The 57671-nt window shown below is 42.8% G+C and carries 49 protein-coding genes, 6 tRNA genes and 1 rRNA gene; 6 read left to right on the top strand and 50 right to left on the bottom strand.

The genetic code is table 11. The features are described from left to right. Positions 1–81, top strand: a 5S ribosomal RNA gene (rrf, locus tag EAE93_RS25745); the annotation flags it as partial. A gap of 1082 nt (positions 82–1163) precedes the next feature. On the opposite strand, the gene pssA is transcribed toward rrf, so the two are convergent. Both pssA and EAE93_RS15180 read right to left on the bottom strand, forming a co-directional pair. Further along, positions 1164–2519 carry a CDP-diacylglycerol--serine O-phosphatidyltransferase gene (pssA, locus tag EAE93_RS15175; protein ID WP_040151568.1) on the bottom strand — a complete coding sequence of 452 codons (1356 nt, stop codon included), beginning with the start codon at positions 2517–2519 and terminating at the stop codon, positions 1164–1166. Positions 2520–2682: 163 nt separating this feature from the next. Continuing rightward, positions 2683–5325, bottom strand: a complete 2643-nt coding sequence (locus tag EAE93_RS15180) for a bifunctional acetate--CoA ligase family protein/GNAT family N-acetyltransferase (RefSeq protein WP_214040017.1) — start codon at positions 5323–5325, stop codon at positions 2683–2685. Positions 5326–5646: 321 nt separating this feature from the next. Between EAE93_RS15180 and EAE93_RS15185 the strand changes: the two genes are divergently transcribed. Then, positions 5647–6663 (top strand): tRNA/rRNA methyltransferase, encoded by a 1017-nt coding sequence (locus EAE93_RS15185; protein WP_214040018.1) that lies wholly within the window; start codon positions 5647–5649, stop codon positions 6661–6663. A gap of 45 nt (positions 6664–6708) precedes the next feature. Here the strand turns inward: EAE93_RS15185 and emrB are convergent, their stop codons facing one another. The 13 genes from emrB to nrdH form a co-directional block, all read right to left on the bottom strand. After that, positions 6709–8250, bottom strand: coding sequence for a multidrug efflux MFS transporter permease subunit EmrB (emrB, locus tag EAE93_RS15190; RefSeq protein WP_036813296.1), 1542 nt, complete (start codon positions 8248–8250; stop codon positions 6709–6711). Between the two features lie 14 nt (positions 8251–8264). Beyond that, the gene (gene emrA, locus EAE93_RS15195; RefSeq protein WP_214040019.1) at positions 8265–9449 is read right to left on the bottom strand and encodes a multidrug efflux MFS transporter periplasmic adaptor subunit EmrA; all 1185 of its coding nucleotides are present in this window, start codon (positions 9447–9449) and stop codon (positions 8265–8267) included. A 234-nt stretch (positions 9450–9683) separates the two neighbouring features. Continuing rightward, on the bottom strand, positions 9684–10211 hold the full coding sequence (gene mprA, locus EAE93_RS15200) for a transcriptional repressor MprA (RefSeq protein ID WP_036776777.1): 528 nt from the start codon (positions 10209–10211) through the stop codon (positions 9684–9686). A gap of 129 nt (positions 10212–10340) precedes the next feature. Further along, a complete protein-coding gene (ygaH, locus tag EAE93_RS15205; protein WP_036813300.1) occupies positions 10341–10679 on the bottom strand; it encodes an L-valine transporter subunit YgaH in 339 nt (112 codons plus the stop codon). Further along, entirely contained in the window at positions 10676–11434 is a 759-nt protein-coding gene (locus tag EAE93_RS15210; RefSeq protein WP_036813302.1) for an AzlC family ABC transporter permease, read from the bottom strand. The genes ygaH and EAE93_RS15210 overlap by 4 nt, the downstream gene beginning before the upstream one ends. Before the next feature lie 126 nt (positions 11435–11560). Beyond that, complete coding sequence (locus tag EAE93_RS15215; RefSeq protein WP_214040020.1) at positions 11561–12751, bottom strand: MFS transporter; 1191 nt, start codon at positions 12749–12751, stop codon at positions 11561–11563. A 255-nt stretch (positions 12752–13006) separates the two neighbouring features. Then, positions 13007–14005, bottom strand: coding sequence for a glycine betaine/L-proline ABC transporter substrate-binding protein ProX (gene proX, locus EAE93_RS15220; RefSeq protein ID WP_214040021.1), 999 nt, complete (start codon positions 14003–14005; stop codon positions 13007–13009). A gap of 69 nt (positions 14006–14074) precedes the next feature. Further along, positions 14075–15160 carry a glycine betaine/L-proline ABC transporter permease ProW gene (gene proW / locus EAE93_RS15225; RefSeq protein ID WP_214040022.1) on the bottom strand — a complete coding sequence of 362 codons (1086 nt, stop codon included), beginning with the start codon at positions 15158–15160 and terminating at the stop codon, positions 14075–14077. Continuing rightward, positions 15153–16352 carry a glycine betaine/L-proline ABC transporter ATP-binding protein ProV gene (gene proV, locus EAE93_RS15230; RefSeq protein WP_214040023.1) on the bottom strand — a complete coding sequence of 400 codons (1200 nt, stop codon included), beginning with the start codon at positions 16350–16352 and terminating at the stop codon, positions 15153–15155. The genes proW and proV overlap by 8 nt, the downstream gene beginning before the upstream one ends. 617 nt (positions 16353–16969) lie before the next feature. After that, positions 16970–17929, bottom strand: coding sequence for a class 1b ribonucleoside-diphosphate reductase subunit beta (gene nrdF / locus EAE93_RS15235; RefSeq protein WP_214040024.1), 960 nt, complete (start codon positions 17927–17929; stop codon positions 16970–16972). A 20-nt stretch (positions 17930–17949) separates the two neighbouring features. Beyond that, positions 17950–20079, bottom strand: coding sequence for a class 1b ribonucleoside-diphosphate reductase subunit alpha (nrdE, locus tag EAE93_RS15240; protein ID WP_214040025.1), 2130 nt, complete (start codon positions 20077–20079; stop codon positions 17950–17952). Positions 20080–20092: 13 nt separating this feature from the next. Next, positions 20093–20497, bottom strand: a complete 405-nt coding sequence (nrdI, locus tag EAE93_RS15245; protein WP_214040047.1) for a class Ib ribonucleoside-diphosphate reductase assembly flavoprotein NrdI — start codon at positions 20495–20497, stop codon at positions 20093–20095. Between the two features lie 13 nt (positions 20498–20510). Further along, a complete protein-coding gene (nrdH, locus tag EAE93_RS15250; RefSeq protein WP_036776755.1) occupies positions 20511–20741 on the bottom strand; it encodes a glutaredoxin-like protein NrdH in 231 nt (76 codons plus the stop codon). Between the two features lie 331 nt (positions 20742–21072). Here nrdH and EAE93_RS15255 point away from each other — a divergent pair, with 331 nt between their 5' ends. Both EAE93_RS15255 and cspE read left to right on the top strand, forming a co-directional pair. Continuing rightward, the gene (locus EAE93_RS15255) at positions 21073–21534 is read left to right on the top strand and encodes a methylated-DNA--[protein]-cysteine S-methyltransferase (protein WP_011145612.1); all 462 of its coding nucleotides are present in this window, start codon (positions 21073–21075) and stop codon (positions 21532–21534) included. Positions 21535–21753: 219 nt separating this feature from the next. After that, positions 21754–21963: a transcription antiterminator/RNA stability regulator CspE gene (cspE, locus tag EAE93_RS15260; protein WP_021323071.1), complete on the top strand. Its 210-nt coding sequence runs from the start codon at positions 21754–21756 to the stop codon at positions 21961–21963. 76 nt (positions 21964–22039) lie between these two features. On the opposite strand, the gene crcB is transcribed toward cspE, so the two are convergent. From crcB to miaB, 24 genes are all read right to left on the bottom strand, one after another. Next, the gene (crcB, locus tag EAE93_RS15265; RefSeq protein ID WP_036813389.1) at positions 22040–22414 is read right to left on the bottom strand and encodes a fluoride efflux transporter CrcB; all 375 of its coding nucleotides are present in this window, start codon (positions 22412–22414) and stop codon (positions 22040–22042) included. 139 nt (positions 22415–22553) lie between these two features. Continuing rightward, the gene (lipA, locus tag EAE93_RS15270) at positions 22554–23519 is read right to left on the bottom strand and encodes a lipoyl synthase (protein ID WP_036776751.1); all 966 of its coding nucleotides are present in this window, start codon (positions 23517–23519) and stop codon (positions 22554–22556) included. Positions 23520–23629: 110 nt separating this feature from the next. Further along, entirely contained in the window at positions 23630–24271 is a 642-nt protein-coding gene (gene lipB / locus EAE93_RS15275) for a lipoyl(octanoyl) transferase LipB (RefSeq protein WP_036776748.1), read from the bottom strand. 130 nt (positions 24272–24401) lie between these two features. Further along, positions 24402–24665 (bottom strand): DUF493 family protein YbeD, encoded by a 264-nt coding sequence (gene ybeD, locus EAE93_RS15280; protein ID WP_011145617.1) that lies wholly within the window; start codon positions 24663–24665, stop codon positions 24402–24404. A 152-nt stretch (positions 24666–24817) separates the two neighbouring features. Beyond that, a complete protein-coding gene (dacA, locus tag EAE93_RS15285; RefSeq protein WP_036776813.1) occupies positions 24818–26029 on the bottom strand; it encodes a D-alanyl-D-alanine carboxypeptidase DacA in 1212 nt (403 codons plus the stop codon). 161 nt (positions 26030–26190) lie between these two features. After that, a complete protein-coding gene (rlpA, locus tag EAE93_RS15290) occupies positions 26191–27204 on the bottom strand; it encodes an endolytic peptidoglycan transglycosylase RlpA (RefSeq protein ID WP_214040026.1) in 1014 nt (337 codons plus the stop codon). Positions 27205–27217: 13 nt separating this feature from the next. Continuing rightward, on the bottom strand, positions 27218–28330 hold the full coding sequence (mrdB, locus tag EAE93_RS15295; protein WP_036776743.1) for a peptidoglycan glycosyltransferase MrdB: 1113 nt from the start codon (positions 28328–28330) through the stop codon (positions 27218–27220). Between the two features lie 8 nt (positions 28331–28338). Beyond that, a complete protein-coding gene (gene mrdA / locus EAE93_RS15300) occupies positions 28339–30234 on the bottom strand; it encodes a peptidoglycan DD-transpeptidase MrdA (protein ID WP_036813319.1) in 1896 nt (631 codons plus the stop codon). A gap of 39 nt (positions 30235–30273) precedes the next feature. Then, positions 30274–30744 carry a 23S rRNA (pseudouridine(1915)-N(3))-methyltransferase RlmH gene (gene rlmH / locus EAE93_RS15305; protein WP_214040027.1) on the bottom strand — a complete coding sequence of 157 codons (471 nt, stop codon included), beginning with the start codon at positions 30742–30744 and terminating at the stop codon, positions 30274–30276. A 2-nt stretch (positions 30745–30746) separates the two neighbouring features. After that, a complete protein-coding gene (rsfS, locus tag EAE93_RS15310) occupies positions 30747–31073 on the bottom strand; it encodes a ribosome silencing factor (RefSeq protein WP_074525019.1) in 327 nt (108 codons plus the stop codon). A 98-nt stretch (positions 31074–31171) separates the two neighbouring features. Next, a complete protein-coding gene (gene nadD, locus EAE93_RS15315; RefSeq protein WP_044467119.1) occupies positions 31172–31849 on the bottom strand; it encodes a nicotinate-nucleotide adenylyltransferase in 678 nt (225 codons plus the stop codon). After that, positions 31833–32873: a DNA polymerase III subunit delta gene (gene holA / locus EAE93_RS15320; protein WP_105399041.1), complete on the bottom strand. Its 1041-nt coding sequence runs from the start codon at positions 32871–32873 to the stop codon at positions 31833–31835. Before holA ends, nadD begins: the two co-directional genes overlap by 17 nt. Next, complete coding sequence (lptE, locus tag EAE93_RS15325; protein WP_036813329.1) at positions 32870–33418, bottom strand: LPS assembly lipoprotein LptE; 549 nt, start codon at positions 33416–33418, stop codon at positions 32870–32872. The genes holA and lptE overlap by 4 nt, the downstream gene beginning before the upstream one ends. A gap of 13 nt (positions 33419–33431) precedes the next feature. Further along, complete coding sequence (gene leuS, locus EAE93_RS15330) at positions 33432–36014, bottom strand: leucine--tRNA ligase (protein ID WP_214040028.1); 2583 nt, start codon at positions 36012–36014, stop codon at positions 33432–33434. A 162-nt stretch (positions 36015–36176) separates the two neighbouring features. Next, on the bottom strand, positions 36177–36902 hold the full coding sequence (locus EAE93_RS15335) for an amino acid ABC transporter ATP-binding protein (protein WP_036813335.1): 726 nt from the start codon (positions 36900–36902) through the stop codon (positions 36177–36179). Beyond that, positions 36902–37576 (bottom strand): glutamate/aspartate ABC transporter permease GltK, encoded by a 675-nt coding sequence (gltK, locus tag EAE93_RS15340; protein ID WP_036776721.1) that lies wholly within the window; start codon positions 37574–37576, stop codon positions 36902–36904. Before gltK ends, EAE93_RS15335 begins: the two co-directional genes overlap by 1 nt. Then, positions 37577–38317, bottom strand: coding sequence for an amino acid ABC transporter permease (locus EAE93_RS15345; RefSeq protein WP_214040029.1), 741 nt, complete (start codon positions 38315–38317; stop codon positions 37577–37579). A 133-nt stretch (positions 38318–38450) separates the two neighbouring features. After that, on the bottom strand, positions 38451–39344 hold the full coding sequence (locus EAE93_RS15350; RefSeq protein WP_036813341.1) for an amino acid ABC transporter substrate-binding protein: 894 nt from the start codon (positions 39342–39344) through the stop codon (positions 38451–38453). A 441-nt stretch (positions 39345–39785) separates the two neighbouring features. Then, on the bottom strand, positions 39786–40247 hold the full coding sequence (locus tag EAE93_RS15355) for a carboxymuconolactone decarboxylase family protein (RefSeq protein ID WP_110090917.1): 462 nt from the start codon (positions 40245–40247) through the stop codon (positions 39786–39788). A 122-nt stretch (positions 40248–40369) separates the two neighbouring features. Continuing rightward, positions 40370–41899: an apolipoprotein N-acyltransferase gene (gene lnt / locus EAE93_RS15360; RefSeq protein WP_214040030.1), complete on the bottom strand. Its 1530-nt coding sequence runs from the start codon at positions 41897–41899 to the stop codon at positions 40370–40372. A 7-nt stretch (positions 41900–41906) separates the two neighbouring features. Beyond that, positions 41907–42788, bottom strand: a complete 882-nt coding sequence (gene corC / locus EAE93_RS15365) for a CNNM family magnesium/cobalt transport protein CorC (RefSeq protein ID WP_036813348.1) — start codon at positions 42786–42788, stop codon at positions 41907–41909. Between the two features lie 72 nt (positions 42789–42860). Continuing rightward, the gene (ybeY, locus tag EAE93_RS15370) at positions 42861–43328 is read right to left on the bottom strand and encodes an rRNA maturation RNase YbeY (protein ID WP_036776707.1); all 468 of its coding nucleotides are present in this window, start codon (positions 43326–43328) and stop codon (positions 42861–42863) included. Next, positions 43325–44302: a PhoH family protein gene (locus EAE93_RS15375; RefSeq protein ID WP_181147861.1), complete on the bottom strand. Its 978-nt coding sequence runs from the start codon at positions 44300–44302 to the stop codon at positions 43325–43327. Before EAE93_RS15375 ends, ybeY begins: the two co-directional genes overlap by 4 nt. Before the next feature lie 87 nt (positions 44303–44389). Then, positions 44390–45820: a tRNA (N6-isopentenyl adenosine(37)-C2)-methylthiotransferase MiaB gene (gene miaB, locus EAE93_RS15380; RefSeq protein ID WP_036813394.1), complete on the bottom strand. Its 1431-nt coding sequence runs from the start codon at positions 45818–45820 to the stop codon at positions 44390–44392. Between the two features lie 198 nt (positions 45821–46018). Between miaB and ubiF the strand changes: the two genes are divergently transcribed. Next, positions 46019–47200: a 3-demethoxyubiquinol 3-hydroxylase gene (gene ubiF / locus EAE93_RS15385; RefSeq protein WP_181148379.1), complete on the top strand. Its 1182-nt coding sequence runs from the start codon at positions 46019–46021 to the stop codon at positions 47198–47200. A gap of 168 nt (positions 47201–47368) precedes the next feature. Here the strand turns inward: ubiF and EAE93_RS15390 are convergent. The 11 genes from EAE93_RS15390 to EAE93_RS15440 form a co-directional block, all read right to left on the bottom strand. After that, positions 47369–47443 (bottom strand) — tRNA-Gln (locus EAE93_RS15390). A gap of 6 nt (positions 47444–47449) precedes the next feature. Then, positions 47450–47526 (bottom strand) — tRNA-Met (locus EAE93_RS15395). 55 nt (positions 47527–47581) lie between these two features. Continuing rightward, positions 47582–47656: transfer RNA gene (locus tag EAE93_RS15400), tRNA-Gln, on the bottom strand. Between the two features lie 53 nt (positions 47657–47709). Next, positions 47710–47784, bottom strand: a tRNA-Gln gene (locus tag EAE93_RS15405). Between the two features lie 28 nt (positions 47785–47812). Next, a tRNA-Leu gene (locus EAE93_RS15410) sits at positions 47813–47897 on the bottom strand. A 5-nt stretch (positions 47898–47902) separates the two neighbouring features. Next, a tRNA-Met gene (locus EAE93_RS15415) sits at positions 47903–47979 on the bottom strand. 151 nt (positions 47980–48130) lie between these two features. Continuing rightward, positions 48131–49354 carry a DNA-binding transcriptional regulator NagC gene (nagC, locus tag EAE93_RS15420; protein WP_036813349.1) on the bottom strand — a complete coding sequence of 408 codons (1224 nt, stop codon included), beginning with the start codon at positions 49352–49354 and terminating at the stop codon, positions 48131–48133. A 15-nt stretch (positions 49355–49369) separates the two neighbouring features. Next, positions 49370–50530, bottom strand: a complete 1161-nt coding sequence (nagA, locus tag EAE93_RS15425; protein WP_214040031.1) for an N-acetylglucosamine-6-phosphate deacetylase — start codon at positions 50528–50530, stop codon at positions 49370–49372. A gap of 86 nt (positions 50531–50616) precedes the next feature. Then, entirely contained in the window at positions 50617–51429 is an 813-nt protein-coding gene (gene nagB, locus EAE93_RS15430) for a glucosamine-6-phosphate deaminase (RefSeq protein ID WP_214040032.1), read from the bottom strand. A gap of 275 nt (positions 51430–51704) precedes the next feature. Next, the gene (gene nagE / locus EAE93_RS15435; RefSeq protein WP_214040033.1) at positions 51705–53219 is read right to left on the bottom strand and encodes an N-acetylglucosamine-specific PTS transporter subunit IIBC; all 1515 of its coding nucleotides are present in this window, start codon (positions 53217–53219) and stop codon (positions 51705–51707) included. Positions 53220–53567: 348 nt separating this feature from the next. Further along, a complete protein-coding gene (locus EAE93_RS15440) occupies positions 53568–54860 on the bottom strand; it encodes a glycosyltransferase (protein ID WP_214040034.1) in 1293 nt (430 codons plus the stop codon). A gap of 1031 nt (positions 54861–55891) precedes the next feature. Here EAE93_RS15440 and glnS point away from each other — a divergent pair. Then, complete coding sequence (gene glnS, locus EAE93_RS15445; RefSeq protein ID WP_214040035.1) at positions 55892–57559, top strand: glutamine--tRNA ligase; 1668 nt, start codon at positions 55892–55894, stop codon at positions 57557–57559. Positions 57560–57671: the final 112 nt, after the last annotated feature.

Consider the following 57671-nt stretch of genomic DNA (forward strand, 5'->3'; position numbering starts at 1 on the left):
CATGCCGAACTCAGCAGTGAAACGCCGTAGCGCCGATGGTAGTGTGGGGTCTCCCCATGTGAGAGTAGGACACTGCCAGGCTTTAAATACAGTGGAAACCCTCAGCGTAAGCTGGGGGTTTTTGCGTATTGAGGCATATCTCACTTTGTTTGCTTATATTGCCTGGTTACTGTGTCTCTCCGCATTATATAGGACCAACTCTGTCGGGAACGGATTTGAACGTCGCGAGTCGAGACGGTCGGCAAAGCGAACGGTTAAAGAGTTGTTTGTAAGCCGATGAGATTTATAAAGTTGTCATACTGCCCGCTTAATAGTGGGCAGTTTTGTATTTAGCGGTACATCGTTGTTTCCCCCTGACCGGAATTTGCCTTGAGACAAAGTTTTTTTCATGCTTCTTAGATGATATAAGTTGTTGTTCTTCCCATAATCGTTGAGATTTTTTTGGGATTTTGTCTCATACGCCGTAAAAACTCTGCTTAAATAACCTGTAGTGAGTTAATGAGATTTTCCATGTTTCTGGTTAATGTCTTCAACATTCTGACGATGAGTATCCATAAGATCAAAGTCGAAGCATATAAGCAAGTAAAGTAATATTTCAGAAATATATTTATTAACTGAATGGTGATATTTAATTTTAGCTGTTCGTTATAGTTATTTAGGAATAAATAATATTTCAAAATGGGATTACATCGATGGTTTTTTTAAATATATCTGTTCCTATGAATTTCTTGCCCTAAAAGGCTATATTCTTTGGAGTATAATATTTAATTGAAATTAAAACATCATTATGAAAAGCTATTTTTTGAAGTCGTGCCGGGTATTTAAGTATCGAAAATAAATTTCATTATTTGAGTTTTATTTTTATCAGATATTGGGAATAAAGCTGAAAAGAGGGGGTGCTATGTTCTCTTAATTTGTTAAAAACCACTATCCTTATTGTATAATATATGAGGCTTTAAAATAGTATATGATTAATAAGGTATATGTGACCTGCTATATTAATATTTCTAAAGAGAACATTAGAGAATTATGATTCGATAAAATTTTGTTATAAATGAAAATTGAAATTTATCAAATTAAAATTCGATGGTAAAAAATCTCCCGAAATATATTCAATATCAGGAGATTTGATTTAGAAAAGATAATTCGCTTTATCGATTCAATTACAGAATACGACTAATCAGTCTGTCTACCCGGATACGGCGTAAACGGCGGATAAGTTTACGTACTTTGACTGGGTAAAGCTGGATGCTGTCCAATTCCTGATAATTACTGACAACCGTAGTATAAGTACGGATACAGTGCAGTTCTTCTGTACGTTGCTCCTGCATTTCTTTATGAGGATCGTGGATAAGAATAGCATTTTCTAAATCTAGTCCCCAGGCACGAGGATTGAGATTATTTCCTGTAATCAATTGCCATTGATTATCCACCCACACACCTTTTAGGTGGTAGCTATTATCACCATCTTTCCATAACCTGATCGTCAGTTGATTGTTGTCAACATAACGCTGTAGTCTGCTGATGAAACGGCGCAGATTGATTTCATATAAATAGGGTAATGCGCCGATAATTTTAAATGGCTCTTCCGGTGGAATATAAAAATCGTTAGCAGTTTTATCGCCAACAATAATTTCCACGTGTTTACCTTTACGGAGTAGATTAACAATCCGCCGAACAATGATAGCTGGAAGATTAAAATACGGAGTACAAATAATCAGTTTTTGTTCTGTGCTGGCGATCAGATGGCTAATGGTTTTATTTAGTAGATTTTTCTTTCCCAGACCGGCAAGTGGAGTGACAGATAGTTCATCATTCGTTGCCTGGTTATTTATTTTATAGGTCGTGTGCCTCAAAGAAAAACGTAATTGACGGATCAGGTTTTTAATTTCAGGAATACGAGGACGATCCTTACAATCCAGTTTCTGTACCGCTCCTGTAGCGATAATGTAACTATCAACAAAGTGTTTCATTGCTTCTGCAAGTTCTGCATTGTGAAGCAAATGGTAGCGATCATAACGATATTTATCATGTTGGTGGAGATAAACGTCATTAATGCTTGCTCCGCTATAAATCACAGTATCGTCAAAGATAAACCCTTTTAAATGTAAAACACCCAGTGCTTCGCGGGTATTTACAGGCACGCCTAGTACTGGAATTTTCACATCGGGATAAGCTTCTGCCATAGAACAATACCAATCGGCATTCGTTACCATTGCAGCGGCGCCAATTCGTCCACGTTGTGCCCGATGCCAGTCAACGAGCACTTTAATGTCCAAGTCCGGACGTTGTTGTTTAGCTGTATAAAGTGCATTCAGGATATCTCTCCCTGCATCATCATTTTCCAGATAGAGGGAGATGATATAAATATGTTTTTCAGCGTTAGCAATTTTTTCCAGCAGGGTGCTGCGGAACACTTCAGGTTGATAAAGTGTTTTAACATCAGCAACTGACTGAGGTAGCTTAGGCAGTTGTGCAAGGTGTTGTTGATGTTTAGCTTGTTTGAATTTAGACAACATCACAGTGCGCTTTTTCTCTTATGTTGGATGGCTAAAAGACTACTATGTAAAGCAATGAATCAAATGATCTGGCGATAATACCATTAGTCTGGCTAATTGTGAGCATGATTTAACGCTCTAATGCCTAATGATTCAAGTCTGTGCGATTCATCACGAAGTTGATTTAAAGTTCGAGGGATAAGTTTACAATGCTATCCTCAAATTGAACATCTATGGTAAATCCCAGTTTTTTAGCCAGTTTTATCATAGTACGGTTTTCTGGCATGGTGATAGCATTTAGGCGGTTTATGCCATGTTCTCGCGTATAGTTAATCAGTTTTATCATAAGCTGATATCCAAGGGTAATCCCTTTTAAGTCAGAACGCACTAGCACAGCGAATTCTGCTTCGACATTATCAGGATCAGCTATGGCACGAGTAACCCCGATAATTTCCGGAGTCGTTTTAGGATGTCGTACGGCAACAAATGCCATTTCGCGGTCGTAATCAATCTGAGTCATATTTGCCAGATCATCATGTGTGAATTCACTGATTTCACTAAAGTAACGGTAATAGAGATCTTCTTTAGTAACCTGGCCGATAAAATCTTTCAGCAACGGTTCATCTTCTGGCAAAATCGGGCGTAGCAGGCATTCAGCACCTCCTTTGAGTCTTATCATTTCTTCTAATTCGCCTGGATATGGACGGATAGCTAATCTGGTTCGTGGATCACCTTCTATTGAAGATAATTCCATTGAAACATCTAATAATGTGAATTCGTCTCCAGAAGCCAGTAACGGATGAATATCTAGTCGTACAATTTGCGGGCAATCAAGTAACAGATTAGATACCTGAACTAACAGTCGGCTGAGTGCTAGTATGTCTAATGATTGGGGAGCGCCCTTGAGCTTAATTTTTCTACTTTTAATCGCTTGAATAACCAGATATCGCGCTAATGCCATATTGAGTGGCGGCAACGCGACGGCTACTTGTGTTTCCTGCGACCACTCAATACCGCCTTCACCTAACATAATCAGTGGGCCAAATACTTCATCTTGTTCTACGGCAATACGTAGCTCTTGTGCGCCGGCACGGTTTGCCATGCTTTGAACTAACAGTCCTTGAATTCTTGCGTGTGGGAAATTTTGATTGACACGTTCGATAATCGCTTGAGCAGAAGCCTTGACCTCATTTGCATTTCGCAAATAGAGCATAACCCCCTGAACTTCTGATTTATGCGGGATATCTGGCGAGCGTAATTTCAGAGCGACAGGATAACCGATCTGTTGGGCAATATTGACTGCTTCATCACTGTTATAAGCAATCCATGTTGGCAATGTATTGAGGCCATAGGCTGCCAGAATAGGTTGAACTTCATGGGTATCTAGACGAGAGTTTCCTTGTTCCAGCGCTTGTTGTATGCATTGATGGGCACGTGCAGTATTAGCGGTGATGTTTGCTGGTAGAGCGGGTGTTTCTGTTAATTGTTTTTGATTGCGACGATATTCCACCATGTGCATGAAAGCAGTAATTGCCCCTTCAGGGGTGCGATAAGTTGGAATACCTGCTTCACTGAATAGGCGGCGGGCTTCTTGAGAAGAGTATTCACCGCACCAATTGGTAAAAATAGTTAGCCATTTTCCCCTTGGGTGTTTACGGATTGTTTCAATGACTTTGGTGGCGGTTTGAATACCGGGGGCAATTGCGCTAGGAGAATGGATGAGCAACAGGGCATCATGGTCGTGGCTGTCTAGTAACGGTTTTAACGCAGCAATATAACGGTCCACCGTGGAGTCATCTCTTAAATCCAGCGGATTATGTAGGGAGATAGTTTCTGGTAATTGTGTTTTTAATGCTTTCGTTGTCTCTTCACCTAATATTGCGAGCTTACCGTTACGGCGGAATAACTCATCCAGCGCCATTGCGGTTGGAGCAGCACCATTGCTGACGATAAATAGTCGTTCTCCCCGTAAAGGCGACATATGGCTTAGGGTTTCTACAGCAGAAAACATTTCATGCGTATCTTGCACGCGTAATAATCCGGCTCGCTGAATTGCTGCATCATAAGCTGCATCCAGATTTTGTTGTTCACCAAGTAATTTCTGTGCTCGCTTGGTACGGCCGCTTTTGACCACCAAAATAGGTTTATTGCGGGAAGCGCTTCTGGATGCAGAAAGAAAGCGACGAGCGTCATGGATATGTTCTACATAGAGCAAGATAGCGCTGGTTTTACTGTCACGAGCCAGAAAATCGAGCAGATGATCAATATCGATATCTACACTGTCACCTAACGCGATAAAGTAGGAAAATCCGACTCCCCGATGTTGCGCCCAGTCAAGAATTGTATTTGAGACTGCCGCAGATTGAGAAATAAAGGCTAATTTCCCTTTGAGAATTGGAATCGGAGAAAAGCTGGCATTCAGCCCTTGCCAGGGGGCCAGTAGTCCCAAACTGTTTGGTCCTAGTAGTCGGATGCTATAGCGCAGGCAACACTGTTTTAGTTCAGGAAATTGAGGCTTTGGCGAAGAAAGAATAATCACTGTCTTGCAACCTAATTGCCCCAGTTGTTCCAGGCATGGCAAATTGCGGTGGTGATGAGTACAGATAATGGCTAAATCTGGTGTGATTGGTAATTTATCTATTGAAGGGTAAGCGAAAACCCCTTGAACAGAACGACTATTGGGGGTTACCGGTAGTATTGGCCCGGCAAAGCCTCCTGCGAGTAGGTTGCGCATCATAACTGAACCCGCTCGTTCTGGTTTTTCTGAGGCGCCAATTACAGCAATGGATTTAGGGCGTAATAAAGCTTCAAGTCCGCGCTGGCTCATCAGGAGGCTCCTTATTTGTGGTTAATTGATAACTGTAGCTGATTTCGCAAATCATTGCTGTGACTTACGTTATCGGATGCAGTTGCTGAGAAGCAATTAAATTGCCAGCTTGTTCCAAAATGGTCCCAGGTTGTAGCTTGAATATCTTCGGTGGGTGTCTGTTTCAACAGGTAGCTTGACTGTGCTCTTCGTGGCAAGTACGGCATGCCTCGCCGAAAGCAGGAAAATTAAGGACGCATTTTATTGGATTATGGTTGTCAGAGGTAGCTTAAGATGCGCACATCAGGTAATCTTCGCGCCATAAAGCAGTTGGAGAAACGAATGAACGATTCATACAGTGGTAAAAATGGCAAAGTCAAAGTGATGTATGTCCGCAGTGAGGGCGATAATGACAGCCGCAGCAATAACAAACGTCCGTCTGGCAAAGGGCGCGATCAAGGTCAGCGTCGTCGGGACGGTGAGCGCACATCCCGTTCTCCGCGTGTCAATGAGCGTGAAAGATCGCCTTGGAAAACAGTGTCACGCCCTGAGAGTGATTCTTTACCATCAGAGCATGGTGGTATCAGTGGGAAAAGCCAGATTGATCCTGAACAGCTCCGTCGTCAGCGCATGGAAGAAACCCGGATTTATGGTGAAAATGCTTGTCAGGCGATGTTTAAAAACCGTTCTGAAGCGATAGTGCGTGCATGGTTTGTTGAGTCAGTGACACCACGTTTCCGCAATGCGCTGAAATGGATGGCTGCTAACCGTAAAGCCTATCATGTTGTGGATGAAGCTGAACTGACAAAAGTGTCAGGTACTGAACATCATGGTGGTGTTTGTTTTCTGATTAAGAAACGTAACGGCTTGGATGCAGAGACCTACCTGAAAGATGCTCCAGTAAAAGATTGTGTTTTGGCTCTTGAAGATGTGGGTAATCCTCACAACCTTGGCGCTATTATGCGAAGCTGTGCGCATTTCGGTGTGCAAGGGGTGATTTTGCATGATGTGGCCTTGCTGGAGTCGGGGGCGGCTATCCGTACAGCAGAAGGTGGCGCTGAGCATATTAAAGGTATTGATGCTGATAGCTTGCTCACCACATTGAATAAATTTCGTCAAGCGGGTTACACCATTGTGACGACATCCAGCCATAAAGGTAGTACCGATTTAGCTAAAGCTGAATTACCGGAAAAAATGGTTCTGGTTCTTGGTCAGGAACGTGATGGTTTGAGTGACAGTGCCTGGAAACATGGTGATATGAGTTTGTTTGTTGGCGGCACGGGTTTAGTCGAAAGTCTGAACGTTTCTGTTGCAACTGGCATTATGCTGGCTGAATGGTGGCGACAGAATAAAGTTTGATAGGAAAAGCGGGGAATGTCATGTTCCCCGCTTTGCTATTAAGATTTAGTGCGCTCCGCCAATATTCTCTTTACTTCCTTGTGTGAATGGTGGTTTCGCAAACCAGACGAGTACGATTAATATCAGGAATACGCTGGCGGAGAGCCAGAAAATTTCATTCGCTGAAATTATGAGCCCTTGATGGGTAATCTCTTTTGCCAGATAAGCGGGAATTTGTTGGTTACTCATTCCCGATTCCGATAATTGTTGATAAATCTGTTGAGTGTCGGGGCTATAAGGGTTGATGTGTTCGGTAAAATGGGAATGATGCATTGATTCCCGTTGGGTCCACATGGTTGTTGTTAGTGATGTTCCTACTGAACCTGCCAATGTTCGGATAAAATTCGATAGACTGGATGCGGATGCCACTCGCCCTGCCGGTAAGCCAGAAAGGGTAATGGTTGTGAGTGGCATAAAGAAACAGGCAATAGCAAACCCCTGGATAAACTGAGGCCATGCGACTGCGGCAAAATCCATGCCTGGTTCGAATGTATATGCACGCCAGTAATAGCAGATGGCATAAACAACAAAGCTGAACGTCACTATGTAGCGCATATCTGCTCTATTGCTGAATTTACCAATCAGTGGAGAAATGATGAGTGGCAATAATCCTACCGGTGCTGATGCAAGACCTGACCAGGTTGCTGTATAACCGAACACCTCCTGTAGTAACTGAGGTAATAACACAATTGTGCCGAAATAGAGCATATAAGCTAAGCTCAAACAGAAGCAGCCAATTGTAAAATTACGTTCTTTGAACAGTGATAGATCTATAATTGGGTTATCATCGGTCAATTCCCACACCACCAAAAATGCTAATGAGATGATTGCGATAACCGCCAAGATGATAATTTCTGTAGAATTAAACCAGTCTAGCTCTTTACCCTGATCTAGCATGATTTGTAAACAACCAACGCCGACAACCAACAACATCAGTCCTATTGTGTCGATAGGTTTGATCTCTGTTTGAGTTTCACGTCCTTTCAGGGTTTGCATAGCAATCAGAATAATCGCTATACCAACAGGAACGTTGATAAAGAAAATCCATCCCCAATGGTAGTTATCACTGATGTAACCACCCAGAATAGGGCCAAAAATCGGCGCGACAATAATCGTGAGTGACCATAACGCCAATGCCATATTTCCTTTGGCTGGTGGATAATTGTTCAGAAGTAGGCTTTGTGAAAGAGGGATAAGAGGACCTGCAACTAATCCTTGAATAACCCGAAAGAAGATTAGCATGTTAAGACTGTTGGAAATACCGCATAGCCAGGAAGCGATGGAGAATAGTGCGGTTGACCAGATGAATAATTTAACTTCGCCGATGCGTTTTGCCAGCCATCCAGTAATCGGGATGGATATCGCATTGGCAACGCCGAAAGAAGTAATTACCCAGATCCCTTGAGAATTTGATGATCCCAGATTACCTGAAATAGTGGGTATCGCTACGTTAGCAATGGTGGAATCCAACACTTGCATGAATGTTGCCAAGGATAACGCAATGGTCATCCATGCAAGTTTGGCACCTGTAAGCGGCTGTTTTGTCACCTTGGCCTCCGGTATTATTTCCCAGCATTACTATTAATAATGTCATTAACTATCTTATTGGCAGGAGACATATCTATTGCCAGAGCCGTGGTGTGATAAGCCGATTTAGTGCGTGTTCTATCAGACAGAACGGGGCCGTCAGGATTTGTAGTATCTACTCTGACTTTAGTCGAGAGGCCGATGCGTAATGGGTATTTTTCTAATTGCCCAGGATCAAATTCAATGCGGATGGGTAAACGTTGTACAACCTTAATCCAATTGCCACTGGCGTTCTGAGCGGGTAATAAAGAGAAGGCGCTGCCGGTACCCATATCAAGGCCAGTAATTTTGCCGCTAAATACTTTGCTCCCACCATAGAAATCGCTGGTGATTTCCACGGGTTGACCAATGCGCATACCAGAAATTTGCGTCTCTTTGAAGTTAGCTTCGATCCACATATCGTTTGCCGAGACTATCGCCATTAGTGGAGTATTTTTATTAATTTGAGCACCAACTTGTACACTACGGCGTGAGACATAGCCATCAATTGGGCTGACTATTTTCGTGCGTTGTAGTGCTAGCCAGGCATTACGGACTTCCGTTGCAGCTTGTTCAACGGTAGGTTGTTTCTCTAGAGGCGTATTCAGAACAATTGCTTGATTAGCGTTATATTGTTCGATAGCCATATCCAGCGCGGCTTGGGCACTGGCGACGGCTTCCTGTGCATGTTGCAATTCTTCTTTGCCAATGACTTTTTGAACGCTAAGTATTTCACGACGGCTAAGATCATTTCGAACTTTGGTTAATTCGGATCTGCGTAGAGCGATGTTAGCCTGATACTGTTTACTGTTAACTATCTGTTGATGTGTTTGGCGAACACTGTTGGCTAATGCTGTTTTTGCTTTTTCTAATGCTAATTCTGCATCACGGGGATCGAGTTGTACCAATACACTACCGCTTTTTACAAAGTCAGTATTATCAAAGTTAACTGTGATTACACTGCCAGCGACTTGCGACATGATTTGAACTTGATTACCTGTAACGTAGGCGTTATCTGTTTCTTGGTGGTGGCGTAAAATGAGAAACCAATAGAAAAAGTAGGCAACACCGAGCAGGGCGAAGACAAGGGTTAGTAACATTAAGGCACGACTGCGTTGCCTTTTTTTGCTACTGTTTGGATCTTGTGCCGCTTGTACTTCTATTTCCTCATTTGCGCTCATAGTAAATCCCCATGCTTGTTATTTATCTTCTAGTAATACTATTTTTTTCAGATCACCTTCCAGTAGCGCTATATCATCGCTACTGGAAAGGTGAACGACACAGGATCCAATGTTATCGAAGAATAATAGTTAGCTTTTTGCAGAAAATATCATCTTAGCTAACAGGAAAATTTTTTCGAACAATTTGACCAAGAAAGTATTGTTTGATCAAAAATTGATCGATTAAACAACAAGCTATTTTTTGATACAATCGCCCATTGTATCAAGTCTGACCAGTAATTTTCTCATTAACTTTTCTAACTGTTTTTGTTCCTCCTGGTCAAGACATGACCAAAGTCTTCTCAGGCAATCATGTTGAGGTGGAAGCAAACTATTTAAAAATTTTGTACCTTGTTCTGTCAGATGAAGATGAAGGCAACGGCGGTCGTTATGACTTTCCTTTCTTTCAATCCATTCCTGTTTCTCTAATTCATCAGCAATACGAGTGGCATTAGTACGGGAAGAACCCAATGCGGCACTTAATTCTGATGGCTGAATGCTGTGGCTTTCCTTAGTATCAAGGATCATCAGGGCCATGAACAAAGTTTCATTGATTCCTTGAGCTTTCAGCATGTTATTACGGTTTTCAAGCAATTTACTTTGGACGTGCATTGATAACCTAGTCAACAGGATCTCTTGATAAGGGATATCTTTATTTAATTTGGCTTGCTGTGCTGCACGAATATTCAGTAATTCTTCGGTAGGCGTAAACGAACTTTCCATTATTTAGATACCTTATTAGTTTCAACTGGTAAGATAACTTTTGTTATCAAACATCCAAATGGTATATTAAAAGATAAATTTAGCAATTGTAGTTATTTGTTATCATCATATTTCTTTTGATATTGATACCTAATTCATAAATATTTTGAATGTTAGTCCAAAAAGCAGTGCGCCGAATAACGTTGCGAGTATAATTTTCCTTGTTTTGTAAAAGATTAAGCAGATGGCCAGACAGCCGATGAGGGTCGGAAATAGTTTTTGACTCTCTCTCATCACATCAGGTACACCCGATACGATGAGTAAAGAACAAATGGATGCAATACCAATACTGTCAAGAATAATGCTTGTTTTTCCACCTTTCCTGCCGGCAGATTGGCGTGCTTTCCCAAACCGCAGTGGCAGATAGCGAAACGAAAAGTTAGCTAACCCAACAAATAGCCCAATAAGCAAAATCTTGCTGTCAATCATGGTGTTTCCTTTTGTTCACAAGAATCATCGCAACTATTTTGCGGTTGTAACAGTGCTGCGATACAGCCACCGACAATACCTGCCAGAATAGCAACTGGAATTGAAAAAAATGTAATTCCCAACAGTGCCCCGGTTAGCGCGGTTGCAACACAATAACTATTTTGCTTTCTGCAAGAAGCAAGAAGAAAACTGAGAAACAGTGCTGGCAACATGAAAATCATGGCAGCTTCTACGGCAGGGTAGGACTCCAAATAACCGTTACCAAGAAATGCCCCGGCTGCGGTACCTACGACCCAAGCCAGCCAGGAACAGATCGCAATAGCAACCATCCAGTTTTCACTCCAGCTCCGTTGGTTCTTAATAAGTTTTGCAGTAGCGGCGGCAAAAACTTCATCTGTCAGACCAAAAGCCCAGATAACAGTTTTTTTCTCCGTTAACTTATCTTTGATACGGTGCCTTAAAGATGGGCCATAAAGAACATGGCGAACATCCATTGCTATGATTGTTAGGGCAGAGATCCAGAGTGATGTGCCTGCGCTTAATAAAGCTGTGATGACAAATTGACTTGCACCGGCGTAGATGATGCATGAAAAGAAAATGGCTTCTATTGGGTTGAAGCCAAGTTTTACAGCATTGAGACCAAAAGCAAAGGCTACGGGAATGTAACCGATGACAATAGGTAAACTATCTATTATTCCTTCAGTAAAAGAAGATTTTTTACTGGTTAAGGGGGATGATGTATCAGAAACAGGCATAAAATCCATCTGGTTATATAAATGTTATGTAACATTAACAAAAGGAAATCAAATAGAAAATATCATCCTTAATAAATGTTTCATAAATGTTTTTATTTAAGCGTTTTTATGTCATGGCCTGTTTTTTTACGACGTCTTTGGTTCGTACTTTTTGCCGAAAAACCAAACGATTAGGTTGATTGTACTGATAGCCATGCCAGCGGCGGCGACGCCATACCAACCTGAGTGTTTGTAAGCATAGCCTGAAACCAGAGAGCCAAAGGCTCCACCGATAAAATAGATGGTCATGTAAGCGGCAGTGAGTCGGTTTCTGGCTTCCGGCATAATGCGGTATATCGTGCTTTGATTCGTAACGTGAACGCCTTGAATTGCAATATCAAGAAGCAAAATACCTATCATAAAGCCAATTAATGATTCTTTGGCTAAGCCGATCGGTATCCATGAAAGTAGTGATAGCACCAGAGAAATGGTGGTGGTCAGAGAGCCTTTTCCTTTATCAACGAGTTGCCCAGTTTTGGCTGCCATTAGTGCTCCGGCGGCGCCGACTAACCCAAATAAGCCGATTACGCCTTCGGAATAATTAAAAGGAGGCGCTGAGAGCAAGAATGCCATTGATGTCCATAGCATGCTGAAATTGGCAAATGTCAGTGCTCCCAGTATAGAGCGTACTCTTAGAAGAGGGGTTGTAGTAACGAATTTTGCAATAGAGCGTAGTAATTGGAAATAATTGAGATCAGTTACTTGTTTATAACGGGGCAGGTAGCGCCATAATGTTAAAGAAAGGATCACCAATAAGACGCTGGCAACCCAAAAAACAGTTCGCCAGCCACCAAGAGTCGCCATTGTTCCTGATATGGTTCTTGCCAGTAATATTCCAAGCAGTAAACCGCTCATAATCGTACCGACAGCTTTCCCGCGCTGGTGGGGGAGGGCAAGTGTCGCGGCCAGAGGGACCAGTACTTGGGCGACTACCGAAAATAAGCCCGTCAGTGCCGTTCCTAATAGCATTTGCCAGATGTTTTGCGATGTAGCGGTAATCAATAATCCAACGGCGGCTAATATTGTCATGGAGACAATCAGGCCGCGTCGCTCAAATATATCACCTAGTGGCACAAGGAATATCAAGCCGACGGCATAGCTCAATTGAGCTGTGGTCACAATAAATCCCGCTTCATTGGCGGTCAGATTAAATTGTAGTGCGATAGTATCGAGCAGTGGTTGCGCATAGTAGTTGCTGGCGACAACCAGACCTGTGGCGATCGCCATCAGAGCTACTAAAGCAGGGCTTAATGATGTACGGGAAATATTTTCTTCCATAGATAGGTTTTCTTATATTTAAACAGCAGGTTAAGTGAGGGAGATAGATATTTAATTTATTAAAAACAGTAAGTAGTCACGTGATAAATTTTTCACATTGTAATGATTTTTTATTATCAGATTCAATGTTAAAACAGAGGGAATCGAGGGGTTAAACTTAAAAACACTAATTGAGTCGATAAGTTTGGTATAAAAGAAAATGAAAGTGAAAAATAGTGAATTGGTATAGACCAATTCACTGTAATATCCAGAATGTTAATTATTTTCGGCAGCCTTGGCGGCGGTTTCGATCCAACCATCAAACAATTTCTGATGAGCCCTAATCCAACCATTGGCGTGACGTTCAATCTCCGCTTGTGATGCTTCACCATTATGCATCCGCAAATTTTGGGCGTTGATATCAGCGAGGGGCATTTTCATGATAGAAAATAGTTTGGCGGCGGACGGGTTGACTTCTGCCCACTTTTTATTGGCGGCAATGTGCATAATACTTGGCGGGAAACCATAGTTAGCACCATTTGGCAGTTTTGTATCTATCCTTTCATCGTTAGGCATAGCGGAGAAAGGAACTTGCAGCCAGACAACATCTTTGCCCGGTTTCAGCACATCACTGACCCAATAAGGTGTCCATGTGTAATATAAGATGGGTTTGCCTTCTTTATAGCGGGTAATGGTGTCTGCCATCATGGCCGCATAGTTCCCTTGATTATGTTCAACGCTATTGTTTAAACCATAAGCTTTAAGATGATGGTTAATGGCGATTTCACAGCCCCAGCCGGGATTACAGCCAGTCAAATCGGCTTTGCCATTACCGTTAATATCGAATAATTTGGCTATTTTCGGATCTTTCAGTTGGGCAATATTCGTGATGTTGTATTTTTCCGCTGTTTTTTTGTCGATTAAGTACCCCTGAGCGGCATTTTCTACATAGTTGCCAACACGGTAGAATTTTGCGTTGCCGCCTGTTGCCTGATATTGGGTGTTGTGCAGAGGTTCCCAACTTACAGCCATAAAGGTTGCGTCACCGGAAGCGATAGAGGAATAGGCGACGTTGTAGTCTACTTCTTTGATGGGTTTGACATCATAGCCAAGTTTTTCCAATGCTTTACTGACGATCAACGTCTGGAATGTTTCTTCGCTAAGGGTGCTTTGTACGGGTTGTACGCTGATACCTTTACCTGGTAGTTCGACAGCGAATAATTGAGAGCTTATCAGTGATGACAGGGATATCGCCCAGATAACTATTTTGCGCATGGTTTTTTCTCCTGTTGCGGTCATCATGTGTTTACCAAACTCTTGTGGTTTGATCGGTGTTTTTGAAGGTTATGCTTTTTGGCTGAATAAACGGGTAATTAACCCAATTGGCCCAGTGGCATACCAGCGATTTACCCCTTTCGTTCGGTTATCGCGGCCAAGGGACTGTGTTAGGCGGTCAAGGAGAATCGCCAGAATAACAATCCCGACGCCGCCTACTGCGGCAAGTCCCATATCGAGACGGCCAATACCTCGCAAAACCATTTGGCCTAAACCACCAACTGCAATCATTGATGCAATAACAACCATTGATAGGGCTAGCATCAAGGTTTGGTTGACACCGGCCATAATGGTTGGCATAGCCAGTGGTAATTGAACTTTAAACAGCATCTGGCGAGGGCTGGCGCCAAAAGATTCGGCTGCTTCTATCAGATCTGTCGGAACTTGTTTGATGCCTAAAATTGTCAGACGGACAATCGGGGGGAGAGCAAAGATAATGGTGACGATAACCCCAGGCACGTTACCGATGCCAAACAACATGACAATCGGGACCAGATAGACGAATGCCGGTGTGGTTTGCATAGCATCAAGCAGAGGTTGAATGATTTTTGCAGCTCTTTTGCTGTGTGCCAGCCATATACCGAGTGGTAAGCCAACGATAGTGCAGAACAACAGAGATGTCAGAGCTAGTGATAGCGTAACCATCGCTTCAGACCATGCGCCTATTGCACCAATAATTACCAGAGAAATCAGCGCGGTAATACCCATACCAATTCCTGATAACTGCCAGGCAATCAAGGCGAAAAATAGGATGGCAATAGGGGCCGGTATTGAAGTCAGACATTGTTCAAAGCCACTGAGAACAATGTCAATGGGGACGCGTATTCCCTGAAATGCGGGACGAAAATTTAGCACAATCCAATCAATAGCATGTGTTACCCATGAATCTAAGGGGATAAGTGGGTGTTGGAATGGGTCCATGATATTGAAATGTTCAGGCTGTACCGTAGTTGTGGGAGCATCCAGCCAGTCAGAACCTGTTGCATTGTCAGCACTGGTTCCGTTACTCCAGGGATCTGTATTATCCACAGTGGAGGAAGGGGTATCCTGTGTATTCTGTCCAGGCTGAGTTTGATGTTCGTTTTGGTTACTCATTTGGTGTCTCCTTATCTAATGCCTGCAACAGCATCCCTTTGGAAATAACGCCGATGTATTTGTCGTTATTTCCAACAACCGGAACCGCACAAGGTGATTGTGCTACAACAGCAATCAGCTCATTGAGGGGCATATCTGCGGCAACGGCGGTCGGTTCCGCTAATATGGCGTGTTCGATAGGTTTTTTTTCCCGTAATGCTTTTTCCAATGAATTTGTGGAAACTATACCGGCGAATTTTTGTCCATGTTCGATTAAGTAACCATAGTTTCTGTTTTCGTCATCGAGGACTTTCAATGCAGAAAGAGGACCAAAACCGGGTGCAATATGCAGCAAAGAGTCTGGACGGCGACGGGCAATGTCTTTAGCGCTAAACACATGGCTGATATCTACGCCACGAAAGAAAGTCTTCACATAGTCATTTGCTGGATTATTCAGGATTTCATCAGGTGTGCCGACTTGTACAACAACACCGTCTTGCATAATGGCAATCCGATCGCCGATGCGCATTGCTTCATCTAAATCATGAGAAATAAAGACGATAGTCCGTGGCTGATTGCCTTGCAGACTTAGCAGTTCATCTTGCATTTCTGTACGAATTAATGGGTCGAGGGCAGAAAACGCTTCATCCATTAGCAAAATATCTGGGTTATTAGCGAGTGCTCTGGCAAGCCCGACGCGTTGGCGCATGCCGCCTGAGAGCTCATCCGGATAGGATTGCGCATAATTTTCCAGGTTTACTTGCTTCAATGCGTCCAGTGCTTTTTGATCGCGCTCTTGTTTGGCGATACCAGCAAGTTCCATACCAAAGGCGCTGTTTTCCAGTACGTTTAGATGTGGCATCAGTGCAAATGATTGGAAAACCATACTGATTTTGTTACGGCGAATTTCTCTTAACGCTGTTTCTGAAATTTCAGAAATATCTTCACCGTCAATTAATACCTGGCCGCGAGTCGGTTTTATCAGACGATTGAGAAGGCGTACCATTGTGGATTTGCCGGAGCCTGATAATCCCATGATGACAAATATTTCGCCTTCTTCAATGGCCAGATTGGCATTTTGTATACCAACAGTCATGCCTGTCTTTTCAAATATCTGATCTTTGCTTAAGCCTGAATTCAATAATTTGAAAGCATGTTCTGGGTGATCGCCAAATATCTTATAGAGGTTTTTAACTTCAAGTTTAATTGCCATGAAATAGTTACTTTCCTTTCAATGGTTATGTGATGGTGTTATGCATTATTCATCTCTGCATGATTTTGAATATATATACCCTAACATACTGAGAGAGCCTGACAACCCTATGTTAATGATAATTAATGTAAAAAATGGTAATATTAAATGATTTAAATTAGATATATTTGTAGTAATTTCATTGTTATTGGCAATTTATTTCATATAAGTCAATGTGGTTGTTGAAAGGATAATTTCATTCTATGTTGCTGTTATTAATATATTTTTACATTTTATTGCCAAATGAATTATTTGCTATGTTGTAAATGGAATCGATTATTAGTTTATAGTGTTGATTATATCTAATTGGAATGAAATTTAATTTAAAATTAATTAGCTATATTAATGTTTTTTGTTGTTTCTGATGATAATAGGAGGCAGTAATGGCAAAAAATATCCATAGAAATGGCAACAATCATGAAAAAATGCCATAAAAATATAAAGATTTTATGGCGTTTTATCGTTTAAAAAACAGGCTCAATAATATGGGCATTAAAATATTAGAGTATTATGGTTATTTTGAATTATCCTATATAAAATCAAATCAAATCAAATCAAATCAAATCAAATCATTATCTTTAGAAATTCCAATCTTCATCCTCAGTATTAACTGCTTTACCGATAACATATGATGAACCTGAGCCAGAAAAGAAGTCATGGTTTTCATTGGCATTTGGTGATAATGCAGCGAGGATTGCAGGGCTGACATCTGTCATTTCTGGAGGAAATAAGGTTTCATAGCCAAGATTCATTAACGCTTTATTGGCATTGTAATGCAAGAATTTTTTAACATCTTCGCTCCAGCCAACAATATCATAAAGTTCTTCTGTATATTTAATTTCATTTTCGTATAATTCTAATAATAATGAAAAAGTGAACTCTTTAATTTCTTTTTGCTCTAATGTTGAACATTTATTTAATGATTGTTGAAATTTATATCCAATATAATAACCATGAATGGCTTCATCTCGGATAATAAGTCGGATTAAATCCGCTGTATTTGTTAATATTCCTCGGCTTGACCAATACATAGGTAAATAGAAGCCTGAATAGAATAAAAATGATTCTAGAAAAACACTGGCAACCTTTTTCTTTAATGGATGATGATAACTATAATGATTTAATATAATTTTAGCTTTATTCTGTAATGAAATATTCCCTTCACTCCAGCGATAAGCATCATCCACATCAGTTGTTAGGCATAATGTTGAAAAAATCGAACTATAAGAACGCGCGTGAACAGCTTCCATAAAGCTAATATTGGACATAACCGCTTCTTCGTGAGGTGTTAGAGCATCTTCCATTAACGCTGGAGCACCAACGGTGTTCTGAATTGTGTCCAGTAGTGTCAGCCCGGTGAATACTCGAATAGTCAGCTCTTTTTCTTCTGTCGTCAGTGTATTCCATGAAGGAATATCATTGGATAATGGAATTTTTTCCGGTAACCAAAAATTAGTTGTCAGTCGGTTCCAAACTTCTAGATCTTTGTCATCTTCAATTCGGTTCCAGTTAATTGCGCGTATAGGATTACTAATCATAATAAATTTCCAGAATCATTTTACAGTGAGCATGAAACACAATCTTGTACTTCCGTGCCTTCCAGAGCAGTCTGTTTCAGACGGATGTAATAAAGTGTTTTAATTCCTTTACGCCAGGCATAAATTTGGGCTTTGTTAATATCACGTGTAGTGGCATCTTCTTTGAAGAAGAGTGTCAGTGATAATCCTTGATCGATGTGTTGAGTGGCTATAGCATAAGTATCAATAATTTTTTCCGGTCCTATTTCGTAAGCATCTTGGTAATATTCAAGATTATTATTCGTCATAAATGGCGCTGGGTAATATACTCGTCCTGTTTTACCATCTTTACGGATCTCAATACGGGATACAATCGGGTGAATGCTTGAGGTTGAATTGTTGATATATGAAATAGAACCTGTAGGAGCAATGGCTTGGAGATTTTGATTGTAAATACCGTGAGTCATAATTGAGGCTTTTAATGCAAGCCAGTCTTGTTGATTAGGAATGGTTATTCCTGCTTGTTCAAACAATTGAGAGACTTTTTTTGTCTGAGGTTGCCATGCGCTTTCTGTATATTTATTGAAAAATTCACCACTGGCATAACGAGAATCTTTAAAACCTTTAAAGTAGCTATTGCGTTCAATGGCGATCTGATTGGAAGTACGCAGAGCGTGGTAAGTGACAATATAGAAATAGATATTGGTGAAATCTATTCCTTCTTCGGAACCATAATGAATTTTTTCCCTTGCCAAATAGCCGTGAAGATTCATTTGCCCCAAACCAATGGCATGAGAATCCTGATTTCCTTTTTCAATAGAAGGAACTGAACGGATATGGCTCATATCTGATACCGCGGTTAAAGCGCGGACAGCCGTTTCAATAGAGAGGGCAAAATCAGGTGAATCCATTGTATGAGCTATATTCATTGATCCCAGATTACAACTAATATCTTTCCCAATATGGCGGTAACTTAAATCATCTTCATATTCGCTGGCACTGTTAACCTGTAAAATTTCGGAACATAAATTACTCATATTAATCCGACCTTTAATTGGGTTAGCATTATTCACAGTGTCTTCATACATAATATAGGGATAGCCAGATTCGAATTGGATCTCAGCTAACGTCATGAAAAATTCACGGGCATTTATTTTTGATTTCCGAATTTGTTGGTTATTCACCATTTCAGCATATTTTTCTGTAATGCTAATTTCGGACATTGGAACACCATAAACCCGTTGAATATCATAAGGTGAGAATAGATACATATCTTCATTATGTTTAGCCAGCTTAAAAGTGATATCAGGAATAACGACGCCAATAGAGAGTGTTTTGATACGGATTTTTTCGTCGGCATTTTCCCGTTTTGTATCCAGAAAACGGAGAATATCGGGGTGATGAGCATGGAGATAAACAGCGCCTGCACCTTGGCGTGCACCGAGTTGATTGGCATATGAGAATGCATCTTCCAGCATTTTCATCACTGGGATAACACCTGATGATTGGTTTTCAATCATTTTTATCGGGGCGCCCGTTTCCCGTAGGTTACTGAGTAAACATGCGACACCACCGCCACGTTTTGAAAGCTGTAATGCTGAATTCACCGAACGTCCGATGGATTCCATATTGTCTTCAATGCGCAGCAGGAAACAGGAAACCAATTCTCCTCGTTGTTTCTTACCACAATTAAGAAAGGTTGGCGTTGCTGGTTGAAAACGGCCGCTGATCATCTCGTCCACCAGACGACAAGCCAGCATCTGATCGCCTTGGGCCAGGGTCAGTGCTACCATGCATACCCGATCTTCATAGCGTTCCAGATAGCGTTTATTATCGAAGGTTTTCAGAGTATAGCCGGTGTAATATTTGAATGCGCCCAGAAAGGTTTGAAAGCGGAATTTTTTGCTATAGGCTTGCTGAAAGAGCTCTTTAATAAAAGCAAAATCGTATTGCTCCAGCACGTTTGTTTCGTAATATCCCTCTTGTTGGAGGAAATCCAGCTTTTCTTTTAAGCTATTAAAAAATAGTGTGTTTGGATTTACATGCTGGCGAAAATAGTAATGAGTAGCCAGTTTGTCTTTATCAAATTGCATCTTTCCTTCACTATCGTACAGATTGAGCAAGGCATTTAAAGCATGATAATCCTGTTGTGCATTAATTTGAAAAGTCATAATTACCTATTCTCTAATGAATCAGTTGCCAGAATCTTTGAATACCTTGGCGTACCCGTTGTACATCTTCTTCAGTACCCAACAGTTCAAAACGGTATAGGAGGGGGATTTGACATTTCTCTGAAATTATCCGTCCAGCTATGCCGTAAGCTTCGCCAAAGTTTGTATTCCCGGCCGCGATGACTCCCCGGATTAGCACCCGGTTTTCGGCGATATTTAGAAATCGAATCACTTGTAGTGGAACGGCGCCTTTAGCACTACCACCGCCATAACTGGGTGTCAGTAAAATGTAAGGAGAAGTTACATTTAATAGGTTACCCGATTGATTGATCGGAATACGAAGGGCTGGTATCTCCAGTTTCTGAACAAATCTATGGCTATTACTGGACGAACTGGAGAAATAGATCAGCGGATTTATATTCATAATAAACCTACAAATTCTCAGTTAATGCGTTGATTTTATCTGGACGAAATCCTGACCAATGCTGTGTGTCCGTGACAACCACAGGAACTTGCTGATAGCCCATAGCACGGATAGTCGCTAAAGCCTGCGGGTTTTCGGTCAAATCGACAATCTGATAAGGAATGTTTCTTCGGCTTAGCGCTTGATAGGTTGCGTTGCATTGTACACAGTCTGGTTTGCTATAAATGGTAATGCTCATTAACGACTCCTTTGTCAGTTTGTGGGCATGCAATGGCAAAATTTGGTTCATGAGTAATAATTTTACTAAAGGCCAGAACTTGAGCTATACTATATATAGTGAAATTTTATTTCAACCATACTATATATGGTGTTAATTTTACATCGAGTGACTATCATTAAAATTACAATGTGAGTTATTCTCTGTTTGTTGGCCGGCTTTTCGCCTTTAGACAAGTTTAAGTTTTCTAGTCGGTGGTAAGGGAGCAACTGAATTCATCATTGCAATTTGTCGAAAAGACGATTTACTCTAATCCCTATAATGATTGATATTTTTTTCAATGGAGGTGGTTATGTATCATCACTATTTTGATACACCCAAAGGATTCCCTAAACCGTATATTCATATCACTGCGGATGATAAGGGGGTGACCAGTCTATATTTTGTTGATGAAAAAACAGCGCCCGAAGTAAAAAATGATATTACCAAGCAGTGCGTGAAAGAGTTACGGGGATATTTTGCGGGTAAGCGTACTGAGTTTTCTGTTCCACTTAACCCGGCAGGAACTGAATTCCAGCAGCGTGTATGGTTACAGCTATGTAAGATCCCATTTGGAGAAGTGTGGAGTTATAAGCAACTTTCATTAGCATTAGGTTCAGTTAATTATTGCCGCGCGGTAGGAATGGCTAATTCTCGTAATCCGATCTCATTAATTGTGCCTTGCCATCGTGTTATTGGACATGATGGTAAATTGGTGGGATATACCGGAGGCTTGAATATTAAAAGCTGGCTATTGGAACATGAAAAAACCTAGTCATTTGTTTGTTAGGTAAATTGTGTGATAAAAGACCAGGGAGGGTTATAGATATTTATATATGTGTATTATTTAGTGGTAAAACTAAATTAAAGATAACATCTATCGTATTTTATTATGCTTTTCGTGATCTTGGTTGTAGACAGTGAACCAACTTATTTGCTGTACTGTATGCGACACAGATTTTGTGTCTTAATTTTCACGTTAAAGGTAAGTTTGATGTCAAAAATTAAAGGTAACGTTAAGTGGTTTAATGAATCTAAAGGATTCGGGTTTATCACTCCAGAAGATGGTAGCAAAGACGTATTTGTGCATTTCTCTGCTATTCAGAGTAACGGATTTAAAACTTTGGCAGAAGGTCAAAAAGTAGAGTTTGAAATCACTGACGGCGCTAAAGGTCCATCTGCTGTAAACGTTGTCGCTATCTGATTTTAACTCCGTATTTCGAAAACCCGTTATTTCAACGGGTTTTTTTTGGCTTGTGTGATATGCAGATAATTTTAATTTAAAGTTCACGCATCAATACAAAAGCTAACACGGTCATTAATAATGAGCCAAAAAGATTAAGCAAAACTGTTCCCAGCGCCCATCCTAGTTTTCCTTCCTGTAACAAATAAACCACTTCAACAGAAAAGGTGGAAAAGGTTGTTAAACCTCCACAAAAACCGGTGGTCAACATCAATTTCCAGGCCGGATCGAGATGGGTAGATTTATTAAAATAGGCCAATCCTAGTCCGATAATTAATGCACCGATACAGTTAACAGTAAGGGTGCCAACCGCGATATTAGAAGAAATATTATTAAGGCGGAGGCTGATAAACCAGCGTAATACGCTGCCTAAGCCGCCTCCGATAAATACCGCCAGAATAATATTAGTCATAATATACCCGTCATCTTTCAAGCTGCCTCTTTGTTGGCTGCACTCGCTCACCCCGGTCACATAGTTTGCTATGCTCCCGGGGATTCACTCCCTTGCCGTCGCGATGCAGCTTGAAATCCATAGGGTATAAGAAACTGGGTTATTTGACCTCTTCACCTCTGGCTTGCAAGTCAGCATGATAAGAAGAACGAACAAATGGACCGCAGGCGGCATGGGTGAATCCCATAGCTAACGCTTCTTCTTTCATCTCATCAAATTCCTGTGGGCTGACGTAGCGCTGTACTGGCAAATGATGACGACTAGGCTGTAGATATTGGCCCAAGGTCAGCATGGTAACACCGTGGCGGCGCAGATCGCGCATAACGTCAAGAATTTCTTCGTTGGTTTCACCGAGGCCGACCATCAGACCTGATTTAGTTGGAATATCAGGGTGGGCTTCTTTAAACTTTTCAAGTAATTTTAGTGACCACTCATAGTTTGCTCCAGGGCGCACTTGACGGTAAACCCGAGGTACGTTTTCCAGATTATGGTTAAAGACGTCGGGTGGTGTTGCTGTCAGTATTTCAAGTGCGCGATCCATACGTCCACGGAAATCAGGCACTAAGGTTTCAATTTTGATGGATGGATTTTTTTCACGAATAGCAGAGATGCAATCAGCAAAGTGTTGAGCGCCACCGTCACGTAGATCATCACGGTCAACGGAGGTGATGACAACGTAGCGCAGAGCCATATCTTTAATGGTTTGTGCCAGTTTTACCGGTTCGTTGGTGTCAGGCGCCATTGGGCGGCCGTGTGCAACATCACAGAAAGGGCAACGGCGGGTGCAAATTGCGCCAAGGATCATGAAGGTTGCTGTACCGTGATTGAAACATTCAGCCAGGTTAGGGCAGGACGCTTCTTCACAGACGGAATGCAGACCATTTTTGCGCATGGCGGATTTGATGCCCTGAATGCGGCTGGAATCCGCAGGAAGTTTGATTTTCATCCACTCAGGTTTACGCAAGATTTCTGTACGTTCGGTCATCACTGTTTTGACCGGGATCAGCGCCATTTTGTCTGCGTCGCGGTACTTAATGCCGCGTTCCATCTGAATTGGTTTACTCATAATCGTGCTGGTTCCAGTGTTAAATTCATCAGGTTGAGATTTATCATTCAGTCTACTGTATGACAAACCATTAAAAAATTTTTGAAAAATGTTAAAAAATTATAGCATCTTTAATTGTTCAATTTAAATCCTAACTGCTGGCAAAATTTCTCCACCAGAATAGGCTGTACTTGCTCAACAGTAATTCCGGGAACTAACTCACTGAGTTGAATCATTTTCATGCCGGCATAGCCACAAGGATTAATACGCAAAAAGGGTTCTAAATCCATTGCGATATTGAGGGCTAACCCGTGGAAAGAACAACCTTTGCGTATCCGTAATCCGAGGGAGCAAATCTTGGCTTCATTGACGTAGACACCGGGGGCATCCGGGCGGGCATAGGCTTCCACACCAAAGTGAGCAAGGGTTTTAATGACAGTATCCTCTATCGCCGTAACCAATTGCCGTACACCAATTTTGGCGCGTTTGATGTCAATCATGACATACATAACCTGTTGACCAGGGCCATGATAGGTGACTTGTCCACCACGATCGGATTGAATAATCGGAATATCACCGAGGGATAGCAAATGTTCAGCTTTACCTGCTTGTCCTTGAGTAAAGACTTTTGGATGCTGTACCAGCCAGATTTCATCAGGTGTATTAATATCTCGCTGCTCAGTGAATAAGTGCATTGCATCAGAAATCGGCCCGTAGGGTTGTATTCCTAATTGACGTAAGAAAATCGTTTTATGTTGCAATTGAAACTTCATTTGATAGCTATAAGATTTGGTCAGTATAACCCTCGGAAGAGGTTCTCTCCAGTTTAGTGCGCTTGAAATAGTGGTATTTCTGATAGATAAAGAATCCCCTGTGAAATTATAGGGGATTTCTCTGCTTCTATTACAGCACGACCCGTACCAGTTCAAGGTTACCTAACTCTTCATACAGCGTTTCTACCTGTTCAATATGAGTCGCATTGATGGTAATGGATACTGAATGGTAGTTGCCTTTGCTGCTTGGTTTCACTTGTGGAGAGTAATCGCCCGGTGCATGGCGTTGAACTACCTCAACGACCTGATTGACTAGCTCAGGCTCCGCCAGGCCCATCACTTTGTAAGTGAATGAACAAGGGAACTCAAGTAGTTCATTTAATTTCGTTTTCATGGGCGCTCCTGTTTTTGCTTTCCGCGATCGTACGGTCAGTTTCTTCTGTAAAATTTGATACTTTCCCCCGCCTTAAAACGCGGGGGACTTACTGCGATTGGGCGGTAGCCCGATTCGCTTTGGTGGGGTTTATCGCTTAATTATCTCAAGAATTAGCCAAACCAATGATGAAATAGTAGCTTGATGTAATCGATAAAGCGGCTAAAGATGCCGCCTTCTTTTACTTCATTCATGACGACTAAAGGCCGCTGTTCAATAGTCTTACCATCAAGTTGAAAGTTGATAGTACCCACGACTTGATCTTTCGCCAGTGGTGCATGTAATTCACTATTATTCATGACATAGCTGGCTTTCAGATCTTTCAGACGACCACGGGGAATAGTCAGATAAACATCTTTATCAACACCTAACTGAACCCTATCGTTATCGCCAAACCAGACTGGTTCAGAAGCGAACTCTTTGTTTGCTTGCAGAGGAGCAACAGTTTCGAAGAAACGAAAACCCCAGGTCAGTAGTTTCTTACTTTCTGTTTCTCGGCCTTTGTAAGTGTGGCCGCCTAATACCGCAGAAATCAGACGCATATCGCCTTCCGTTGCAGAAGCGACCAGGTTATAACCCGCTGCGCTAGTGTGACCGGTTTTGATACCATCGACATTCAAGCTTTTATCCCACAACAAGCCGTTACGGTTTGTTTGACGGATATTGTTGTAGGTAAACTCTTTTTCTTTATAGATGGCGTACTCTTCGGGAACATCACGGATCAGCGCTTGACCAATCAGCGCCATATCACGGGCAGAGCTATATTGGCCTTCTGCATCCAGACCATGAACGGTTTTGAAATTCGTATTCTTTAATCCGAGAGATTTCACATAACCATTCATTAAATTAACGAAAGACTCTTGGCTACCGGCAACATAATCTGCCATTGCAACACAGGCATCGTTACCGGATTGCAAGTTTATACCGCGGGATAACATGGAAACCGAGACCTGATCGCCTGGCTTGAGGAACATCAGGGAAGAACCTTTAAATACCGGATTACCTGTTGCCCATGCGTCAGTACCGACAGTGACCATATCATTTGGGTGGATTTTGCCTGATTTAATTGCTTGACCAATGACATAACTGGTCATCATTTTTGTCAGACTGGCAGGGTCACGGTGTGCATCTGCATTCATTTCGGCTAGCACTTTGCCTGAATTGTAATCGATAAGGATATAAGCTTCCGCATCGATCTGAGGCACGCCTGGGATCATCGTTTTCAGGTTGATATCATTTCCATCGGCAAAGGCAGAAGCACTTATTGCCAGCGCGACACCCAAGGTGGCGCTTTTTATAAAATGAAAAGTGGTTGTATATTTCATGGTCGGTTGGACAGCATCCGTGAGAAAAGGTTGATATCGAATCACATCATAGCAAATGAAAAAAATACTGACATTGCCAAATTTTGACAAGACTCGGGTTTACATTTTTTTACTCCTCTTACTGATATCTGAATCAAAGTGAGATATCAGTAAGAGAACGATTAAGGGCTGACGATAAAAGAAGACTGTTGTATCTGGTCAGCCAGTTTTTGTTGTAAATCGGCAGCTTGCTGGCGATTGTTGAATGGCCCCAACTGTACACGATAAACGTTACTATGTTGAGTTACGCGTCCTTGAACATTAAAGCGTTGCGCCAGTGTTTGTTGCCACTCTTTTGCTCGTTGCTCACTGCTAACAGCGCCAACCTGAACCATAAAACCGTTCGCTGAGGCGGCTGTCGGTGCTGTTACTATCGAAGTACTGTTTGTAACAGGTTTAGGGGGTTGCAGCTTCATTGCGGGTAGTTGCTCGGTAGTTTCCGGTTGTGCCATCAATGATTGAGTTTGTTCCACCGGCTGATTTGTTAAAGGCTGGCTGCCGGTCTGATCAGGGACATTCTCCATTGTTGGTGTTCCTAGTGGGCTGCTTGTCAGCGTGGGTCTACCCGGTAGAGCGTAACTCTGTTTAACTATCTGGCTGCCAATGGTACCGGGGCCAGATACAGAACCGTCTTGGGCCACCTCAATAAAATCAACCTTAACTTTGGTACTTTGAGTCAGGTTTAAGCGTTCAGAGGAAGCCTTCGATAGCTCGATAATTCTCCCTGGTTTATAAGGACCACGGTCATTGACTCTAACAATCATCATACGGCCATTGCTCAAGTTGGTCACACGGACATAACTTGGAATTGGCAGGGTAGGATGGGCGGCTGTCAGCGCATAAGGATTGAAACGCTCGCCAATTGCGGTCATTTTGCCGCTAGATTCTTCACCGTACCAACTCGCGTAGCCAGTTTCACTGAATTGAGACGGATTTTGCACAATATGATAAGTATGTCCGTTCATCTGATAATCATTATTGGCGCTAGGGTGATAAGGCTCGTAGCGAGGTTCTGCTCCCAGAACATCCTGCGTTGGTACTGCTGCTGGTAACGGGGAAGGTTTTTGTTTGTCAGGAGTAGTACAGCCGGATAGCAGGGCTGCAATCATGCCAAGTATAAGCCAGTGTTGACGCATTGAAACCTCTTCTCTATAAACTTTTAGACAACAATTTTCGGTGTGTGTGAATCGACATGATAATGCCGAAACCAGCCATTAAGACGATTAACGCTGAGCCGCCATAACTGACAAATGGCAAAGGAACGCCTACTACAGGCAGAATACCACTCACCATGCCGATATTGACGAAGATATAAACAAACAGGATTAACACCAGGCCGCCAACCATAACCCGGCCAAAAGTGTTCTGTGCCTTGGTTGCGATGACCAGTCCACGCAGAATTAATAACATATATAATGTTAATAACAGTAGTACGCCAATTAAACCAAGTTCTTCCGACAGTACGGCAAATATGAAATCTGTATGACGTTCCGGCAGAAATTCCAGTTGAGATTGTGTTCCTAATAGCCAGCCTTTACCTGATAAGCCACCGGAGCCAATTGCGATTTTTGATTGAATAATGTGGTAACCCTTACCTAGCGGATCGCTTTCTGGATCAAGTAGCATCATGACGCGATCACGCTGATAGCCATGCATCAGGAAGAACCACAAAATGGGGATAAAGCAGGCTAATAGTAGAGCTGCAATACCGATCAATCGCCAACTCATGCCAGAAAGAAATAAGACAAACAGACCGGAAGCCGCGATCAGAATTGAAGTCCCCAGATCTGGTTGAGCGGCAACCAGTAGAGTAGGCAGAAAAATGAGCATCAGAGCAATGGTGGTATTTTTCAGCGAGGGCGGGCATAAATCGCGGTTCATAAAGCGTGCGATCATCAGTGGTACTGCGATTTTGGCGATCTCAGAAGGTTGGAAGCGGATGATGCCTAAATCCAGCCAGCGTTGTGCGCCTTTACTTATTTGCCCGAAAGCGTCGACAAAAATCAGTAAAATGACACAAACAATATAGAGATGGGGTGCCCAGCTTTCATAAACTCTTGGCGGAATCTGCGCCATGATGAGCATGACAACCAGTCCGGCGCCAATTTGACCAACTTTGCGCTCCATCATACCCATATCTTGACCGCTGGCACTCCACATAACAAAAGCGCTGTATATCAGCAATGCCAAAATGCACAGGAGTAACGGTAGGTCGATATGTAATCTGGTCCAGAGAGGAACCCTTTTTTGGTTTTCTGTCATGGTGTTAATCAGTCACTTTCTGTTCCGGGGGGAGTCGGGACCGCATTCGGCAATGTTGTGTTGTTATCCCCTAATAGTACATGGTCGAGGATTTGGCGAACAAGGGTTCCTACTGCTGGACCTGCGCCACCATTCTCTAAAATAATGGAAAGAGCTACGGTCGGATTTTCATAAGGCGCGAAAGCAATCATCAGCTTATGATCCCGTAAATGCTCTGCAATTTTACTGGCATTGTAGGTTTCATAACTGTAGACCTGTGCTGTTCCCGATTTGGCCGCTGCTTTATAAGGCGTGCCGGTAAAACTCTTGTGGCCGGTACCGTTTGGCAAGTTGGCAACACCGTACATGCCACTTTTTGCTAATTCCCAATATCCTGAATGGATATCGCCAATCTGGATATTTTCTGTTTGTTGATAAGGGATCATCTCACCTTTCAGCTTCTTGCTTAGCAGCAGATGTGGTGTTTTTACATTACCATCGTTAATTAAAGTTATCAGCGCTTTCACCATTTGAATGGGGGTTGCTGTCCAATATCCTTGGCCGATGCCAACAGGAATGGTATCTCCTTGGTACCAAGGTTTTTTATATTTCCTTTGTTTCCATTCGCGAGTAGGCATGATACCGGTGCGTTCTTCGGCCAGGTCGATGCCAGTGTATTCGCCATAGCCGAACTTGGTCATCCATTCAGATAGACGATCAATTCCCATATCATAGGCAACTTGATAAAAGAAAGTATCCGCTGATTCTACAATGGCTCTATGCGGATTGAGACTACCATGTCCCCAACGTTTCCAGTCACGGTAGCGTTTTTCTGAACCCGGTAATTGCCACCAACCCGGATCAAAAATGGTGGTATTTTTATTGATCACGCCTGTGCTTAGTGCTGCAACAGTAATGAAAGGTTTCACTGTCGAAGCTGGAGGGTAGATCCCTTGAGTAGCACGATTAATAAGCGGTCTATCAGGGTTGTTTAATAATTCCTGGTAGTTTTTATTGGAGATGCCGTTTACGAATAGGTTTGGATCATAGCTTGGGTTAGATACCAGCGCCAGAATTTCCCCATTACGTGGATCACTGACAACGACCGCAGCACGGCTGGTTGTGAGGAGTTTCTCAATGTAGATCTGCAATTCGAGATCGATAGTGAGGTAAATATCTTGTCCGGCCTGCGGTGGTTGTTCATGTAATTGGCGTATCACTCGGCCACGGTTATTCACTTCGACTTCTTCGTAACCTGTTTTGCCGTGTAAAACAGCTTCATAGTAGCGTTCAATACCTAATTTGCCGATGTCATGGGTAGCGGCGTAATTAGGTAAAATACCTTCTTTATCCAATCGTTCTACATCTTTATCATTAATTTTAGCCACATAGCCGATGATATGTGTCAGTGCTGAGCCATAAGGATAGAAGCGGCGTTGGTAACCTTTTATTTCAAAACCGGGGAAACGATATTGGTTAACGGCAAAGCGTGCGACTTGAATATGATCAAGCGACGTTTTCAATGGAATAGAAGTAAAGCGGCGCGAACGCTTACGCTCTTTTTCAAAGTTGGCAATGTCTTCGTCAGTCAGATCGATAACATTACGTAAATCATTCAGCGTTTGCTCAAGGTTTTCTACCTTTTCGGGGATGATTTCCAACTGGTAGATGGTTCGATTAAGCGCCAATGGGGTGCCGTTACGGTCATAGATGATACCGCGGCTTGGCGCAATTGGAACCAGTTTAATACGGTTTTCGTTTGAACGGGTTTGATAGTCTTCGTGGCGAGTAATTTGTAAATGGTAAAGATTGGCAATCAGGATACCAGTCAGTACCAAGATGATAATAAACGCCACCAATGCGCGGCGAGCAAATAGGGCTGATTCAGCCGTATAATCACGAAAAGGGGTACGTTTATTTTTCATCCCATTGCCAGAATTCGCTTTTATCCGTTGATAACCAAATTATTCCCGATGATAGGGATGATTGGTGGTAATGCTCCATGCCCGGTACAGGCTTTCCGCAACCAAAACCCGGACCAGAGGATGGGGTAAGGTCAGCGGTGACAGTGACCAGCTTTGTTCTGCGGCAGCTTTACATGCTGGAGCGAGACCTTCTGGCCCGCCTATCAATAAACTGACATCTCTACCATCTTGTTTCCAATGTTCAAGTTGTTGCGCCAGTTGAGGTGTTTCCCAACGGGAACCCGGAATATCCAGGGTAACAATACGGTTGCCTTTGCCAATAGCGGCCAGCATCTGTTCGCCTTCTTTTTCCAGAATGCGCTTAATATCTGCATTTTTGCCCCGTTTGCCAGCCGGAATTTCTACCAATTCAAATGGCATATCTTTGGGAAAACGGCGCAAATAATCGATAAAGCCGGCCTGTATCCAGTCCGGCATTTTTGTACCTACAGCGATTAATTGCAGCTTCAAACTCAGCTCCAGAGCTTTTCAAGTTCATACATGCGGCGGCTCTCTTCTTGCATGACATGTACGATAACTTCACCGAGGTCTACGACGATCCAGTCAGACACGCCTTGCCCTTCAACGCCAAGTGGGATCAGGCCGCTCGCACGACAGTCATCAACCAGATTGTCTGCGACAGACATCAGGTGGCGATTGGAGGTTCCGGTGCAGATAATCATGCAATCGGTAATACTGGATTTCCCTTGAACATCAAGGGAAACGATATCCTGTGCTTTGGAGTTTTCAAGCTTATCAATAACAAACTGTTGGAGTTCTTTACCTTGCAAAAGGCTCATCCTTATTTTTTATCACAATTGATTAAATAGTGCGGAATAATAGCATGTCAGGTCACTTAAGGGTAAGCCAACTAAGCGACTAATCGAGGTAGATTTCGCTATTGGCGATATAACCCCTGTGAATCTATATACTTTTGTACTGAAAGGGGGAGTAAATCGTCACAACTTAACCCTTGCTGGTGGCGTTGACGGATATCTGTTGCTGAGATAGGCAGCAGCGGTGTATCCGCCAGATAGATATAACCGTTAGGTTGACTACTAAGCTGGTTTGGATCGCGGATTTGATGTTCTGTAAACCATTGTTGCATTTCAGTTGTGGAAAACTGGGTCTGATAACCTGGACGAGCGCAAACCAATAAATGACAGAGACTCAGCAGTTCTTGCCAACGATGCCAAGTATGCAGTGATAATAAAGCATCTTGGCCGATTATAAATGCCAGTGGTTGTTTGTTGCCAAGTTCCTGACGGAATGACTCTAGGGTATCAATTGTGTAGGAGGGCGTGGTGCGCTCCAGTTCACGCCTATCGATGGTAAACAGAGGGTTATCTTGTACAGCCAGTTGTACCATTTCAAGCCGCTGTTGTGCGGAGGCTTCTGGTTGTGGGCGGTGTGGCGGGACGTGATTTGGTAGTAAAATCACTTGTTTCAGGCCAGTTTGATATGCCAGGGTCTCAACTGGTTGTAAATGCCCGTAATGGATGGGATCGAATGTTCCACCAAATAATGCTTGAATAACGGGTTGTTTCGGGCCAGTAGAATTAGTGGTATGAGGCATTAAGCAAGCTCTCAGGTAAGGTTTTGCCACATAACAGCATGGAAAGAGTTTCTAAATTTGACCAAATAGGCTGGCCGTAATCCTGCTTGATTTGGCGTTCCATCTGTACAAGTAAATGAAGTGCTTGCTGCAAATCATGTTGAGTGAGACGTTGCAGAGCACTTGTCAGTAATGGGCGACGGTTTTGCCATACCCGATGCTGATCTAACAGCGTTTTCATCGGAGTTGTGGTACTTTGGCGTTTCAGAGTGAGTAGCAGCAGCAATTCCCGCTGTACGGTACGTAATAGAATAACAGCTTCGCAATCTTCTTGTTTTAACTGTTTCAGAATATGCCAGGCTCGTTTTGCTTTACCCGCTAATAACGCGTCTACCCAGTGATAAGGTGTAAAGTGAGCCGCATCATTCACTGCATTTTCAATACGATGTAAGGTCAGTTTACCATCTGGGTATAGCAGGGAGAGTCGCTCAAGTGCCTGAGCCAACGCCAGTAAATTTCCTTCATAGCAGTAACACAGTAGTTGATTGGCCTGCTCTTCCAGCGTCAATTTCATGGCTTTGGCCCGTTGTGCAACCCATTGCGGCAGACGGTGCTGTTCGGGGGGCTGACAACTGACATAAACACCGTTTTTTCCTAGTGCTTTGAACCAGTTACTGTTCTCCTGAGCCTTGGTCAATTTCAGACCACGTAGTATTAACAGTATATCTGGATGAAGAAGCCCTGCCAGTTTTACCAGTTGTTCAGCCATTGCTGCGTTAGGGCCACTTTCAGGCAGAAGCAAAGTGAGTGTTTGACGGCTAGCAAATAGACTTAATGACTGACAGATACCGAATATCTCATCCCATTCGGTGTGATTATCCAGTGCATAGGTGAAGTGTTCAGTGAAAGCGTGTTTTTCAGCAGCCTTGCGGATGTGATCCTGGCTTTCCTGTAATAGCAGGGGTTCATTACCCCATATCAGATAACAGTTTCGCAGCCCTTCATTGAGCTGCGAAATCAGTTGTTCGGGATAGAGTTTGATCATTGTGCTTGCGCAGCTTGCTGTCCCACCTGTTTTTCTCTGGCTTTCTGCTTTTCTGCGTTGTGAACAGTCAATAACTGGCGAACTAACCCGCGAGCGGCTTGTTCACGCATTTCCTGACTGATTATCTCGTTTTCAGCATCTTTCGCCAGAGCTTCTAATGGGTTGTCGAAAAAAGAGCGGTCAACCCTGGAGCGCAGTGGGTATACGCTGCCGTCTGGCATAATGACTTGTGCATCAACGTACAGTGTCAATTGGCGTTCAGCAGCCTTACCATCTTGGAAAACAGAGACAGTATCTTTATTTTCAGAAGAGCCGATTAACTTCAAAATAGGAATATCAGCGCTGCCATCTTCAAGGATAGTGACGTTATTCAGACGAAGCTGTTGACGAACAGAACGGGCCAGTGGCCCATATGGGTCACTGCTTGTTAATTGCAGCTTTTTGAGCTCCGGTGGCACCTGAGTGGTGCCGCGCAGATGAAAACCGCAGCCAGCAGTGACCAGCACCGCCAACCCCAGCAACAACGTTAAAATACGATGTCGCACATTGCCTCCTTTATCAGCCGACGACCAGATTCAGCAGTTTGCCTGGTACATAAATGACTTTGCGAATAGTGACGCCTTCAAGATATTTCGCCACGCCATACTCTTGTGCTGCCAGATCATGAACATATTCTTTAGTCGCATCGACTGGCACAGTAACACGACCACGCACTTTACCGTTAACTTGAATGATGACTAGCTTGGTATCGTCAACCATTGCTTGTTCATCAGCTTGCGGCCAATCAGCCGTATCAATATCACCTTCACCACCCAGAGCTTGCCACATAATAAAGCAAGCATGAGGTGTTATTGGTGACAACATACGGACAACCGCCAACAGCGCCTCTTGCATCAGAGCGCGATCCTGCTTAGTTTCTTGTGGTGCGCGGGTCAGTTTATTCATTAATTCCATTACCGCAGCGATAGCAGTATTGAATGCCTGACGGCGACCAACATCATCTGTGACTTTAGCGATGGTTTTGTGCAGATCTCGGAATAGATCTTTTTGTTCCACTGTCAGGTTTGTGATGTCCAGCGGTTGAGTTGCCCCTTTGCTGCTATGTTCATAAACCAGGCGCCATACACGTTTCAGGAAGCGATTTGCTCCTTCAACGCTGGATTCTTGCCATTCTAATGTCAGCTCTGGTGGAGCCGCGAACATCATAAACAGGCGAACGGTATCAGCACCATATTTTTCTACCATCAATTGAGGGTCAATGCCGTTGTTTTTGGATTTAGACATTTTGCTCATGCCGGTATAAATCAGCTCATGGCCTTCTTTATCCGTCGCTTTAACGATACGGCCTTTATCATCACGCTCAACAATAGTATCAGCTGGGGAAACCCAGATTTTTTCACCATTTTTGCCGATGTAATAAAAAGCATCGGCTAGAACCATGCCCTGACATAACAGGCGCTTAGCGGGTTCATTGGAATTGACCAAGCCTGCATCACGCATCAGTTTATGGAAGAAACGGAAATACATCAGATGCATGATGGCATGTTCGATACCACCGATGTATTGGTCAACTGGCAGCCAATAGTTAGCAGCCGCTGGATCGAGCAAGCCTTTGTCATAATCTGGACAGGTATAGCGAGCGTAGTACCAGGAAGATTCCATAAAGGTATCGAAGGTATCTGTCTCACGTAGTGCCGGCTGGCCGTTGATAGTGGTTTTTGCCCATTCAAGATCAGCTTTAATTGGGCTGGTGATGCCATCCATTTTGACATCTTCCGGCAGAATAACAGGCAGTTGATCTGCTGGAACTGAAACAACCGTGCCATCTTCCAGTGTTGCCATTGGAATAGGAGCGCCCCAGTAACGTTGACGGGAAACACCCCAGTCACGCAGACGATAGTTGACTTTACGCTTACCTACGCCCATTTCCACCAATTTATTAGCGATGGCATTAAAACCGGCTTCGTGATTCAGACCGCTAAATTCACCGGAATTAAACAGAACATTCTTATCCGTTACCGGGGCTTCATGAACATTTGGTTCATTACCTTCACTGTCCAGAATAACGGCTTTCATTGGCAGGTTATATTTTGTCGCAAATTCCCAATCGCGTTGATCGTGGCCGGGAACTGCCATGACAGCACCGGTGCCGTATTCCATCAGGACAAAGTTTGCAACCCAGATTGCCACTTTCTCTTTGGTCAATGGATGAATAGCAAACATACCGGTTGCCATGCCTTTCTTCTCCATTGTTGCCATATCTGCTTCTGCAACTTTGGTATTACGGCACTCATCAATGAAAGCAACCAGTTCAGGGTTATTTTCTGCTGCTTGTTTTGCCAGAGGATGGCCTGCGGCAACCGCAACATAAGTGGCGCCGAGGAACGTATCAGGACGGGTAGTATAGACGGTCAGCTTCTCCTGACTATCAGCCACATCAAAAGTGATTTCTACCCCTTCGGAGCGACCAATCCAGTTGCGCTGCATGGTTTTGACCTGTTCAGGCCACTCTTCCAGCGTATCCAGATCATTTAACAACTCTTCGGCATAATCAGTGATCTTGATAAACCATTGCGGAATTTCTTTACGTTCAACTTTAGTGTCACAACGCCAACAACAGCCATCGACCACTTGTTCATTAGCTAGAACGGTCAGATCGTGAGGGCACCAGTTAACTGCGGAGGTCTTTTTATAAACCAGACCCTTTTCATACAATTTAGTGAAGAACCACTGTTCCCAACGGTAATATTCCGGGGTACAGGTTGTGACTTCACGATCCCAATCGTAACCGAAGCCCAGTGTTTTCAACTGACCTTTCATATATTCGATGTTGGCATAGGTCCACGGAGCAGGCGCGGTATTGTTTTTGACCGCGGCGCCTTCCGCAGGCAGTCCAAACGCATCCCAACCGATAGGTTGTAGGACATTTTTACCCAGCATACGCTGGTAGCGGGAGATAACGTCGCCGATAGTGTAGTTGCGTACATGGCCCATGTGTAGTCGGCCAGAAGGGTAAGGTAGCATGGACAGGCAGTAATATTTTTCTTTACTGTTATCTTCTGTCACTTTAAAAGTTTGCTTCTCTTGCCAATGAAGCTGAACTTGCGGCTCTATATCTTCTGGACGGTATTGTTCTTGCATGGCACCGATAATCCTATGGTGAGTAAAAAGCTACGCTTGTAGCAATCATTTAGTTGGTAAAATATGAGATCGGCATAGCATATCTGATTTGATATATAAGAAACAGTGGTTCTGAGGGAAAATCCGATGGCGACGGGTGTCACCACCGGAAATGAAATGAGGTTAGTGAAGAATTTTAGCGAGAAATTCTTTGGCGCGATCTGATTTTGGATTCGCAAAGAAATCTTCTTTCTTGCTATCTTCAACAATTTTGCCTTCATCCATAAAGATAACTCGGCTGGCTACTTTACGGGCGAAGCCCATTTCGTGAGTAACAACCATCATGGTCATCCCTTCGTCTGCCAGTTTAACCATGACATCAAGCACTTCATTGATCATTTCAGGGTCGAGTGCGGAGGTGGGTTCGTCAAATAGCATGGCAATCGGGTCCATACAAAGGGCACGGGCGATTGCTACACGTTGCTGCTGACCACCGGAAAGTTGCGATGGGAATTTATTCGCCTGACTGGCAAGCCCGACGCGTTCAAGTAATTTCAATCCTTTTTCTTCTGCCGTTTTTTTATCACGATTGAGCACTTTAATCTGCGCCAGAGTTAAATTCTCAATGATGGAGAGATGGGGGAACAGCTCAAAATGCTGGAACACCATGCCGACTTTAGAACGTAGTTGTGCCAGATTGGTGTTTTTGTCATTGACTTTAATGTCATTAACCAGAATTTCACCCTGTTGGATGGATTCCAGACCATTAACCGTTTTTATCAGGGTGGATTTGCCTGAGCCAGATGGGCCACAGACTACAACGACTTCACCTTTTTTAACTTCAGTTGAGCAGTCGGAGAGAACCTGAAATTGGCCATACCACTTGGATACATTTTTCAGGGAGATCATCAAACAGTCCTTTTCTTCAAATAGTTAACCAGCATAGATGCGGCAATACTAATAATAAAATAAACCAAACCAGCAAATAGGATCATTTCGACCTGAGTGCCATCACGCTCACCGATATTTGCCGCAGTACGGAAAAAGTCCGCGAGACTGAGCACATACACCAATGAGGTGTCTTGAAACAGTACGATCCCCTGTGTCAATAACAGCGGAGTCATCGCACGGAATGCTTGAGGCAGGATAACCAGCCTCATACTTTGCATTGGTGTCATACCTAATGCCAGTGCTGCCGAAGATTGCCCGCGGGAGATACTCTGAATTCCTGCCCGGATAATTTCTGAATAGTAAGCTGCTTCGAAAAAGGCGAATGCAACCATAGCTGAAATTAAACGAATATCTGTTTTCGGAGAAATCCCCAGAACATTCTGTACTAGGCTAGGCACAATTAGGTAGAACCATAACAGTACCATAACTAGTGGTACAGAGCGGAACAGATTGACATATAAAGTGGCAAACCAGCTCAGTACTTTTATCGAAGAGAGCCGCATAACGGCCAGCACGGTTCCCCAGAGAATACCGACAACAACAGCAATAATCGTTATTTTTGCTGTAATGACTAAGCCTTGTAGCAGAAATGGGATACTGGGGATAATCGAACTCCAGTCAAACTCGTACATTTATTGACCTCCAATATTACCCGGTAAACGTACCTTTTTCTCAAGCAAGTGCATGGCGAGCATAATCACCAGATTGATTCCGACATAGGCCAACGTAATGGCGGTAAATGTTTCATAAGCATGTGCTGAGTAATCAAGTAACTTACCTGCCTGTGCTGCCATATCTACCAGACCAATAGTGGAGGCGATGGCGGAGTTTTTTACCAGATTCATCATTTCTGATGTCATGGGTGGAATGATCACTCGATAGGCGTTGGGTAATAGGACATAACGATAGGTTTGTGGCAAGGTTAGCCCCATTGCCAGCCCTGCCGATTTTTGCCCGCGTGGTAGTGATTGTATGGCGGCACGAACCTGCTCACACACACGTGCCGCAGTGAAAAGACCTAAACAGACAGTGGATGAGAGAAAAAATTGAATATTAGGGTCCAATTCAGTTTTAAACCACAGACTAATTTTTTCTGGCAGTAGTTCAGGTACAACCAGATACCAGATAAAAAATTGAACTATCAGCGGTACGTTACGAAAAAGCTCAACATAACAGGTCCCCATCCCAGATAATATTTTATTGGGAACAGTGCGCAAGATGCCGAACAGCGAGCCGACAATGAAAGCGAGAATCCAAGCGCAGATAGACAAGGCAATCGTCACCTGAAATCCAGCTATCAACCAGCCTAGATAAGTTGTATTGCCGAAAGGGGCAGCTTGCAAAAAGATGCCCCAGTTCCAATCGATTGACATAATAATACTCCCTGCGAGGGGGGTAGTTTGATCCCCTGAAAGCGACTGATTGGCTGAGAAAAAAAAGCGAGGTAGGGAACGGCCACCTCGCACCCTGTGATGCCAATCAAATAGTCATTTTTTAATTATATTTCTAGTCAAGCGCCTTATCATTTGGCGATTTAAATAGTGCTTTCATTTCATCAGACAAAGAGAAGTTCAGGTTCAGATTCTTGGGTGGAATCGGGTGTTTGAACCAGCGCTCAAATGATTTCTCTGCCTCTCCTGAGGTTTGCGCCTGAACAATGGTCTCATCGATCAGCTTCTTGAATTGAAGATCGTCTTTGCGCGATATACAACCATAGGCTTCTCTAGACTGAGGCGTGCCAACAATTTCCCATTGATCAGGTTTTTTCGCTTTAGCGCGTTCGCCTGCTAGCAGAGCATCGTCCACCATAAAGGCGATTGCACGGCCGGATTCCAGAGTACGGAATGAGTCACCATGATCTTTTGCACTGATGATGCGCATTTTCATGTTTTTTTCATCGTTGAGTTTATTCAGCAATATTTCAGAAGTCGTACCTGCTGAAACAACGACATTTTTGCCGGCTAAATCAGGGAAATCTTTTATACCGGAACCTTTTTTAGTCAGCAAACGTGTACTAACAATAAAGATAGAGTTTGAGAAAGTGACTTGTTTTTGGCGTTCAAGGTTATTGGAAGTGGAACCGCATTCGAAATCGTAAGTGCCATTTTGTAGCAATGGGATGCGATTTTGAGAAGTTATGGGTATCAATTTTACTTGCAGATTTGGCATGTCCAGTTTCTTTTTCACCGCTTCAACAATCAGATTAGAATAATCCTGAGAGTAGCCGACGACTTTTTGCTGATTATCGTAGTAAGCAAAAGGTACGGAAGACTCACGATGTCCCACAATGATCACGCCATCATCTTTGATCTTTTTCAGTGTTCCCGTTAATTCTTCGGCCTGAACAGCCCCCGCCATGCCAAGTAACATCATGGTTAATACTAGGTTACGCATACGCATATACAACTCCTTTAATGTGGCTATCGTTTGCGATGTTGTGTTTGCAAAAGTCTCTCTGTGATTTGTTTTTAATCGAGGATCATTTGCTGTCATATGTATATATAGTGTTAAAAAATAGTACAAAAGGGTTAGTCAATGAAAATGAATTGTTTCTATTTCGGGAGCTGTCTCGCACTATAAATGAACAATGTTGTTTATCTTGCACAATAAAGGTGCGTGATTATCATTTTTTTAGTGCATTTTCCCATTTTTGGTTATTGAAACAGCTATTTCCCTTTCTATTCATAGATATAGCAGCAATTAGCGTGCCAAAATAGTAAAGGGGGGTAAAATTAGCACCAATAAGTTGTTTAAGTAGGTTATTTGCATAACATAGAGTGATATCAGTTGTTGAGGGTTAGCAGGGTTAATTATCGCTAGTAATTAACCTTGCTGAATTTCTTAGGGTAGGTCAGTGGTAGAAGTGGGTAAGGTATATTTCATACCAATTGCCAGACGATTCCATAGGTTGATAAGGCCGATTAACAATGTTAAATCGACAATCTCTTTTTCATCAAACTCCGCCAATAGTGGAGTGTAATGTTCATCTTCTGCTCCAGTTTCGACAATCCGAGATAAAGCCTCTGCCCAGCCTAAAGCCGCACGCTCCCGTGATGTAAAAATAGTCGCTTCTTTCCAGGCGCTTAGGAGATAGAGTTTTTGTTCGCTATTTCCTGCCTTGCGGGCAGCTTTGGAATGCATATTAAGACAAAAGGCACAGCCATTGATTTGGGAAACTCTGACTTTGATGAGTTCGATGAGCGCCTTACCGAGAGTGGATTGGTAAGTTAATTCATCGACTTTTACGACCGCATTATAAAGCTCTGGTGAAATTTCTGATGGTTGCAGACGTTTTGCTTGCATAACTTGTTACTCCTTTGTTTTTCTATCAATTGGATGGAAAATGGATTAAAAGTTAATCGGTTCCTGCATAGTGCAAAGGAATAGTGCAAGGGAGCAATTTCGCTCCCTTTTGGCTATATGGATTAAGATTTACGGCGGTTATATGTTAAGGCAAACAGGGCAAACAATACGGTAATTATCCATACCGGCCAGTTACCCCAGCGAGCATAGGGTGTTATTCCGGTTGCGGGCGTCACTTTAGCTGCCAGAACATTACGGGTAAATTGTGGGAGTGCTGCCTGTACTTCTCCGTCCGGGCTGATAACGGCTGTAATGCCGTTATTGGTACTACGTAGTAATGGGCGTCCTAATTCGAGGGAACGCATGCGTGCCATTTGGAAATGTTGCCAAGGGCCAATTGAACCACCAAACCAAGCATCATTGGAAACAGTGAGTAAGAATTCGGTATCCGGTTTGAAATTCGCACGAACCTGTTCGCCCAGTATAATTTCATAACAAATAGCGGTGGTTAAATTATATCCTGCAACAGAAAGCTGTGGTTGAATGTAGTTGCCACGGCTGAATGAAGACATGGGTAAGTTGAAGAATGGTGCCAGAGGACGGAGTAGAGACTCCAGAGGAACAAATTCGCCGAATGGTACCAGATGGTATTTATCGTAGCGAATAGCTGCCGGATATTGATAAGGTATTTTATCGCCGAGGACAATCACGCTGTTATAGATCTTATCGCTGTCGCCAACGGCTCTTTCATCGACAATACCGGTAATAAGGCTGGTATGTTGATTGCGTAACAGCTCATCTAATTTTGCTAGAAAGTGGCGTTGATAACTTTCCAATGAAGGAATAGCAGACTCCGGCCAGATGATTATCGGTATTTTGCCGATATATGGCAGGCTATTATCCATGTAGATGTCCATAGTTTCGTTGAGCATATTGGGTGCCCATTTCAGGGATTGTGGAATATTTCCCTGAACCAGCGCGACATCAACAGCTTTTTCAGGCAGTAGGTTGTACCACTGATAATGGCGTATTGGCCACGGTAATAGCAAAATGGCGACAGCGATAACACCAGCGACTATTTTCCGATGTACGATGGCCAGAACGAATAACCCGCTGAGAGCCATTAACAAGAAAGTGATGGCCTCAACACCCAAAATTGGTGCAATGGCTTTCATTGGACCATCTAATTGGCTGTAGCCGAATTGTAGCCAGGGAAAACCGGTTAGAATCCAGCCGCGCAGGAATTCGGTAAGTTGCCATAATGCAGGTGCTGCCACAGCCAGCCTTACCCCGTTCGTTTTTGCGAAGAAACGGTTGAGTAAGCCAGCGAATAAAGCAGGATAGAGAGAGAGATAGGCGGCAAGTAATATGACCAGCAAAATATTGACCGCGGTCGGCATGCCACCGAAATTGGCAATGCTGACATACACCCAGTTTGTACCACTGCCAAACAGGCCGAATCCCCAACAAAAAGCAATAAATGCCGCTTGTCGGGGTGTTCTGTTCAAAGTCAGAAGTTGTAGTCCAAACAGGGAGATAATAGCGGCAGGCCAGAAGTCAAAAGGCGAAAAAGCCAGTGTTCCACTGGCTCCGAAAAACAGTGCCAGCAGGGCGCGCAGCCGTTGGCAATTTAATAATGAAGCTTTGTTCATTCAGATTTTATTCTTCTTCAAGGTTAGGTATTGGCGCATCGTCCGGTATCGTAACGTAAACTTGAATAATTCTTCGGCTATCGGCCATAGCGACTTTAAAGAGATAACCGTTGATATCAACAGATTCTCCTCTGGCTGGCAAATGACCGAATGCTTGCATAACCAGACCGCCAATAGTATCCACTTCTTCATCACTGAATTGGGTGCTAAAGGCTTCATTAAAGTCTTCAATCTGAGTTAGCGCTCGTACCGTATAGGTATGACGGCTCAAGGCACGAATATCGACATCTTCTTCTTCATCGTATTCGTCTTCAATTTCACCGACGATCAGTTCAAGAATATCTTCGATAGTGACCAGGCCCGATACACCACCAAACTCATCAATGACGATTGCCATATGATAACGTTGAGAACGGAACTCTTTCAGCATGCGGTCAACCCGTTTACTTTCAGGTACAACGACAGCCTGACGCAGAACCTTATCTATGCTGAATGGCGGCGCATCGGTACGCATAAATGGCAATAGGTCTTTTGCCATTAAAATTCCTTCAATGTGATCTTTGTCTTCACTGATCACAGGGAAGCGAGAATGAGCCGAATCGATAATTACATCCAGACATTCGTCCAGGGTTTGATTACGTTTTAAGGTAACGATTTGAGAACGGGGGATCATGATATCCCGGACACGCTGATCGGAAATATCCATTACCCCTTCGAGCATATCGCGGGTATCAGGATCAATCAGATCGTTTTGTTCAGAGTCACGGATCAGTTCCACCAGTTCATCACGGCTTTTTGGCTCACCGTGAAAAAGCTGGTTAAGAAGAAGAGTGAAAAACCCTTTCTTAGGGCTAGGGTTATCGTTACTTGAAGGATGGTCGTCGCTCATGGCGTTTTAATGAAAATTTCCCATTAAATAAGTTATTGTCGGTATTTTTTAGCATAAAAATGGTACGAATGGTTACTTTTTTTCTGCAAGGTAGGGGTCAGCATAACCTAACGCTTGCATAATTTCTGTTTCCAAAGATTCCATTTCTTCTGCTTCATCATCTTCTATATGGTCATAACCCAGCAAATGTAGGCAGCCGTGCACAACCATATGCGCCCAATGTTCTTCTACTGTTTTTTGTTGCTCCTCCGCTTCTTTTTCAACAACCTGACGACAGATAATGAGATCGCCAAGCAGGGGTAAATCAACCTCTGGTGGTGCTTCAAATGGGAAAGATAACACATTTGTTGGCTTATCTTTACCACGGTAAGTCAGATTTAAATCGTGGCTTTCTGCCTCATCAACAATGCGGATAGTGACTTCACTTTCAGGTTGAAATTGAGGTAAAACCCCATCCAGCCAGCGCTGGAACAGGGTTTCTTCAGGAAGACCTTGTAAATGCTCACAGGCAATTTGTAAATCAAGTATGACTGAACTCATTGTGCTTCCTGCTTGCGTTGCTCGCTGAGTGTCTGTTTGCGTTTTTGCTCGGTTGCTTCCCACTCTTCATAGGCAATGACAACTTTAGCAACAACCGGGTGGCGGACAACATCATCACTGTGGAAAAAGTTGAAACTCAGCTCGCCGACGCCTGATAGAACTTCAATGGCATGGCGCAGGCCGGATTTCTGCCCACGAGGCAGGTCGATCTGCGTAACGTCGCCGGTAACAACCGCTTTGGAGTTGAAGCCGATACGGGTCAGGAACATCTTCATTTGTTCGATGGTCGTGTTCTGGCTCTCATCCAGAATAATAAAAGCGTCGTTTAGGGTTCGTCCACGCATATAAGCTAATGGAGCAACTTCAATAACGTTACGCTCGATCAGCTTCTCCACTTTTTCAAAACCTAGCATTTCAAACAAGGCGTCGTAGAGTGGGCGCAGGTACGGATCAACTTTTTGGCTCAGGTCGCCAGGTAGAAAACCTAATTTTTCGCCCGCTTCTACTGCCGGACGGGTTAGCAGGATACGGCGGATTTCCTGCCGTTCCAGTGCATCAACCGCAGCGGCAACGGCCAGGTAAGTTTTTCCCGTACCGGCAGGACCAATCCCAAACGTAATATCATGGCTAAGAATATTAGCAATATATTGTGCCTGATTGGGCGTGCGTGGTTTCACCATGCCGCGTTTGGTACGAATGTTAACAGCTTTACCGTATTCGGGTATGCTCTCTGCGGTTTGCTCCAGAACCCGGCTTTCGGTGATTGCCAGATGGATCTGTTCTGGTTTGATGTCAGGGATCACCCCACGGACAGGGGAAGTTTCCGCATATAAATGGCGTAGGATATTAGTGGCTGCGCTAACGCACAGCGGTTTGCCCATCAGTTTGAAACGGTTATCACGACGGCTGATTTCAATACCTAACCGGCGTTCAAGCTGCTTCAAATTGTCATCAAACGGACCACACAGACTCATTAGGCGCTGATTATCGGCTGGTTCGAGGAAAATTTCCTGAGTTGCTATTTGTGAATGAATTTGTTGAATCACTGATTATCTCTATATTTAGGGCTGATAAGTGCCGACCCCGATTTCATCTTCTTTACGGGTACGGGCTATAACGGACTCAGGTGATTCGTGTGTACGAAGATCCATTTGATCTTCGGTACGGATAACTTTACCGCGTAGTGAGTTGGCGTAGACATCAACAATTTCAACATCAACGAATTTGCCAATCATATCAGGCTGGCCTTCAAAGTTGACAACCCGATTGTTTTCGGTACGGCCAGAAAGTTCCATCACATTCTTACGGGAAGTTCCTTCAACCAGAATACGTTGTACACTGCCCAACATAGCACGGCTGTAGCTCATTGCTTGTTGGTTGATACGTTGTTGTAACAGGTAAAGACGCTGTTTCTTCTCTTCTTCGCTGACATCATCAGGCAGATCGGCTGCCGGCGTTCCCGGACGAGCAGAATAGATGAAGCTGTAGCTCATATCGAAATTGACATCAGCGATCAGTTTCATGGTTTTCTCGAAGTCATCTTGGGTTTCACCTGGGAATCCGATAATGAAGTCAGAGCTTATCAAGATATCAGGACGTGCTTTACGCAGTTTGCGGATAATGCTTTTATACTCGAGGGCTGTGTGGGCGCGTTTCATCAACGTTAGAATACGGTCCGAGCCACTTTGCACCGGTAGATGCAGGAAACTAACCAATTCCGGCGTGTCTTCGTAAACCGCGATAATATCGTCTGTAAACTCAATTGGGTGGCTAGTCGTAAAGCGAATACGGTCAATACCATCTATAGCCGCTACCAAACGAATTAACTCAGCGAAAGAGCAGATATCACCATCATAAGTGGCGCCACGATAAGCGTTCACGTTCTGACCGAGAAGGTTGACTTCACGTACGCCTTGCGCGGCAAGTTGCGCGATTTCAAACAGAACATCATCACATGGGCGGCTAACTTCTTCTCCGCGGGTATAAGGGACGACACAGAAAGTACAGTATTTGTTGCAGCCTTCCATAATAGAAACAAAAGCAGACGGACCTTCAGCACGCGGTTCAGGCAGACGGTCAAATTTCTCGATTTCCGGGAAGCTGATATCAACAACCGGGCTGCGGGTGCCTTTCACCTGGTTGATCATCTCAGGTAAACGGTGCAATGTTTGCGGCCCGAAAATAATATCTACACATTGAGCGCGTTGACGGATGAAATCCCCTTCCTGAGAGGCGACACAGCCACCGACTCCAATGATGATATCTGGATTAGTATCTTTTAGGTTTTTCCAGCGGCCTAATTGATGGAAAACCTTTTCCTGTGCTTTTTCGCGGATTGAACAGGTATTTAATAGCAAAATGTCTGCTTCTTCGGCGACATCGGTTAACTGATAACCGTGAGTACTTTCCAGCAGGTCGGCCATTTTAGATGAATCATATTCATTCATCTGACAGCCCCAAGTTTTAATATACAGTTTTTTTATCGTCGACATTTTCTTGTGCATCCGAGCTTTTTACCGCGCTGAAATGTGTTATTACACGGCAAAAGCAATTGTGTATTAGGCATAAAGTTGTCGGGTATTGTAGTCATTTGCAGGAGCAGTGACCAGACTGTTAAACAGGATATTCTCTACCGGAGAATTAAAAATTCGGTACACTGTACTAATCAATGGGTTAATAGCATGACTGAGATGAATAATTCACAACAGATTTTTGATGTAGTGGTGGTTGGTGCTGGCATGATCGGCGCTGCAACAGCATTGGGGCTGGCACAGGAAGGTTGGACAGTTGCTTTATTGGATCATCAACCACCACAATCTTATGATGCACAGAGTCATCCTGATGTACGTGTATCAGCAATCAGTTGTGCTTCTGTCGATTTGTTCAAACAACTTGGCGCATGGGATACGGTATTGCAGATGCGTAGCGCGCCGTATCGTACATTAGAGACCTGGGAACAGAATGATTCTAATTTGGTGTTTGATGCACAAAGCCTAGGGTTGCCTGAGTTGGGCTATATGGTTGAAAACCATATCTTGCAACTGGCTTTGTGGCAACAGTTTGAAAAATATCCCAATTTGACTTTGCTATGCCCGGCAGTATTGCAATCAATGCAGTGGCAGAAAGTGGGGTGGTTAGTGACTCTGGCTGACGGAACAGAAATGACGGCTCGCTTAATTGTCGGGGCTGATGGTGCTCGTTCTCAGGTTCGGCAAATGGCGGGAATTGGCAGCCGTGGCTGGCAGTACAGACAGTCTTGTATGTTGATCACGGTAAAAACAGAACAGCCACAACAGGATATTACCTGGCAGCAGTTTTTTCCTTCTGGCCCGAGAGCGTTTCTTCCACTGTTTGATCAATGGGCTTCGCTGGTGTGGTACGACAAACCGGCACGCATACGACAATTACAGGCAATGTCGATGGCTCAACTTGAGCAGGAAATTTTTCAGGCATTTCCTGTGCGGTTAGGTAAAGTGACCCCCGTTGCTGCCGGTTCATTTCCTTTGGCTCGTCATCATGCTAACAGTTATGTACGTGAAGGATTAGTATTGTTGGGTGATGCAGCTCATACCATTAATCCTCTGGCCGGGCAGGGAGTAAATCTTGGTTATCGGGATGTGAATACTCTGCTTGATGTTTTGGTGAAGGCGAAAGAATTAACAGAGCAGTGGGATTCATTGGAAGTGTTGATGCGTTATCAGCGTCGTAGAATGCCGGATAACCTGATGATGCAAGCTGGAATGGATCTATTTTACACCGTGTTCAGTAATGAGCAGCCAGGGCTGAAAGTTGTTCGTAATCTGGCGCTAATGGCAGCTCAACGGGCTGGTGTAATGAAAAAAACGGTGCTTAAGTATGCGTTAGGATTGTAACCGTATAGATTGGTAGTGAAGATCACAAGCACGTCGTAAATTTGTTTATGGCGTGGATAATTTACTTTTCTTCTATATATGCAATAAATATATGCACTTACGAGCGGAGAAAAGCAGAAGGGACTTGGAAAGCGAAAACCCGCTTGTTGTAAGCGGGCTTCCTGAATATGGCTGGGGTACCAGGATTCGAACCTGGGAATGCCGGAATCAGAATCCGGTGCCTTACCGCTTGGCGATACCCCAATAAAATGGTGGCTACGACGGGAATCGAACCTGTGACCCCAGCATTATGAGTGCTGTGCTCTAACCAGCTGAGCTACGTAGCCTTATTTTTGATGCGAGAAATTTACTACAAAATATCAGTGAGCGACATCCAGTTAATGGCTGGGGTACCAGGATTCGAACCTGGGGATGCCAGGATCAAAACCTGGTGCCTTACCGCTTGGCGATACCCCAACTGAAAGTATTCACATGCACAACATGTTGTCAGAATTGTGTTATCAGGATTATGGCTGGGGTACCAGGATTCGAACCTGGGAATGCCAGGATCAAAACCTGGTGCCTTACCGCTTGGCGATACCCCATCTGAATAACGACAACTCGATGAATGAATGGTGCGGGAGGCGAGACTTGAACTCGCACACCTTGCGGCGCCAGAACCTAAATCTGGTGCGTCTACCAATTTCGCCACTCCCGCAAAGATGGTGGCTACGACGGGAATCGAACCTGTGACCCCAGCATTATGAGTGCTGTGCTCTAACCAGCTGAGCTACGTAGCCATCTTTTTTGCATTACCTTCATCGGCGTTGCGGGGCGCATTATGCGTATATCAGCTAAATGCGTCAACTGCTTTTTTCTCGAAATCTGCTTAAAGTCGCTTGTTTGATTGGCATATAAGCATTTTGCTGTCAAAAGCAACAAAAAATAACATTACCCTTCAAGCAAGTGTTGTAACAGGACACCATTAAGCATAGCACGTTTAGTCAGAGCGAAGGCGCCAATAGCAGAACAGTGGACTAATTCAGAAACCACGATTGGCAGATCTTGACGAAATTCTTTCAAAACCTGAGAGTTGATACAACTTTGAATAGCGGGTAAGAGCACTTCTTGAGCTTCAGTAATTTCTCCCGCCAGCACAACCTTCTGTGGGTTAAATAAATTAATCGCGATAGAGATGGCTTTGCCGAGGTGATGGCCGACGCTTTTTATCACTTCAGAGGCTAATGGATCATTTTGATTAGCGGCTTGGCAGATAGCTCTGATATTGCAATTATTCAATGTTAGCTGGCTTGGAAAACCTTGCTTTAATTGATGCTGAACTCGCGCTTCTATTGCTGAGTTAGCGGCGATAGTTTCCAGGCAGCCAAAATTGCCGCAGTGACAACGTTCACCGAGTGGATCAATTTGAATATGGCCAATTTCACCTAAGTTTCCTCTATTATTGAGAAGTATCTGGTTATTGATAATCACCCCGGCGCCGGTACCTCGATGGATACGTACCAATATTGAATCTTCACAATCACGGGTAGCGCCGAAATAGTGTTCAGCCAATGCCAAACTGCGAATATCATGACCCACAAAACAGGTAATGTTGAAATGCTTTTTCAAATTATCGACCAGAGTCCAGTGAGTCACTTTAATATGAGGCATATAACGGACGATGCCGGTATCGGGGTCAACTAATCCGGGCAGGATAACTGAAATGGCGATGAGCTCACGTATCCTGCGTTGATTTTGTTGAATAAAGTTTTCTATTGCGTTGATGAGCTGGTTTTCAACTTTTTGCTGAGTCGCTTCAGGCAGTGGATAATGTTCTTCAACCAAGGCCCTGCCGCTCATGTCATAAAGAGCGAGAGTAGCATCATGGCGGCCAAGGCGGACACCGATAGTATGGAAGTGACGATTTTCAGTAACGATGGAAATGGCGCGGCGGCCTCCGGTAGAGGCTTGTTGATCGACTTCTTTAATCAAGCCCCGTTCGAGTAGCTGACGAGTAATTTTAGTCACACTGGCCGGCGCAAGTTGACTTTGTTCAGCAATTTGAATGCGAGAGATTGGCCCTTGTTGATCAATCAGCCGATATACCACGGCTCCGTTAAGTTGCTTTACAAGGTCAATATTACCAATTTGTTTTTGTGTGTTGTTATAACTCATCAGCTATTTAGTCCGTCAAAGTTCAGTTTCTTTTCCGTTAACGATGGTCTTGCAGATTTTAAAGTCGTGACTGAAAACAGTGAGGTTAGCGATTTTCCCGGTTTCAACGGCGCCAAGATATTTATCAACGCCAATTGCGCGAGCAGGGTAGAGAGTTGCCATCCTCAGTGCTTCATCTAGTGCAATACCAACATGTTCAACGCTATTTTTAACGGCATCTATCATAGTGAGAGAAGAGCCACTTAGAACGCCGTTTTGATCAACACATAATCCGTTGCGATAGTATATGGTCTTACCTGCGAAGGTGAAATGCTCCATTTTACAGGAGGTCGGATCGAGTCCGGCTGGGGCCGTCGCATCTGTTACTAAAATTAACTTATCGTTTTTCAAACGCTTGGTATTACGAATATTTGGCCATGAAACGTGCAAACCATCAGCGATGATTCCAGCATAAATTTCAGGTGTATCAAAGATAGCGCCAATCAAGCCGGGTTGGCGGCCTGAAATAGCTGGCATGGCATTATAAAGATGGGTTGAGATAGTAATTCCGTTTTGGAATCCCTGTCGGGCCTCTTCATAACTGGCATTTGAATGACCGGCGGAAATGACAATACCGGCTTCTACTAACTGCTGAATATATTTTTGTTCAACCATTTCCGGTGCGAGGGTCAACTTAGTGATGACATCAGCGTTATCGCACAGGAAATTTATCATTTCAGATGTAGGCTTACGGATAAGCTCTGGATTATGAGTGCCTTTCTTTACCGGATTGAGATAAGGGCCTTCCAGATGCAGGCCCAAAGCCTGATGCTGATGATGCTTAAGATAAGTGCGCATGACTTCAACAGAGGCCATCATCAATTCGTCTGTGCTAGTAATCAGAGTGGGTAAGTAACTGGTACAGCCGGAGCGTTCATTGGTTCTTTGCATGATATCCAGTGTTTTTTCTGAAATATTTTCCAACTGATCGTTGAACTGAACACCACCACAGCCGTTAACTTGCAGATCAATAAAGCCGGGAGAAAGAATTGCGCCATTTAGATCACGTTTTTCAATCTGTTCGGGTAACTCTTGTATTAGGCAAATTCGTTTAATTAAGCCGTCTGCAATGATAACGGCATGCTCATCTAGTCTGTTGTGACCGGTATATATAATGCAGTTGGTTAAAGCATACATCTTAGCCTCCTATGGGATCGGGAGATGATGATTGAAGATAATGACGGTAATCAGCCTGCGAGAGAGGCATCAGGCTGTGTAGATTGTTAATTTTTGCTGGCGAATTCGCCGATAATATCTGCTTCCAGTTGGTGGAAATATTTGACTGTTTTTACCTTCAATTCCATTGTTGCCGGTTCGTCACAAACAATGATGGATTTAGGATGCATTTGCAGACAGCTTATCGTCCACATATGGTTGACATTGCCCTCGATTGCCGCCTGAATGGCTTGAGCCTTATTGAGACCTGTTGCAAGGATCATAATTTCTTCTGCATCCATTAACGTGCCTACGCCGACGGTCAGGGCGTATTTAGGCACCTGATTAATATCATTATCGAAGAAGCGGGAGTTAGCTGTGCGGGTTTCTACGGTAAGTGTTTTAATGCGTGTACGGGAAGTCAGAGATGATGCCGGTTCATTGAAGGCAATATGACCGTCGTTACCGACACCCCCCATAAATAGATGTATTTGACCGTAAGATTTAATTTTGTCTTCATAACGTTGACATTCCGCTTCGACATCAGAGGCATTACCATTGAGCAGATTGATGTTTTCTTTTGGAATATCAATGTGATCAAAGAAATTCTGGTGCATAAATCTATGGTAGCTTTGTGGATGATTCTCGGCGATACCGACATATTCGTCCATATTGAATGTCACAATATGTTTAAAACTGACTTTCCCTGCTTTATGCAGAACAATTAACTCTTTATAAGTTGTCAGTGGTGTACTGCCGGTTGGCAACCCCAAAATAAAAGGGTGCTCGGCGGTGGGGTTAAATGCATTGATTTTGCTAACGATATAGTGTGCGGACCATTTACCAACGTCACTTGCATTCGTTAGGGGGATCAGCCTCATAATTGCCTCTTAAAACAAGAAATTATAGCGGTTGGATAAATTAGCTGATTAACTAATCTTCTTATCGTGCGAATACTAAATCATTGGTATGAGCAGAGATATGCTGTACCTCAAAGATATTTTTTATCTTAAAATAAGATGTAAAGAATAGCTAGAAAATTAATAAAAAAGTTATGAATTTTACGGTTTTTGTCACTTATTAAGTCATCTTATTTCGCAAGGAAAATAAAAGGGAACGAGAGATGAGTTCCCTTTTAAATTCAAGGTGTTTTTAGCTATGACCTTTTGTGTGGTTTCTCTGAATGTAGTTGAGTGCGTATCTGCCCGGCAATGCTTTCTGCCTGGGGACCTAATACAACTTGAACGCTCTGTTTACCTATTTTCAGGACGCCTTTTGCACCTAATTGTTTTAACCGGTGTTCATCCAATTGAGTGTTGTCTCCAACGGTTAAGCGAAGACGGGTAATGCAGGCGTCTACCGTATGAATATTTTGTGCGCCACCAAGAGCGGTAATGTAATGTTGGATTGTTTCGTTATCTTGGGCGGCAGAGATCGCTTGAGTTGTCTCTCCAATTTCACGGCCTGGGGTACGTAAGTTGAAAATACGAATCATGAGGGTGAAACAAACAAAATACAGCACAAAGAACAAGGCGATTAATGGGATTAACAACCACGGCTTGGTTGCCAGACCCCAGCTCAATACAAGGTCAATTAATCCGGCGGAGAATCCAAAACCATGCAGAATACCCAATGAATTGACGATAACCATGCTAACACCAGCCAATATTGCATGCAGAACATATAAAGCTGGCGCCAGGAATAAGAATGAGAATTCTATTGGTTCAGTTATACCGGTTAAGAATGCTGTCAACGCAACGGATAATAACATTCCGCCAATCTGAGGACGACGTTCCTTTGGCGCTGCGAAATACATTGCCAGCGCCGCGCCGGGCAAACCGCCCATAAAGATGGGATAAGCCCAGGCCATGTAAACTCCGGCATGTGGATCACCGGCAAAGAAACGGTTCAAGTCGCCGCGGCTCATATCGGTGGCGATTTGGGTAATGGTTGAGCCATCAATACCTGGAACCGCTGCGCCGATGGTCAGAGAACGGACAACATCCGGCGCCAGGCAGATATTATGTACAGAGCTGGCTAAATCATAAGTAATTTTCAGGCAGTCACCCAGACTAAACCAGAAAACAGAGTGCAGAATATAGTGCAAACCAAATGGAATGAGAGAGCGGTTAAGTACACCATAAGTAAACCATCCGACCATGCCGCTCTTTGATACTAACAAACTGAAAGAATCAATACCGTGCTGGACATACGGCCAGACATAGCCGCATATCCATGCAATGAACAGACAAATAATGCCTGTCATGATAGGGACTAATCGCTTGCCTGCGAAGAAAGCAAGAAACTCTGGCAAGCGTGTATCTGAAAAACGGTTATAACAATGACCGGCGACAATACCCGCGATAATACCGGCGAAAAAAGACATATTGATAGTCGAGTCTATGACTGACGTGGCTTTAGTGAGTACTAAAAAGCCAACTACACCTGCCAGTGCGGCAGCGCCGGCATTATCTTTTGCTAAGCCTACTGCGATACCTAATGCAAATAGCAGTGGCAGGTTTTCGAAAATACCACCGCCAGCGCTGGCGATGAAAGGAATATTAAATACATCGGGTTGGCCGAAACGTAGCAAAAGCGCGGCTACGGGAAGCGTGGCAATGGGAAGCATCAATGCTTTTCCCAATCGCTGCAAGTAGTTGAATATACCCATAATGCTTACCTTAGTTGTAGGATGTTTTATTGAAAAAATAGCTCGCTATGAACAACAGCAATACAACTTATTTTTAGTTGAAAAATAATAAAAAGCTACACATAAATGAGTAATTGTGATCACTGTAGCGATATTGTTTAAAATTGCATAAATTAAGTCATGTGTAGTAAACGGATGCAGATTTTCAATTGAATTAACATAGTGATTTATTTGATTTTTAGCTATCGAAATAGATTGAGTGACATAAAACTTGATAATGAAAAACGGATAAATTAATAAGAGTCTTAGGAATGGGCATCTGTATGTGCCCATTGATTTAGTGGATAGTCTAAGTGTTATGATTAGACATTAAGAGACAGAGTTTTGGTTTGATATATAACTTATTGAGATTTCTTCCCATGCTTTTTCCATACTATCTTCGAAGTATGCTTTTGAAATTAAAGAACTTATGTATTGTAACTGTTGACTAGTGGTAAATAGATTTTTTTCGTATATTGATATTATCTTCTCAGTAAGAGAATCTATATTATATGTAAATTTATACTCTGAAGAAAAATAAGAAGCTGCTTCAATTAAATTTAAATTGGGTAAGATTGTGCATACGCCATTTAATGCCGCTTCTAATGGTGTAATGCCAAGAGTTTCATAGCGTGATGTACATACAAAAATAGATTTGTTTTTTATGCTATTGAAAACGCTGAATAACTCTGTTTGGGATAACTTATGTGATATAAAAAACTGTGACTGATATCTGGGGGGAACCATAGATATCAATTTATTCCTTCTGGTATTTTTGCTCTCTTCATCACCTGCAATGAAAACTTTAACGGGAATACCTTTACCCAGTAAATCAATTGCTGAATTGATTAATAGTTCTATATTTTTAAAATAATCTAATCTGGCTGCCGCAGTAAACAATAATAATTCATTTTTATTAATTTTAATAAAATCATTAATATATTTATTTTCTATGTTCAATTCAGTATTTTCTTCAAAGAAAATAGGTGGGCTAATGTTTTTTATATTGTCTGGGTTTATTCCTTTTTTGAGTAAAAAATTACCTTGTAATTTTGAATGTTGGAAAACAAAATATTTTTTATCAATTAATGTCTCAATCCCTTTCATTTGTTGAATATTAAGATGTTGAGCCTTATTTTTATTTTCAAAAGCATCATATGTCTTTTCCAGAGAATAGTGTTGATGAAAGTCTTCTACGAAAGGGCCATGATGCGTTATACAACAAGGTATATGGGGAGGGTGATAGGATAATAATGTATCTGTTTGATAATAAACTATTGCAGGAACTGTCTGATCATTTTCTATTGATAATATAGAGATACATTTTTCCAGCATATTTCTTATGTCTGAAATTTTCATAGAGAAATTAAAAAAGATATTTATACATTTTATATCTTTAATTATACCCTCGGTTATTTTAGGTGAAATTAATGATTCATCTCTTTTGTAGAGTATAAAACCAGAAAGTAAGTTTCTTTTTGTAAAATAATCAGCAACTTTTAGTGCGAAGGATGTCGCTCCAACTTTAAAACCAGAATAATAATCATTTGATATGTAGTTGCCATTAATGACTATTACTGCTGGAGCTGCTGCTACTTTCTTGCTTGATATTATATTTGGCATTCTTATTTCCCTTAGGGTGTTTTATTAAATAAATGAAATTATTGAGCATTGTTTTCATGTGTTAATTTTCTAGTTTAATATTCAGAATGATTAGGATTGATTAAGTGTATCATACTATACTTGGATAGTTTTATTACACATAAGATACCTGATAATATTATTACCTTAATAATAAATTGCAAAGTATTTTATTGTTTATTTACGATGGTTTAAACATTAAAATGCGTGTATGTAACGTAACTCTTTATTATTCTTTAGTTTATTTTATTGGCTTGGTTATAAATTTATTTTCAAACAAATACCCGTTAGAGAATAGTGGTGTAATAGAGATAAAATCATGATGGTGAAATACTGAATTATCAGAATTGATTATGAGATTAATTTATTGTTATTCTTGGTTTTTTATATATAAAAATTTAATTTATAATGTCATTAATGGTGTTTCAATCGTAAATTTGATATGTATAATTATTTTTTATATTTACAGAGTGAAAGCATCGATTAATAGGTAATCTAGAAATTTAAATTATAGATTTATGTTCATTTTATCAAGTGGTTATTTATGACAAACATAGTGTCAATTATTTATTCTTTAAAATTGGATGGTTATTATTCGATAATGTTTTTTATGGTTGAATGAAATATTGATTGAAAATAGTTTCATGAGTTATTTCATATTGCAAATTACTCAATGCTCCTTCATTTTTACGGATAATTATAAATAAAGCATGCTGTATTGTTGACTATGCCACTGTTGAGTGCTTTTTCGATCTTAATAAAGGTTTGTTCGTAACTATTTGTTATATATGAGATTGTGGAAGCATGGATAAATGGGTTTGGATTGCTAAGTATCATGCTTATTTTTCAGTAAAAAATTATAAAAGCAGTTCCTTTTTTGGCGGAGAGTTGTTTTTTCGCTCCAACTTTGTACTGAATCGCCATTTTACATGAACAAACGGTTGTTTCTCAGCACTGCTTGTTGGATTATAGGCGGTTATGTGACGCATTTTTGCATTATTGAGGTATAAGAAATGAGTGAGGCAGACGCCCGCCCGACAAACTTTATTCGTCAGATAATTGACGAAGATTTGGCAACTGGTAAACATACATCGGTACATACTCGCTTTCCGCCTGAACCCAATGGCTATCTGCATATTGGTCATGCGAAATCTATCTGCCTGAACTTTGGTGTTGCAAAAGATTATCACGGCCAGTGTAACCTGCGTTTTGATGATACCAACCCAGTTAAGGAAGATGTTGAATACGTCGATTCTATTAAAAATGACGTTCAGTGGTTAGGTTTTGAGTGGAGCGGCGATATTCGCTACTCTTCTAATTATTTCGATACGCTGTATCAATATGCTATTGAATTGATCAACAAAGGTCTGGCTTATGTTGATCAATTGAGTCCCGAAGAGATCCGTGAATATCGCGGCACGTTGAAAGAACCGGGTAAAAACAGCCCATATCGTGACCGCAGTATTGAAGAAAACTTGGTGTTGTTCGAAAAAATGCGTGCCGGTGAATTTGACGAAGGTAAAGCTTGTCTGCGCGCTAAAATTGATATGGCATCACCTTTCATTGTGATGCGTGATCCAGTTTTGTACCGTATTAAATTTGCAGAACATCATCAGTGCGGTGAAAAATGGTGCATCTACCCAATGTACGATTTTACCCACTGTATCTCTGATGCTCTTGAAGGTATTACACATTCGCTGTGTACGCTGGAGTTCCAGGATAACCGCCGCCTGTACGATTGGGTGCTGGAAAACATCACTATTGATTGTCACCCGCGTCAGTATGAATTCTCGCGCTTGAATCTTGAATACACAGTTATGTCTAAGCGTAAGCTAAATCTGTTGGTGACAGATAAGATTGTTGAAGGTTGGGATGATCCCCGTATGCCAACGATCTCGGGCTTGCGTCGTCGTGGTTATACTGCCGCGTCTATTCGTGAATTCTGTCGTCGTATTGGTGTCACCAAGCAGGACAACAATGTGGAAATGGCAGCATTGGAATCTTGTATCCGTGATGATCTGAACGAAAATGCCCCCCGCGCAATGGCTGTTCTCGATCCGGTCAGATTAGTGATCGAAAACATGCCGGAAGGGGAGCAGATTTTGAGTATGCCTAATCATCCGAACAAACCTGAGATGGGCAGCCGTGAAGTGCCATTTAGCCGTGAGATCTACATTGACCGGGCAGATTTCCGTGAAGAAGCGAACCGTCAATATAAGCGTCTGGTATTGGGTAAAGAAGTCCGTCTGCGTAACGCTTATATCATCAAAGCGGAGCGCGTTGAGAAAGATGCTGACGATAATATCACGACGATCTATTGCAGCTACGATGATCAAACGTTGAATAAAGATCCAGCGGATGGTCGGAAAGTGAAAGGTGTGATTCATTGGGTTAGCGCGGCTCATGCGGTTCCTGCGGAATTCCGTCTGTATGATCGTCTGTTCAGCGTACCAAACCCAGGGGCGGAAGATGATTTTCTGGCGACAATTAACCCAGAGTCGCTAGTGATTCGTCAGGGCTTTGTGGAGCCAAGTTTAGCTGATGCTAAACCAGAACAAACTTATCAGTTTGAGCGTGAAGGTTATTTCTGTGCTGATAGTTGTCATTCCAGCGCCGAAAATTTGGTATTTAACCGTACCGTTGGTCTGCGTGATACCTGGGCAAAAATTTCTCAGGATTAATTAAGATAATGAACTGTACCTCACAAGTTGGACATTTAATCCAGCATGAGGTGCAGTTTTTTTATGGCTAAATTTGTCATTACTAGAGAAAGCTAAGCTATGGGTAAACGGG

The organism is Photorhabdus akhurstii (assembly GCF_018448925.1).
GTDB classification, from domain to species: Bacteria; Pseudomonadota; Gammaproteobacteria; order Enterobacterales; family Enterobacteriaceae; genus Photorhabdus; species Photorhabdus akhurstii.

Excerpts from the sequence above, each read along its gene's own strand:
- pssA (WP_040151568.1), bottom strand. The coding sequence starts at position 2,519 with ATGTTGTCTAAATTCAAACAAGCTAAACATCAACAACACCTTGCACAA.
- EAE93_RS15180 (WP_214040017.1), bottom strand. The coding sequence starts at position 5,325 with ATGAGCCAGCGCGGACTTGAAGCTTTATTACGCCCTAAATCCATTGCT.
- EAE93_RS15185 (WP_214040018.1), top strand. The coding sequence starts at position 5,647 with ATGAACGATTCATACAGTGGTAAAAATGGCAAAGTCAAAGTGATGTAT.
- emrA (WP_214040019.1), bottom strand. The coding sequence starts at position 9,449 with ATGAGCGCAAATGAGGAAATAGAAGTACAAGCGGCACAAGATCCAAAC.
- mprA (WP_036776777.1), bottom strand. The coding sequence starts at position 10,211 with ATGGAAAGTTCGTTTACGCCTACCGAAGAATTACTGAATATTCGTGCA.
- ygaH (WP_036813300.1), bottom strand. The coding sequence starts at position 10,679 with ATGATTGACAGCAAGATTTTGCTTATTGGGCTATTTGTTGGGTTAGCT.
- EAE93_RS15210 (WP_036813302.1), bottom strand. The coding sequence starts at position 11,434 with ATGCCTGTTTCTGATACATCATCCCCCTTAACCAGTAAAAAATCTTCT.
- EAE93_RS15215 (WP_214040020.1), bottom strand. The coding sequence starts at position 12,751 with ATGGAAGAAAATATTTCCCGTACATCATTAAGCCCTGCTTTAGTAGCT.
- proX (WP_214040021.1), bottom strand. The coding sequence starts at position 14,005 with ATGCGCAAAATAGTTATCTGGGCGATATCCCTGTCATCACTGATAAGC.
- proW (WP_214040022.1), bottom strand. The coding sequence starts at position 15,160 with ATGAGTAACCAAAACGAACATCAAACTCAGCCTGGACAGAATACACAG.
- proV (WP_214040023.1), bottom strand. The coding sequence starts at position 16,352 with ATGGCAATTAAACTTGAAGTTAAAAACCTCTATAAGATATTTGGCGAT.
- nrdF (WP_214040024.1), bottom strand. The coding sequence starts at position 17,929 with ATGATTAGTAATCCTATACGCGCAATTAACTGGAACCGAATTGAAGAT.
- nrdE (WP_214040025.1), bottom strand. The coding sequence starts at position 20,079 with ATGACTTTTCAAATTAATGCACAACAGGATTATCATGCTTTAAATGCC.
- nrdH (WP_036776755.1), bottom strand. The coding sequence starts at position 20,741 with ATGAGCATTACCATTTATAGCAAACCAGACTGTGTACAATGCAACGCA.
- EAE93_RS15255 (WP_011145612.1), top strand. The coding sequence starts at position 21,073 with ATGTATCATCACTATTTTGATACACCCAAAGGATTCCCTAAACCGTAT.
- cspE (WP_021323071.1), top strand. The coding sequence starts at position 21,754 with ATGTCAAAAATTAAAGGTAACGTTAAGTGGTTTAATGAATCTAAAGGA.
- crcB (WP_036813389.1), bottom strand. The coding sequence starts at position 22,414 with ATGACTAATATTATTCTGGCGGTATTTATCGGAGGCGGCTTAGGCAGC.
- lipA (WP_036776751.1), bottom strand. The coding sequence starts at position 23,519 with ATGAGTAAACCAATTCAGATGGAACGCGGCATTAAGTACCGCGACGCA.
- lipB (WP_036776748.1), bottom strand. The coding sequence starts at position 24,271 with ATGAAGTTTCAATTGCAACATAAAACGATTTTCTTACGTCAATTAGGA.
- ybeD (WP_011145617.1), bottom strand. The coding sequence starts at position 24,665 with ATGAAAACGAAATTAAATGAACTACTTGAGTTCCCTTGTTCATTCACT.
- dacA (WP_036776813.1), bottom strand. The coding sequence starts at position 26,029 with ATGAAATATACAACCACTTTTCATTTTATAAAAAGCGCCACCTTGGGT.
- rlpA (WP_214040026.1), bottom strand. The coding sequence starts at position 27,204 with ATGCGTCAACACTGGCTTATACTTGGCATGATTGCAGCCCTGCTATCC.
- mrdB (WP_036776743.1), bottom strand. The coding sequence starts at position 28,330 with ATGACAGAAAACCAAAAAAGGGTTCCTCTCTGGACCAGATTACATATC.
- mrdA (WP_036813319.1), bottom strand. The coding sequence starts at position 30,234 with ATGAAAAATAAACGTACCCCTTTTCGTGATTATACGGCTGAATCAGCC.
- rsfS (WP_074525019.1), bottom strand. The coding sequence starts at position 31,073 with ATGAGCCTTTTGCAAGGTAAAGAACTCCAACAGTTTGTTATTGATAAG.
- nadD (WP_044467119.1), bottom strand. The coding sequence starts at position 31,849 with ATGCCTCATACCACTAATTCTACTGGCCCGAAACAACCCGTTATTCAA.
- holA (WP_105399041.1), bottom strand. The coding sequence starts at position 32,873 with ATGATCAAACTCTATCCCGAACAACTGATTTCGCAGCTCAATGAAGGG.
- leuS (WP_214040028.1), bottom strand. The coding sequence starts at position 36,014 with ATGCAAGAACAATACCGTCCAGAAGATATAGAGCCGCAAGTTCAGCTT.
- EAE93_RS15335 (WP_036813335.1), bottom strand. The coding sequence starts at position 36,902 with ATGATCTCCCTGAAAAATGTATCCAAGTGGTATGGCCAATTTCAGGTT.
- gltK (WP_036776721.1), bottom strand. The coding sequence starts at position 37,576 with ATGTACGAGTTTGACTGGAGTTCGATTATCCCCAGTATCCCATTTCTG.
- EAE93_RS15345 (WP_214040029.1), bottom strand. The coding sequence starts at position 38,317 with ATGTCAATCGATTGGAACTGGGGCATCTTTTTGCAAGCTGCCCCTTTC.
- EAE93_RS15350 (WP_036813341.1), bottom strand. The coding sequence starts at position 39,344 with ATGCGTATGCGTAACCTAGTATTAACCATGATGTTACTTGGCATGGCG.
- EAE93_RS15355 (WP_110090917.1), bottom strand. The coding sequence starts at position 40,247 with ATGCAAGCAAAACGTCTGCAACCATCAGAAATTTCACCAGAGCTTTAT.
- lnt (WP_214040030.1), bottom strand. The coding sequence starts at position 41,899 with ATGAACAAAGCTTCATTATTAAATTGCCAACGGCTGCGCGCCCTGCTG.
- corC (WP_036813348.1), bottom strand. The coding sequence starts at position 42,788 with ATGAGCGACGACCATCCTTCAAGTAACGATAACCCTAGCCCTAAGAAA.
- ybeY (WP_036776707.1), bottom strand. The coding sequence starts at position 43,328 with ATGAGTTCAGTCATACTTGATTTACAAATTGCCTGTGAGCATTTACAA.
- EAE93_RS15375 (WP_181147861.1), bottom strand. The coding sequence starts at position 44,302 with ATGAGTCTGTGTGGTCCGTTTGATGACAATTTGAAGCAGCTTGAACGC.
- miaB (WP_036813394.1), bottom strand. The coding sequence starts at position 45,820 with ATGTCGACGATAAAAAAACTGTATATTAAAACTTGGGGCTGTCAGATG.
- ubiF (WP_181148379.1), top strand. The coding sequence starts at position 46,019 with ATGAATAATTCACAACAGATTTTTGATGTAGTGGTGGTTGGTGCTGGC.
- nagC (WP_036813349.1), bottom strand. The coding sequence starts at position 49,354 with ATGAGTTATAACAACACACAAAAACAAATTGGTAATATTGACCTTGTA.
- nagA (WP_214040031.1), bottom strand. The coding sequence starts at position 50,530 with ATGTATGCTTTAACCAACTGCATTATATATACCGGTCACAACAGACTA.
- nagB (WP_214040032.1), bottom strand. The coding sequence starts at position 51,429 with ATGAGGCTGATCCCCCTAACGAATGCAAGTGACGTTGGTAAATGGTCC.
- nagE (WP_214040033.1), bottom strand. The coding sequence starts at position 53,219 with ATGGGTATATTCAACTACTTGCAGCGATTGGGAAAAGCATTGATGCTT.
- EAE93_RS15440 (WP_214040034.1), bottom strand. The coding sequence starts at position 54,860 with ATGCCAAATATAATATCAAGCAAGAAAGTAGCAGCAGCTCCAGCAGTA.
- glnS (WP_214040035.1), top strand. The coding sequence starts at position 55,892 with ATGAGTGAGGCAGACGCCCGCCCGACAAACTTTATTCGTCAGATAATT.